The organism is Oscillatoria salina IIICB1 (assembly GCF_020144665.1).
Lineage (GTDB): Bacteria > Cyanobacteriota > Cyanobacteriia > Cyanobacteriales > SIO1D9 > IIICB1.
Genome location: NZ_JAAHBQ010000032.1, coordinates 1 through 57,671 on the forward strand (window position 1 = coordinate 1; position 57,671 = coordinate 57,671).

Consider the following 57,671-nt stretch of genomic DNA (forward strand, 5'->3'; position numbering starts at 1 on the left):
CAGACAGGGCAGCAACACCTTATTTCCCATTGCTAATACAGTCTTTTGAAGATTGAGGCAGGATGTCGAAGATGAGATGAATTCGCCAGTCGTCGGACTCGTTATACGCTTCGTGGGGGGCTTTGTTGTCAAACCACCAGCATTCGCCGGGCTGCATACGCACCCATTCGTCCCCCGCGCCCAAGAGGCTGCCCGCTGTACTCTGTAAAACCAGGTGATAGCGATCGCGAATCCGATAGTACTCCCCTTTGTCAATGTGGCGATAAACGCGGCCCTTCGGAGCTAATCGCACAATCGTAGCCCGCCCTAGCTCGCCGCCAATCTTGCGAGCAAAGCTTTCCAGCCACTCCATCGTTCTGGGGAAATGCTGGGCCAGTTGGGTGCGGCGGCTGGGGTGAACATCGTTGCCACTCACGCCGGGGGGGAAGGGTTTGACAGCGCTGCGGAGATAAATCGTGTGGGTTTCGCGCTGAACTTTTACCTTGGTTTGTCGGCTGGTGTCGTGGAGCCACAAATCGCTATGGGCGGCAATTTCGTCCACCAAGGGCTGAATGTTGACTTCTGTATCCAGCAAGCGAAAGTGCTGTAACGAGTCAACTTCAGAGGCAGTCGCAATTGGCAGCGGGACAGAAAAGGTCTCGGTAGACGGAGTGGTTACCGGGGGGTGTCCCTGCCAAAACTCGGGCAGAGCGGTCAGCTTCAGCAAGGCCATGAGGCAGTGCTGCACGTTGTCTACTCGGATGACGTTGTTATAGACCGTGGTGCGGATGGCTCCATAAACGGGCGATCGTTGGGACACATAATACATCTCTGCCGCTTCGTAAAACTGGAGTTGCCGGACACTGCGTAACCCGCGCCAGATCGCCGACTGGTAACACTGGGCGCGATCGCGATCGTCGGTTTGTACAGCAAGCTGATAGGCATCAACCAGTCCTTCCAGATAGACCCCGGTTGAGGAGGCATGGGGAGGGCCATATTTAGGACGATCGGGATTGTAGAAACGCCCTCGCAGATCGTCATAGCGGGCACTGTCCCACTGCTGCATGGCCAGCAGCCAATCATTCATTTCAAAAATCAGGTCGAGCAAGTCGCGATCGCCTGTCGCTTGATACAGCAGTGCATAGGCTTGGGTGTGCCAGGGCACAAACGCCGGATTACGCTGTTGCTGATGCCAGGTGCGGTAATAGGCGATGCTTAGACGACAGCGTTCGAGCAGTTGAGGATCTGGTGTGCGCTTATACATAGCCGCCCAGAAAAGTAGGGCTTCACCGGGATAGAAGTTTTGGTTGTCGTTGCGATCGCTCGGCTGCAAAAAGGTACGGAAGGAACCATCCGGTTGCCAAAGATGTTCGACAGTGCGGCAGAGTCCGGCAAATTGTGAGGCAAAAGGGGAATGGTTGAGGCTGACTTCAGTTAGGTCAGCATGTTCCAAAATGGTCAGAGCGGCGAGGGCGATCGCCCCCAGTTTCACTTTGCCGTTGTACGCTACAAAGCCCAGTTCACCCTCGGTGCGGTAGAACTGCGCCAGATTGTAAGTCAGATTATGGGTGGCTAGAACCTGTCGATCCGAACGTCCGGTCTGTCGGGCGTAGCGCACCATTGCCAGGGTCGCCATGAACTGTCGAATCAAGTTATTGCTGCCAGATTCTGTGCCGCGACTGGGAAAATATTTGTAAGTGAGTCGCCCATCCGCTTGCACTTGCCGCAATAGCCACTCGCCCATCAGGGTGGTCATCTGTTGCAGAACGTCTCCGGACAGCGCTGCCAAGGGCACGAGACAACTGCCTCGGTGGAGGGTTTCCGCCTTGACGATAGGGTGCAAGGTCATCACGACCTGCCGAGCGTCAAACGCTTGCACAACACCCTGTTTGAAAAAGGTTCGCTCAGTCAGATTCAGGTCTTGCAAAAAGTTGGCCAGCACCTTTTGAAAGGTTAAATTGCGAGCGACCAGCGTTGTAGGGGCGTAACGCACCATGCGATCGCGGTACTGCAACTCGATGCCGCGAATGCCCCGATGAACGTTCGCGAAGACTTGCTGAAACTGCTGCGCGGTCACCCGCCGATAGCGGTGAGTAAAGCACACCTCCAAAGTGTCGGGTGCTGGGCGGGAAGCTGAGGGTGCGATCGCCTCGACGACTGCCGATAATGTCGCCCCTAAATCCAGACCGTAGCACCACTGCGCCTGCTGATATTGCCCCCCTCGCCGTTGGGCCACATAGGTCGGCCCCAGACAGGCTATGGGCGGCAGGTCGGCGGCATTACTATGCAAAGCTGCCTGGAGATACTGGGTCAGAAGGTTGTCATCAAGGGTAAGGATGGTCATGCGATCGCGCTGTGAGGGGCTGTCAATATTGGGATTGATGCTCAGTTTCCCCTCAGTTGGCGTTTACTCAACCTCAGAAAGCAACCGAACACCGGCAAGGTCAATTAGTTACCAGCAAATATGGCAGGGGGCATCGCTATTGCCAGTCCCAATTGCCATCTCAGTCCCAATCACCATCACCATCACCATCACCATCACCATCGCCATCACCATCACCATCCCCATCGCCATCACCATCACCATCGCCATCACCATCGCCATCACCGTAGCTAGCGATGAAAATCTCATCGGTTTGAGCAAACACGCTCGAAGCATTCTCACTATCAGCGTCGGCAGTCACTTCAGATAATTGCTCGCCAGAGGTAAGCAAGGTTTGTTGAGAGTTTTCAAATGCTATCCAGGACTGTTGAGCGATCGCCCGCGAAGCCGCAACCCCCAGCAGAGAAGCGATCGCGCTGAGCATGATGAGTTTTTGCAGCATGATAAATTCCTCCAAAAATTGAGAACTAATTGTGCTTTAGCCGTGTTCAAGCGGTCATTACGTTCGTGCTTCTTTTGATGATAACGGGCAAACATGACCAAAAAATGACACGGGGGAAGTCCCGCTAAAATGGAGTTGCTCCAGCAAAAGTGAAGTCATTTTCAGTTAAGGTATTAGCTTCAACTCCGAGTAACTCAGCAAGTTGAGTATTTTCCTCAAGGGAGGAGATATCTGCGCCAAGAGTAATTAATGTATCAGACTCCTGTTGGATTAGGCTGAGATCGGCAAACGTGAGGTCTGGAAAACCACCTAAGCCAATTACATCTTCTCCCGATGTGAAGTCAGTAATAATATTGGCACTGGTTGGGATTTCAGCGTTTGCAATCCAGAACTGGTCAGCACCAGAGCCACCTGTCATCACATTGTCGCCACCAACCAGAGCAAAGAAGCGATCGCTGCCGTCACCGCCAATTAAACGGTCATTCCTGCCAAGGAGAAAGTCATCATTGCCATCTCCGCCATAGAGCCGATTATTACCATTGCCTTCAGTTGCGTCCAGGGTATCATTGCCCGTCCCACCAAAGAGGCGATCGCCACTTCCCGCCAACAGTTCATCATTGCCATCTCCACCATAGAGCCGATTATTGCCATTGCCTTCAGTTGCGTCCAGGGTATCATTGCCAATCCCACCGAAGAGGCGATCGCCACTTCCCGCCAACAGTTCATCGCGATCGCTGCCAGCATAAATCCGATTTCCCCCAGTCGCGACGGAAGCAAAGACTTGATCCTCTCCAGCCCCCGTAAAGACGAGATTCTTTTCACCGTCAAAGTTCAAACCCGCTTTGAGGATATCTGGCTCTGGACTACCAAAAATGAGTTTATCCAAAAAGGAGTTTTGATTGATAGAAATCGACAACTCAGTGGTGAAGATTTCTCCAGTAGAGTCAGTAGCTGTGAGGATGACTTCATAATTTCCACCCGTATTCTCTGCGGGAATTCCTGATAAGATTCCAGACTGAGTGACGATAAGCCCCTCTGGTAAATTTTCTGCTGAGTAAGTAATTTCATCACTGATAGAAATATCGACAAAGTTAGCACTTAAATCTTGAGTAATATTTTGGTTTTGAAGGATAACAATATCTTCAATCTCTTGCGTTTGAATAATTGTTTTTTCGCCGTCTCCGATTTGGTCGATAATTGCTGGAAAATCGACATAATATTTTTCTTTGAAGTTGCCAATCGTTGTCAGCAAATCATCAGGAGGTGTGTTATTGGCAAGTTCTTCTAATTGCTGATTTGCTTGAGCAAATAATTGGGAAGCTGCTTCAAAAACAGTAGTAATATCTATTTGATTTTCTAAATGTTCTAGCAAGGGTAATGTTTCTAACCGATCGAGAATCTTATCTTGGACTTCTAGGGGATTCGTTAAATCGAGTGCAGATAATTCCCCAATTAAATTACTAACTGTTTCAACCACTCGCTGACTACTTTCTGAGTCAGTTGTAAGATTATCGATTAAATCAACAGAGAGTTTTAATAACCCTGCCACCTTAACATGATTGAGATAAACCTCTTTGGCGACTTCATCACCAGTCGCTATTGTTAATAATGGGTCATAATTAAATAAATCAATATCTTCAGGTAAGTTGAAAACTTGTTTGATTTGATTTTGGGCAGCTTCAATCGAGATTCCCTTTTCGACTAAAATCGTAGCTAAAGTGGTCAAAGGAGTCGCAACAGAAGCATCACTAAGGGTAAAGAACGGAATTTCAATCGGTAAACCGCTAGAAGTATCTATCCCGTCAGTAAAGACTAAACGCCCTTCTTCGCTATCAATTTCACCATTATCGTTGCTATCAAAAATATTAAAGGGAATCTCTAAGTTATAACTCCCATCTTCATTGGTAATAGTATTAGGTTCGTTGCTATCAAGGATGCCGTTAAAATTAGCGTCTAAATAAACTGTAGCATTGTCCAAATAACCTTGAGAGGCTTTACCACCAATATCAATATTGCCACCAACATTCCATATCGGAAAAGTGGCTAAGTCAATATCAAGAATCGTCTCCATCACCTCGTAAAAGCCAACATCCACACCGACTTTCACTTCAGCATTTAAAAATGCTTCTATTTCTCCACTAACTTCAACACCAACTTCTGAATTTTCCTGAAACCCACCAAAGTCATTTTCAATCACTTCTAAGAAGCGAATTACACCATCATTCGTCCCACTGTTTTCGCCATTATCAATAAAATCAACTTTGATATCACCATCGCTTTGTACACCTCCAGTCATCTTCGCCTTAGCGACAACAAGATTATTTTCAAAACCAATTCCCACCCCAAAGCTACCGCCTAATTCGTTAACATCTTCTCCATCTTCATTAAAATCTCTGAGATAGAATCCATCTAAAGTTCTGATTGAGTTATCGTCTGAAAATCCTAGTTCTTTCCATTGCGCTAATCCAGCAGTATCATAACCAAAATAGAGGTTAGAATTTAAGCCCAAATCAAATTCTAAAACCGCATTTAATCCCCAATCTGGTAATAAAGCGTCTAAACCGATTTCAGTGACATCAAAATTGACATCAAAATCAGCATCAGGAAAATCATAAATTAATAAGTCTGTGTTTTTTCCTAATAATAAATCTTGGGCAACAATTTCTGGGGTTTGTAATATAGGAATCGATAAACCTGGAGTATTATAGACAGCATTAATGAAGTCAACAGTGGGTTGTAGATTCTCTTCTTCAGTTTGGTCAACTTGGTCAATTACTGCATCGGGTTCACGGATAAAATTAGCAACAGCATCATCGTCTTCTAAACTAGCCGCATTGATTGTAATTTCATAGCTTCCTAAATCTATGGCGTAAGTTTCGACAACTTTGCCATCATCTTCTGTATCTTCATCTATTTTTTTACTGTCGTAATAGTTGAGACTATAACTATCAACGGCTTCTCCACCTAATCTAACTAAATTAATTAAATACTCAAGGTTATCCAAAAACTCAAATAAGTTATCTGCTTCTCCACTTCCCCCTGCCAATTTGAAAGCTAATTCTGCTAAAGAAACTTCGCCATCATCATTATAGTCATAGAGTGAGTCTAACTCTAAATAACTGAGGAATTTTGTATCAGTATTGAAAGTATCGATGATGGGGTATATGGGCTGTAGTTGATTGTCAATTTGGTCTAAGTATTTAACAAAGTAGTTAGAAACATAAGTTCCTAAATCTAACTCTAAGTCATTAATCTCAACAATAAACTCACTTTCATCAGCAGCAGAAACAGTTTCATCGGCATAATTAAAGAGAGGGAAATCAACATATAAATCAAAATTGAATGTCGGGAAATAAATACTTCTATCTAAACTCCCGATGGCTGATAGTCCTAACGCTGCATCTCCGATTAAGTCATAATTGGTATATTCTTCAAAGAAGGTCTGAGTATCAGTTTCCGCCGTCACAGAAATTAAGGCTAATTCTTCTTGACTGAGTTGTCCATCATTATCAAAGTTTTCATCAGTAAGCGTAACTGTACCGTCTAGATTTAAGACACTCTCAGTATCAGGATCATCTTCAAAATCAACTTTAACAAAACCGAGACTACCGCTTCCTTCTAACTCTTCTAATTCGAGATCGACATCGAGATCATAAATCGTGTTTTCAGTATCAAGATAAAACGTACCATCTTTACCCAAGCTAAAGACTAAAGTGCCATCATAACTAATATCACCGACGACAGTTCCCTCATAACTCATCCCTAATGCAGACATTCCCAAATCATCAGCAACATCAAAGGTAACGTCTTCATAAGATTCGCTAACGGTAACGGTGAAAGTGGTGTCTATATCGGTTACTTCTATATCAAGCGATACACCATACTCAGCGAGTATATCTAATAAGATTTGTTGTAATTCCCAAGCGGTTAATTGACTGGTGGTTTGTATTCTTTCAATTAAATCATCGTTAAATAATTCGATAAAGTCTGGTACAACCCCTTCTAATTGACCTAATATGGGGATGCTAAATTTATCTTGAGCTTTTTGGATGGCATTTAAGGCAGATTCTAAACCTTTATAGGTATTTTCTGTATCTAACAGTCTGTCTTGAACGTAGATAATTTGAGGGTCAATGGTTAACTCATTATAGTCATCATCATTACTACTCAATTGATATTCAAGGGTACTCAGATGAAAATCATTGGCTTCGATAATGTTTTCATCAATTGCTGTTATCTCGATTGACTGTAATTGATACCAATTATCTGGGGTGAAATTTAAACTAGAAACGCCTTCGATTTCGCTATCTGTCGTAAAGTCAAGGGTAACATCATCAGTGGGTTGACTCAGTAAAGAAATTTCGATCGTTGCAGCTTCCCCTTCAGTTACTTGAGTACGATCGCCTTTTTGGACTATTCTTAATCCAGGGGTATCATTGTCAATGATTTCTAAAATTGCTTCACTACCCCGATCCTCAATATCGTAAGTTTCCCCTGTGGAGAGTTGAATAACGATATTTTCACCAGCGACTCTTGTCGTGTCAGTGGTGGAAATATTATTCCCATTTTCTAAAGTAACGGCTACGGCTGTAGAATCAGAATTACTGAGATTTGTCTCTGCGGTTAAGGTGGCAACAACACCATTACTAAATGTTAACTCACTTGCTGCGGGTATAGTATAACTGCTAATATCTTCATCATCAATAATTAAACTGATTTCACTTGTATCAGAATCATAAGCAGTAGTAACAAGAAGATCAAATCCTTCTACTAAGTAATCATCAATCGGTTGAATAAATAAATTACTGGTGTCACTTCCGGCGGGAATATAAATTAAACCTGTTTCAAGGATTTCTTGATAGTCATCACCGTTACCTGCGGTACTTCTATCCGTTGCAATTTGATAACCGATTGCCAAACCGCGATCGCCATCATTATTATTGGGAGTGGGTTCACTTAAGGTAATCGTAAAATAGCCAGGGGAGGCTTCTTCTTCCACCCCATCACCCACAGCAATATTAACGGTAGGTTTGTCATTATCGAGGATTGAAACTTCTAGATTTTCCGGCGGGGTAACTTCATCGTAAGTTGCATCTTCCTCGCTATTCACCGTAAATTCTATTGCGGCGGTATGATTATATTCGATGTCATAATCATCTTCGGCATTAACAACAACTCTTTGCGGATCGTTCCAATTATTTTCATCAAAGGTAAGCTTGAGAAAGATACCCGCTTCTCGATCATTTAAAGCAATTTGACTCTCAGGAGTCATCATCACCGCTACTTCTCCAAGGGGTTGAGTTGCTAATTCAACGGAGTAAGTAAATTCATCAATAGAATTAACGATGACTTGCGCCGTATCGCTATCATCTTGATTGGTTATATTAATGACTTGAGTTGAAATATCATCATAAAAGTCATCTTCACTGACGACATTGGTGACGATTTGGTAATTGATATCCCCATCTTCTATAACATCATCGACTGAAGCTAAAATGACTTCCTGAGTTTGATTCCAATTATCTTGTGTAAAGTAAAGCGTATCGAGATTTAAAATTCCTTCGCTTTCATCGTTACTGTTGATATAGACAATAATTGTGTCAGTGGGTTGAGTGGCTAAAGAGAGAAAGAAACTTTGGGTAGAAGCGTTATTTTCAGCAGTGGTGAAATTATCAGTATCAGTGATTTGGTTGCCGTCTGAGTCAGTAATAATTATCTGTGGCGTGTCATTATCTAATAGGGTGATTGTAGCGCTAATATTTTCTTCGCCATCTAAATAATAGCCACTATTGGTATTTAAAGTGACTGTGATGGTTTCATCATTTTCAGCGATGTTATCTGCAATGGGATAAACTTCTATAATTGCACTGTCGCTTCCTTCTTGGATCGTAATTTCGTTATTCGTGAAGTTTTGATAGTATAAAACTCTTCCGCGAACTTCGCCAAAAAAGGCATCCAAATCGCCATCATCATCAATATCCCCAAATGCTGGCATCGCATTTTTGCCGATGTCTGTGACTGTTTCGCCTTCCGTATCGACAAATAAATTGGCAATGCCTGTTTGTTCAACATAATTCGCTTCAACAGAATTACCAGTATTGTTGTAATAGGCGATCGCGCCTTCGGCATTGCCAATGAAAGCATCAAAGTCATTATCTTCGTCGATGTCGATAAAACCGAGGGAAGCGCGATCGCCTACATCCAAGCCGTCAAAGGGATTATTGCTACCTGTGGTTAGGGTAAAGCTAGGGGATGATTCATCGCCTGTATTTTGATAGAAAATGATTTCTCCGTCTTCGTTACCGATGAAGAGATCGCGATCGCCATCGCTATCAATGTCAACGAAACTGGGGACATTATACCCCCCAACATCAACTCCATCGAGAGGATTATTAGTTGCCAAAGTAAAGGTAGCGGAGGCGTTATCTCCTGTATTTTGGTAGTAAACAATCTCTCCTTCCGCATTCCCAACGAAAGCATCAAAGTCACCATCATTATCAATGTCAGTCAACGCGATCGCGCTGTAACTTCCCACATCAAATTCACTGAGGGGATTATCATCACCGATTTCTTCTTCAAAATTAGCGACACCTGCTAACCCAGTATCTTCTATCGAATAGTTCTTAAAATATTCAATTGTCCCAGAAGAACTACCGATAAAAGCATCTAAATCACCGTCGTTATCAATATCAACTAAAGATAAATTACTAAAAGTACCAACATCGACACTATTGAAGGGATTTTCTGATCCCACTTGTTCTACAAACCACTCCAAAGGTTGATAATCAACTCCCGATGTCGCAGTAGAGTTCAAAACAGAATATCGAACTGTTAACCCTCCTTCTGGGGCAACTTCTCCATCTTCAAGACTAACTAATAATTGGGCTGGTGTATCTTCATCATCTTCTGCGATTTCACGTTCACCCACCACACTAAGGGTTACTAATAAACTATCTTCATCTTCAGTGGGTGAGTCGTCAGTCACTTGATTATCGTTGATATCTTCATTCGTAATGGTCAGAGATTGACTCAAATCTTGGTAATTTGGATCGTCACTGCTTGCGGTGAAGTTGATGCTATAAGTAATATTTCCATCGCTTCTTTCGTCATCAAGACCCGTAATATTTATCTCTTGATCTACATTCCAATTATCTGGAGTGAACGTCAAACTGGTAGGAGAAAATTCGTTTTCACTATCATCAATTGTGGATTCTAATAAACTAATAGTGACATCATTTGTTGGTTGGCTATTGAGTCTCAAGCGAATTGTTTCACCTGCTTGACCTTCAACCGTCACAATCGAATCAATTTCTTGAGTATAAACACTTGTCGCGATCGGAACTTCTATCGTTTGATTATCATAATTGCTGTCATCACTAGCCGTTGCAATATCAACTTGATAATTAAATTCACTGCTATCGGAATTTTGCGTCAGAGTTTCTAAGATTGGATTTTGAGACGTATCCCAATCATCGACAGTGAAAGTTAAAGAAACGGAATCAGTATCTTCATTTAAGCTATCAGTTAAATTGACAGTAACCGGATCGCTCGGCTGACTCGCTAATTTAACATCAAATACAGCGTTGCCATTTTCGTCAATTGAAAGTAACTGAATGTCTAATAATGATCGATCGTCAGGATTAATACTACTAAGAAAAGATTGAGTAAAGATATTAATTTCAGCAGTGTCATTATCAATAATAGTTAACGTTGAACTTTGCGAGTCACTATCTAATTCATAATTGTCACCCGCATTAAGCGTAACCGTAATTGTTTCATCCTCTTCGACCGTATTATCCTCAATTTGATTAACACCAATAATACCTGATGTTGCCCCTGCTTTGATGATTATTTCTCCGCTTAATGTTTCATAATCATAGTTATCTTCATTCTCATCTTGAGACGTAGCAGTACCAGAAACTTGATAAGTTATCGTTAAGTCAACCTCGGCAGGATCGTCTAAAGTAAGGCGAAATCCCTCAACTTGATTATCATTTTCTTGTACTTCCCCTAATGACGATACGCTAACAACAGGATTAAAAGTTGGTGATTGATTATCTTCTCCTTCCTTTACCTTTAATTCAGTGATGGTATTATCCGCAAGGGTAATATTTGTATCTAAACTTAAACCATCATAGTCGTCATCATCGCTACTCAAATTAGCAGTAATTACAGAATTTTGTTTAATATTCGTGACTTCTACAACATAAGAATTTGACCATTCTTCAGGAGAAATTGTCAAAGTATCAGAGGATAATACTCCATTTCCATCTAAGGATAAATTAATCGTAACGGTATCCGTCGGTTGGCTAGTTAGTTTATAAGTCAGTGACGCTTTTTGATCCTTTAATGATGAGTCAGGTTTAACGGCGTAATCGTATAGAGAAACATCATCAATAATGCCCTGAAAATAAAATCCTTCATCATTACGACTATCATCATTACTGAATCTCGTATCGTCATTCATTTGGGCAATACCAATATCCGCAGCATGACGCTCAATCCTGTCAAAATCTAAGTTGATACTCCCAATATTTTCCCCATTCACATAACCGTTGAGAATTCCATTATCGAAAGTGAGAATAGGATGATAAATCTCTCCTTCTTCCACAGAAAAGTTGAGCCATTCTCCCTCGTCGTTGACCCAAACACCTAAATTTAATTGACTCTCATCCAAAAAGATGTTGATGCCATTAAGTGTACCGCCCTCCTCATAAATAACTTGTTTTCCGTCTAAGTTATTTGCCTGGAACCATAATTCAATTGTCCGTTCAGAATAAGAATTTCCTGTGTTAATTGCATCATTATCAGGAATAAAAATACCATCGTCAACGCCATCAAATTCGACGGCAGTATCACTATTATTGGCTAAACCAGAAACGCCTAAAGTGGGATTATTTTGATAAGTTCCATCTACATCACTCCCTAGACTGCCTTCATTAACTGCGACATCTCCTGATGTTTCTCCTAAACTCCAAAAGGCAATTGGATCGTTTATTTCTACTGCGTAATCGTATAGATATACATCATCAATAATGCCCTGAAAATAAAATCCTTCACCATTACGACTATCATCATTACTGAATCTCGTATCGTCATTCATTTGGGCAATACCAATATCAGCAGCATGACGCTCAATACTGTCAAAATCTAAGTTGATACTCCCAATATTTTCCCCATTTACATAACCGTTGAGAATCCCATTATCGAAAGTGAGAATAGTATGATATATTTCTCCTTCTTCCACAGAAAAGTTGAGCCATTCTCCCTCATCGTTGACCCAAACACCTAAATTTAATTGACTCTCATCCAAAAAGATGTTGATGCCATTAAGTGTACCGCCTTCCTCATAAATAACTTGTTTTCCACCGAAGTTATTTGGCTGAAACCATAATTCAATTGTTCGTTCAGGATAAGAGTCACCCGTATTAATTGCGTCATTATCAGGAATAAAAATACCATCGTCAACGCCATCAAATTCGACGGCAGTATCACTATTATTGGCTAAACCAGAAACACCTAAAGTGGGATTATTTTGATAAGTTCCATCTACATTATTCCCCAGACTGCCCTGATTAACGGCGACATCTCCTGATGTTTCTCCTAAACTCCAAAAAGTGATAAAGCCATTTTCGGTTGTAATTACTCCTTCATCTAAATAAATATTATCTGCATCAAAGATAGCTAAACCTGTCGTATAATTTTCACTATCGCTGATTTCTACAGTTGCATTCAAAGTTGAATTTCCATCCGTTAAGCCATAGGCAAAATCGTCGATAAATTCATCTTCAAAGGTATAAAATTCTATTTCAATATTTTCTGTCTCTTCGACAATAGCATCAGGTAAAGCAGTAATGTAGAGTTGCGCTGTGGTGGCATTTTGAGGAATAAAGACAGAATTTTCCGCGTCTGATTCGGCAGTCAAGCGAGATTGAGAACTATAATAGTCTTGATTGAAAGTAGCGGTAGAATTATCTAAAATTCTGTATTTAACTCTGATACCTGCTTCATTCTCGACAGGGTTATCTAATTCTAATTCGAGATAACCAATGTCATTTTCTGTGGGATTAACAATCTCGCCGATGCTAACAATTGGTTCATTATCTTCTAGAGTCAGAGTGGCAGAAGCAGAACTATCGCTAACATTATAATCATCACCACTTTCAAGGTTGATGATAACCGTTTCCTCAGATTCAAAAAGGGTATCGTTGAGAGGTTCAACGTATAAAGCTAACGATTCAGCATCATCAGTAATCGGGAAATTAGTGTCATTATCATCTAAATACTGTTTTTCACCATTAGCTAAATAGTAAAGTTGATAATCAATACCTCTTTCTGCTGTACCCTCAGCACTAAAATTTAATTCAATTGTGTCTTGAGGTGTATCTGTAATGATTTCAAACTGACCATCAATTCCTGTTTCTGAGGGGTTTGTAATTGCGCTAATGCCGATATAATCTTTAATGGTAAAATCAACCGTATCTCCATTATGAATGTAACCGTCATTATCTGTTAGAGTAATGGTTAAAGTTTCTTGTTGTTCGTAAATATCATCATTTTCAATATTAAAAGAAATGGTCTGACTATCCTGACCTTGACTAAAGTCAATTTCCCCAGATAAACCGCTATAGTCTGAGCTACTGACTCCACTAATACTATAGGTAACTGTGATATCTTCTGGGGCTTCTCTGTCTAAACTGACGGTAAAACTTTTGCTTGTGCCTTCTAGATCGGAAGTGGAGGAAATACCAGAAATTTCTGCGGTCACTAAGTTGTTTGACCACCAAGAAATATTGTCATCATCGAAAGATGCTGAGGCAATATCTAAATAACCATCGTTGTTAAAGTCTTGGACAAAGACGCTAATACCATCAAAATTACTGGCAATTGTGTTTCTACTGCTGAAATTGCCACTGCCGTCATTCTGCCACCAGGCAACTTGATTTGCATCTCGTGCAGCACCAATAATATCTAAATCGCCATCTTTGTCTAAATCTGCTGCGGTGATTTCCCAAACGCCATTGAAGTTACTGTCAATATTGCTTTGACGACTAAAATTACCACTACCGTTATTTTTCCACCAGGCGATATCATCAAGAGAGCCACTAGCACTAGCAACAAGATCATTATCGCCATCGTTATCGAGATCGACAGCAATTACATCTGTCGCATCATCAAAGTCACTAACAATGTTGCGATCGCCCCAACTACTGCCATTCCCTTCATTTTCCCACCAAGAAATATGTGCATTATTTTCCTCTTGGGCAGCCGCAACAACATCCTTATCACCATCACCGTCTAAATCAGCAGCATATACCGCGATCGCTTCTTCCATGCTGCCATCAATGGTTATTTCCCCCTGAAAATTATTGCGAGAAGTTTGTCTCCAAACGGCAATATCTTGGTCGTCTTCTGAAGCACCAATAATATCAACAAAACCATCACTGCCTAAATCGGTAACGAAAAGACCAGACGCGCCTCTAAATCCGCCAGAGATTCTCTCATCATCCCAAGATGTTCCTGACCCGTTGTTATAGAAAACAAAGACATTATCATCATCATTAGAAGTGCTAACGATATCTTCGTCACCATCATTATCGAGATCGGCAACATAAACACTTCCTACCGGAAAATCTTGATCGACCTGTAAATCACCATAGACTAATGAATAGCTCCAATTATTGCCATTATTGCTATTTTTCAAAATAAAGACATCATCTTGACCAAAAGCCGAAGTAATTCCAACGAGATCGATGTCTCCATCTCCGTCAAAGTCTCCTCCGTAAATATCTGCGAGATCATCAAGACCTGAATTCGTAATACTGGTTTGGTAAGAGAAATTGAAATTAGTCATTTCTTTGTGGGGAAGATCTGATTGCAGTATTGCAATTATCGTCAGTTTCCGAGTGCCTGTCATTACCGGAATAGGAAATTTGACCGTAAACTTTTGTCAAGAAAAGGGCTGTTGTAGAGGCTTAGATCGCTCTTTAGGTCAGGATTACAGCGTCAATTATTTAATAGTAATCAGAGAAATTAAAGGGTTTAACTTTCTTCTGTCAGACTGGGGTTAAACCTTGATTTTTCGTAGGCTATAATGGCGCAAATTCGTAAATCAATCGACATCAAGAGACCAACGTAACTGACAGAGGACTCCCCCCTGAGCTAAATTTTCTCGCCTAAATGTACCGCCCAATTTTTTGGCTAAGGATTGACTTTGTTTTGTTCCCTGTCCTGCGCGGTTGAACTGAATTCCCTGTCCATTATCCTGCACCCTCAAGATGTATTCTCCGTCTTGAATACAACCCATCACTTTAAGCTGAGTTGCGCCTTCGGCGTGTTTACCCACGTTACAGAGAGCTTCTTCGAGCCAAAAGCCGATTTCTCGTTTCAAGTCAGGGGAAAGGCGGTCTGCTTCAATTTCTTCAAAGCTGCGAACCTTGATCTTGAGGGATGGGAAATAGGGAAACTTTCGCGCTAAGGTTGCCCGATAGACTTCATAGGCTAAAGTATGCAGAGGGAGGTCTAGGTCAAGATTAACCCCCGCAGCTAGTCGCAGTTTAGTGATGGCGAAGGAGTCTACTGGGGTATCCGTTTCTAGATCGGCAATGGAGCGAATTTGCTGGTTTAATGTTTCTAAACGAGAGGTAATTTCTGCTGAGGAGATGTCATGCTGTTGCAGTTCTCGGCTGAGTAGAGCTAACGTTTGTAAGGCTCCGTTATGGAGTTGAGTAAACATATCCGCGATCGCGCTTTGACGAATATCCTGAGCTTCAATGATTTTGGTGTAATCAGTCAACCGTTCTTGCAATAGCCTCTGAAAGTTGACTTGCAGCCGAGCATAAAAAAGTCCCAAGGTTGCGTACACGATGGTTGCCAATCCATAGGAGACAAATAGATCAATTCCCCGTGCGGTTTGGAGTTCTTCTAGATGAGTTAACAAATACCAAAGCACAGGGACAGACATGGGAACACAACTAATCGTCAAAAACCACAGCAAATGTTGATAAGGAATATAAATCACAACGAGCGTCATCCAAAGAAACGCCGTCACGGTGAAGGGTGGATAGGATTCTACTAGGGTTAGACGCTCTGAGGTAGTGGCAACATAGATCGTAGAAAGACTAGCAAGAACCATGACAAGCCTCAACAAAGCCAAATGAACGAACGCGATCGCCTTAAGTTGATTGGGTTTGAGGTAAAGCCAAATTAGACAAATTAGGCTCAGTAAACAAGTGAAGCTTGAGCCAATTCTGTGAATGCCAAAGCGATCGTCTTGATACCAGTGGGTAACATGGGCAATTGAGGAGGCGATGATTGATGCAATAAGATAGCAGAGAGCCAGACGATATTTTGACTGTTGATAAATTGATTTTACTGACAACATCTTTCATTGTTTTAAATACTACCGCGTGAAAGCAACTTTGTCTGAGAATCTGTCAATTAGTCAACTAATCCTACTTTTTTTGCCTGAATATAGGTGAGGGAACGAACATTATCTTTCGCTTCTGGGTAAACCCCCAAGACATCTCGAATTTTAGACCAATAGTGACGGATCATGCGTTCAGATTTGTGCATCTTCTCTGCAATTGCTTTGTCCTGTAAACCTGCTTCAAAAGCTAGTTCCAAGACTTCTAACCACTCCGGCTTAATTTCGAGATCCCGTTGTAGATCTTGAGTATAGTTGATCCCTTGAACTGCCCACTCCATCCGTTTCAGCAAAGTTTCAACGGGTAACAACTTGTCCGCAATGGTAAACCCGCCCTGGTGGTTGTCAATCTCAGGAATCAACCGCATCAAAGCCTTAATGTTACTACTTTGTACCGTTATGTTGAGTTCTGGATATTCCTTCATTAAATCCTTGAGAAGTTGCAAACCATGACGAGGCAAAACTGTTGTTCCTAGAGATTCAGGTAGTGAGAGATCGAGCAAGACTAAATCAGGTTGCTTCTGTTGCACCAAAGCAAACCCGGTTGTCGCATCAGTAGCACAATGAACGTCTACCCTAGGAAAGTAGCCTTTAATCGCTGATACCACGCCTCTGAGAATTAGCGCATGGTCGTCTATGACAACAATTTTGAGGTGTTGAGTGAGATTGCTAGTCACGAGTCTTAAACTAACTGATCGGCGCTCTTATCAGCGATCGAGGAAAGAAGATGATGCACCGGTACAATTTAACATATTTTGAAACATCGCCTGCCTTGAGGTAAACGGTAATTATTAGGTTCGCCATTCCTGAGCATTCAAAAATTCAATTCCTGCATTTTTAGCAGCTTGTTCGTCTTCCGGGCGATCGCGCTAAGCACACCTGTTTTAGATAGAGCCAGCTAACGGTTAGGCGAGGCTATCAAAAACCGATCCAGACTCCGAAGTCTCCACCTCTGTGGGCCAGAATATAGTCCGCTATTCCACCGTATTCGGTCTACTTGTTCGGCATATCTGTTACCACATCATGACCGCTGTCTCTCCTGGACGATCGCTATAGTAAAGACGTATTCTCAGCACGTATCTTCGTCCCTTAATCAATTTAATGCGGAAGAAGGCGTTAATGTCCTGGCCACTGTCGTCGTCTCCGGTTCGGTAGCGGAGTTGTCCATTGTCATCCTCAAACAGAACCATAACTGTGTCTGAGGTTCCAAAGGTTTGGAACTGGTAGTATCGTGTCTCTTCTGGCGTAACCGTAAAATGCCGTTGTCCCCCTGCAGAAATATTGAGGAGTACAGACTGAGACGGTTTTAACTTCTCCTCCGTCTCTTTGACAAGTGGGTACAGGGACTTGACCCAAGCCTTGTCTTTGGCAGAGAGACCGCCTGCTGGTTGCAACCCACCCGCATACGTCTCCGGCTTCTTGATGAGACCTCTCCCGAACGGATAGTGCATCACTGAGTCTGGATCCCAAGTAGTTCCCTCCACCTCACTGGGAGAAAGTTTCCGGATGATGTTCCAGAATGTTCTTTCACGGGGCCAGTTGTTTGGGGGCTGTGCTAAAGCGGCGTAGACGGCCTCTTCGTCCCATTCGATTCCTGCTTTGGGATTCTGGTGTTCGTGCGGAAAGCCTAAAGTATGTCCTATCTCGTGAATAGCTGTGTCGAGTTCTCCCGGTCGCGTCAGATCCCAGCCGAAGTTCATTGTCCGCTGATTAGGACCATGCTCTAGGATTTCTCGCCCGAGCCAAGACCACGCACCGTCTCCCCGCATGAAACCGATGCGGATTTCAGCCTCCTCGCGGTCATTGACTTCCTGGAAGTTGATGCCAATCCCCACATTCTTCCAGGCTTCAAATCCGCGCTGAACCACCGCCCTCTGTGCCTCATTACCAACCCAAGTGTGCCATTGAGTAGTTCCGTCAGAAAGCAGGACGCTTTGTCCATCTGTGTCCCGGTCGAAGAAGTAGTACCGGAGAACAGTTCCACTGACCCACTTGTTGCCTAAGAGGTTAATAAGTCGCTCCCGTTCGCTGGTCACGCCAGGTGCGAAGACCCGAGTGGGCCTTTCATGCAAAGCACAATAGAAACGGCCTGTTTCTTTCTCTACAGCTTCACCTGGGTCGCCAGGTCTCTCGACTGGTACTTCTTGCGTTGGTAAATACTGCTGCTGTTCTGGCATGTTGCATCTCCCTTGGTCGCATAACCCTTACGTTGATTATTCTAGCGGATGTATTACTAGCCGTATGACTGATGATCCCGGTCGGTTGCGGTGAATGTTATAACCTGCAAAAACGTTCAACCGACTTTCCGCACGACAAACTGTAGTATTGATTTACCGGAGTTTCTGGGTAGAAATGCTTATTACTTTATCAGAGTTGGCGATCGCACAATTCGATTTCTTCCGAGCTTTCTAATAATTGATGGTAAGCGAAGCGGGAGCCGGAGGCTTATCGCCCACTAATTGATCTGTAAATTGAAGCACTTTCGCGTCATCTTATAGCAATATACTACAATTTGTCGTGCATAATTTGGGTTTCAACTCCTGCAACGCACTCGAAGCCACCTCAAAAGTTAACCCAATGGACAACCAGTAAGCCATCACAGCTAATTCTAACAATTGCGATCGCGCTCAAGCAATCCTCTCTCAACTAGAAGGCGATCGCGCCAAACAACTGTTTCAACAGTACGATCGAGCCAAAGACCCCGAAAAATTCGCCCAACATCGCCGCAAAGTCGAAATTAAAATTGAACGCCTCAGCGACCAACTCGAAAGTCGCATTCCCAAGGGACAGGATATCGCAGGAGAAGTTTGGCTCAACACCTTACTCACTGCCGCCAATACTGTTCCCCAAAATGCCCACGAAACCAAAATCTGGTTTTGTACATTCACAAATTAAAAAGTCGGGATGACTGGATTTGAACCAGCGGCCCCTTCGTCCCGAACGAAGTGCGCTACCAAGCTGCGCTACATCCCGAAATTAATAGCAAACCCATCTTATCATACTTTCTCGGCAATTGCGATTTTCCTTGGTAGGATCGATAAGTATTTCAGTTGGGAGTTGGAAAACTTTGGCGGTAAAACCAGATTGGTTGCGGGTTAAAGCCCCTCAATGGCAGCGTGTTGGTAGCGTTAAAGAAATTTTACGCGATTTGGGGCTGAATACGGTTTGTGAGGAGGCTTCTTGTCCGAATATTGGCGAATGCTTCCATGCTGGTACAGCTACCTTTTTAATTATGGGACCTGCTTGTACTCGCGCTTGTCCTTATTGTGATATCGATTTTGAGAAAAAACCTCAAGCTCTCGATCCTAGCGAACCATTACGTTTAGCTGAAGCCGTAGCACGTTTAAAATTAAATCATGTGGTGATTACTTCAGTAAATCGAGACGATCTTAGCGACGGTGGAGCATCTCAATTTCAACGCTGCATTGCCGAAATTCGCGCTGTTTCACCCAAAACTACAATCGAGGTGTTAATTCCCGACCTTTGTGGTAACTGGGAAGCACTAGAATTAATTATCTCTGCCGAACCAGAAGTATTAAACCACAATACTGAAACCGTACCTCGATTGTATCGTCGGGTACGTCCCCAAGGAAATTATCAGCGATCGCTCGAACTTCTTCAACGCACTCGTGAAATAGCTCCTGGGATTTACACTAAATCAGGTATCATGGTAGGATTAGGAGAAACTGATGCTGAAGTTATCTCGGTAATACGAGATTTACGCCAGGTTGACTGCGATATCCTCACAATCGGACAGTATCTCCAACCTTCAGCAAAACATCTCGGCGTACAAAATTTCGTTACCCCAACTCAATTTGACTCCTGGCGACAATTTGGCGAATCTCTCGGCTTCTTGCAAATCGTCTCCTCACCCCTCACGCGCAGTTCCTATCACGCCGAACAGGTAAGAGAATTAATGGAACGCTATCCTCGCTAAAAAGGTGTAACTGTTTGTTTAATTGTCTCCCCACGCTGAATTATCTTTAGTCAAGGCAAAATACATAAAGCCTCAAAATTGTCAAGGAGTAAAGCTAATTTTTTAAAATTAATTAATATTAGGGGATTTCAGGAACTAAAGAAACAAAAATCTCTTCTTTAATCTAGGAGAAATGTCAGGAAACACGATTTGATGTGACGTAGATTATATAGTTCCTTTGATCGAAGTCAATCCACAAGGAGTGACTCACTGCTTATACTAAAAGCGCTGGGAGCAAATCTCGGCTCAGATACCAAATTAAAGAATCGATAAGCAAAGTTGTTTTGTCCTAGAGTTTGGGAATCCTAGCAGTAAGAAGAGAAAGTGACGATCGCCAAATTCGATTATCACTGGTTGTAATTGAGAAACCACTATGCCAGCTACTCCTTTCTATATCAGCACAGAAGACAACGATCCTGCATACAGCTTTGAGCTGAACGATAACAGCGAAAATCTCGAACCAACGGGAGATGACCTGGTAGAACTCGATCTCGAAGCTACAGATGCAGCTAGCTCGGCTAAACGAGCCAGTCGTAGCACTACAGACTTAGTGCGGTTGTACCTTCAAGAAATCGGTCGGGTTCCATTACTAAAGCGCGATGAGGAAGTCTCCGAAGCGCAAAAAATTCAGCGTCACATGAGTTTGTTGGAGTTGCGCGCTAATCTTGCTGAAGATGGCGACAAACTTATGGAGCATTTTGTTCAGTTAATCGAAGCTCACGATCGCCTTGTCTCTCAACTCGGTCATCGTCCTTCTTGGCAAAAATGGGCGACGACTGTGGGAATAGAAGTTTCAGAGTTGAAGGAAGCTTTAGCCGCCGGAAAACAGCGTTGGGCTGAGGTTGCTGGCTTAAGTGTCTCAGAACTGGAAAAAGTTCAAAAAGCAGGTGTTCGCGCCAAAGAACACATGATCAAAGCCAACCTACGCTTAGTCGTCTCAGTAGCGAAAAAATATCAAAATCGGGGATTAGAGCTACTAGACTTAATTCAAGAAGGAACATTAGGTATAGAGCGAGCAGTAGAAAAATTCGATCCGACCAAAGGATATCGCTTCAGCACCTACGCTTATTGGTGGATTCGTCAAGGAATCACTCGCGCGATCGCTACTCAAAGCCGCACAATCCGCTTACCAGTTCACATTACAGAAAAACTCAACAAAATTAAAAAAGCCCAGCGTAAAATTTCTCAAGAAAAAGGGCGCACTGCCACCATTGAAGACATTGGTAAAGAACTCGAAATGACAGCCGGACAAGTACGGGAAGTTTTGATGCGAGTTCCTCGTTCGGTTTCTTTAGAAATTAAAGTCGGTAAAGAAAAAGATACCGAACTAGGTGACTTACTCGAAACCGATGACATTTCGCCCGAAGAAGCTCTAATGCGAGAAGCATTGCAACGAGACTTACAGCATCTCCTCGCCGATCTTACCACCCGCGAACGAGAAGTAATTCAGATGCGTTTCGGTTTGGGAGACGGTCATCCTTACTCTTTAGCAGAAATCGGTCGTGCATTAGAATTATCTCGCGAACGAGTACGTCAAATTGAAGCTAAAGCTTTGCAAAAGTTACGCCAACCGAAACGACGCAATCGAGTACGAGATTATCTCGAATCTCTCAGCTAATTAACGTAAGTTTGGGATAAAAAACAGGGAGAGAGTAAACTTGATTGGGCTCAAATCCATTCAGGCAATCTCTCCCTATCTCCAGTGGAAACTGAAGTATCTTATTGAGATCGGCTAAGCGTGGCTTAAAGCAATAGAAGATCGGACATACAGAGATTAATCCTCAAAAATATCTATTCGCGTAAGCACTGAACAGTGTAGCGATCGCTTAATCATCAAAACATAGATGCGCTCGGCATTTGACAAAGGTATCAATCTTTTCGGTTTGTCCAAAGTCCAATTAAATCTGAGTCTCTCTCCTCCTGTGGAGATGCTATGAAAATTTTACTCGTTGAAGATGACAAGCATCTCGTACAAGCCCTTGTAGAAGTTTTAACTGATAAGCAACACTATACAGTTGATGCTGTTAACGATGGCGGAGTAGGTTGGGAATTTATTGAAGCGACTGTCTATGATTTAATTATCCTCGATCTGATGTTACCGACATTAGATGGCATTAGCTTATGTCAAAGATTGCGTCGAAAGGGTTGCCAAACTCCAGTTTTAATGTTAACTGCTAGGGATTTCAGTGGCGATCGCGTCCTGGGATTAGATGCGGGAGCAGATGATTATGTGGTCAAACCCTTTGATTTACCAGAATTATTGGCTAGGATTCGCGCCCTTTTAAGACGGGGTAAGATTAATTTATTACCTGTGTTGACTTGGGGAGCATTATGCCTCGATCCGAGTAATTGTCAGGTCACTTATCAAGGAGAGTTATTATATTTAACCCCTAAAGAATATAGCTTACTAGAACTATTGTTACGTCAACAGGGAAGATTAATCAGTCGTGAAACCATCATCGATCGCCTGTGGTCATTTGACGATCCTCCTTCAGAGGCAACAGTAAAAGTTCATCTCAAAGCCTTACGGAGAAAGTTAAAGGCGGTTGGTGCGCCAGCAGATTTTGTGGAGACAGTGTATGGTATGGGGTATCGGCTTAAACAACTTTAAAAAAAAGCAACACCTACGATGGCGACTTTTCCTATCTTATTTAACTGTCATGATGGCAATTTTAGGAGGTTCAGCATTAGGAGTTTATCACTACACTCGTCACAGTCTTTACAAGCAACTAGATCGACGCTTAGAAATCTTAGCTCAAGCTGCTTCTCATAATTTGTTAGCAATTAAAGCAGACTATGGAAAACGTCAACAAAATGAAGCCATCGATCGTTCAACCTCTTCCCAGACCCGATGTTATCTCGATCGTGATGGGGATTTAGATATTCCCTGGCAGCAATTACGTCAGCCCGATCAAGGCGTAGAATGGTTTAATGGTCAAAAACAATTAGTCGGTTATGCGGGGACATTATCAAGTGTATTACCGCCCCAAGCCGGATGGCAATTTTGGCAACAGGGTGAGGTGAGAGCCTTAACCTTACCTGTTTATAGTTATGGTAATGGGAAAGAGCATCTAGAAGGTTATATTCGTACCAGTCAAGTCACCCAAGAAATCGAGGCAGTTTTGAATCGTTTGCGTTGGGGATTGGGAATCGGGGGGATTGGCGTTTTAAGTTTAACGGGGTTAGGAGGAATTTGGTTGACTAGGCAATCCCTACGTCCCATTGAGCAAAGTTTTCAGCAACTTCAACAGTTTACAGCCGATGCTGCCCATGAGTTGCGTAGTCCCTTAGCAGCCATGAAAACCTCGGTGCAGGTGATGGATTATTATCCTGAGCGAATTCATCCCCAAGATCGTAAAAAGATTAACGCGATCGCGGTGACAACAGATCGCATGATTCGCTTAGTGGAAGATTTACTATTATTGGCACGAATGGACACCGTTACCCTTGCCGATCTCCATCAAAGGAAAGTCCTTTCCTTAAGCGAGATTTTAGAGGATTTGCTGGGACTCTTTCAATCTCAAGCCCAAGACAAAGGAATTAGGCTACAATCATCCTTGCTAGCTAACGTGAAGGTAAAAGGCGATCGCACGCAATTGACGCAAATTTTTAGAAATTTGCTCGACAATGCCTTACAATACACACCTTCAGGGGGACAAGTCACGCTTACCCTGACAGTTGAACGAGAGAGTGTCATCGTTACGGTAGAGGATACAGGAATTGGCATTGCTCGAGAACATCTTCCCTTAATTTTCAATCGCCTCTGGAGAGCCGATAAAGCGCGATCTCGACAATCAGGGGGGATGGGACTAGGACTTGCCATTACTCAAGCTTTAGTCGAGCATCATCAAGGAGACATTTCAGTCAGGAGTCAACTAGCGGTTGGGACTTGCTTTCGAGTCCGCTTACCCCTCGCTGAAAAATAATTTCTCCATCTACCCCAATTTCTACCTCAATCTTGTTTTAACCTATCAAATAGCTTGACTGAGGTCTTGCATTAATCAACTCTCAAAATATTTAGCAGATGAGTCGTCTTTTTCGCAAATATCATCGTCTTTTGGGGATTATCATCAGCCTTCCCCTTTTGCTCACCATTATCACTGGCATAAGTTACAGCATCTTTGATGAACTGTTAGGACAAGGAGAAATTGGTCATTTAATGCTGGAAATTCACACAATGGAAATTATCCATTTAGAAATCATCTATCCCTTGCTCAATGGGTTAGGACTCTTGGGGTTATTGGTAACGGGTTTAAGCATGACAAACTTCTTCAAAAAGCCACTATCAAAGAGTTAAAAAAACTAAGTTTACTTTTAATCAGTAATCTCTACTCTGCTTGGTAATAAAAGTTTAATTAGGAGGAGATGAATAGTATGATGAGTTCTTTAAAGCTATATTCAACAATTAAAAAGACAGGAACTTGGACAATTTTGGCGAGTTTAGCTACCTTGTCTGTTGTTAGTTGTCGGCAGCCTGAAACTCCCCAAGCTAACATTGAATCTTCACCCCTAGAAACTCAAGAAGTTTCCACTCAACCCGATTCTCCAACCTTAGACAATCTTCAAAAAGCTTATAACGGTGAATCTAATGCTCATGTGATGTATTTAGCTTTTGCGAACAAAGCTGATGAAGAAGGATACCAGAAACTGGCTAGTCTTTTCCGGGCTGCTGCTAAAGCTGAAGAAATTCATCGCGATAATCACGCCAAAGTTATCGAAACAATGGGGGCTCTTCCGAAAAACACCATCACCGATCCTCAAGTTAAGTCTACTCCAGAAAACCTAAAAGCAGCTATCAAGGGTGAGTCCTACGAGCGGGATACTATGTACCCTGAATTTATTAGTCAAGCTAAGATTGAAAACAATCAAGCTGCGCTACAAACCTTAACCTATGCTCAGAAAGCTGAAGCCCAACACGCTCAACTTTATACTGAAGCTAAAAATAATCTTGACTCTTGGCGTACCCAGACTGGCCCTTTCTATGTTTGCACAATATCTGGAGAAACTACGATTCAAAAAACTGCTACGGCAGAATGTCCTGCTGTCGAGGAGGGAGAATCTTATTTAGAAGTCAATTAGAGACTTCTGTGAAATTTCAATTGTTAACTCATCAGTTAAATACTTTGATGAAACGCCGTAAATTTATTGGTTTGATTGGGTTAGGAAGTGCTATCTCGTCGATCGTTTCCTCTTGTCTGCCAAAACAGTCCCAACCTCTTACAAATTCTGTCCGTGCTGATGGTTTTCAGGAAGTAGGGACACTAACCGAGTTGGCAAAGAATGAACAACTTTTCAAGCAAAACTTAGGAGAAGGAGACACAAAAGCTCTAGTTATTCGCAATCCCAAGAATAATAATCAACTCATTGCCGTGAATCCGACTTGTCCCCATGCAGGTTGTACGGTGGCGTGGGAGTCAGAGGAAGGGGTGTTTGTCTGTCCTTGTCATCATTCTCAATTTAGCAGTGATGGCGAAGTCTTAGAAGGACCCGCTACAGAATCTTTGATTAGTTATCCGATAAGACAGGAAGGGAACTTAATTTTAGTTAAAATTAGCTAGGTTTAGCGACTGGAAATCATCCCCATTTTTAGCCCAGATTAAAAGAAACTATTCGATGAGCTATTTTCGGTTTAACCCGAACTCAGGTTAACTAGCTAGAAAACTGGGTGGTTTGCCCAGTTTTTTTGCTTTTTTCAGTAATTACCATTTACTAAATCTTGGGAACTAATGCCATAAGCTTTCTGTGCTTTCTCAATTGCTTGCTGAGTTTGCGGTCCCCAAAGTCCATCAATTTGACCTTGATAAAAACCCGCAGTTTTAAGCCGAGTCTGTAACTCTTGTACCTTAGTTTGAGGAAAAGGATTTCGTAAAGCCTGGAAAGTATTATTCCCAACAACACCATCCGGACGCAAACCTCGATCTTGCTGAAATCTCGTGACAGCTTCTTCGGTATCTATGTCGAAGTTACCACTAATCTGACCGCGAAAATAACCTAAACTTTGCAAATTGCGTTGTACTTCTGCCACCATCGTTCCTTGGGTACCCGCACGCAGAAGGGAAAGTTGAGAAGGTTGAGAAGGTTGAGAAGGTTGAGAAGGTCGTTCGTTTCCGCCACCAACGGCTAATGGGGGTAAAGCACCAATAGTAAGTGGTCCGACTAAACCATCAACGGTTAATCCTTTTGCTTGCTGAAAACGGCGCACCGCAGCGTCAGTTTGAGCATCGAAAACACCGTTAATCTCTCCATTGTAAAATCCTGCTTGAGCTAATCTTGTTTGGAGAGTTTGGATTTGTGCGCCGCGATCGCCTATTTTGATAATTTGTACTGCATTAGGAGGACTAGGTGCGACTGCTTGAGTTGTCGCACTACCGAGAGCAAGTTCGGTTTGCGGTCCGACAATACCATCGGGTGTTAATCCCCGATCTTTTTGAAAGCGAATCACTGCATCTTTGGTGATTTCGCCAAAATAACCCGTAGCGCGAGCTTTGAAATAACCTAACTCTTGTAAGCGTACTTGCACTGCCGTAACTTCTGGTCCGCGATTCCCTTGTCTGAGTAGTGCTAGCGCCTCGCTTGCTGTTCCTAAGATTCCCAAAGCTACAATCAAGGATAGCAAATATATTTTACCTTGACAAAAGATTCTTGAGTCAATGATTTCCTGAAAAGATTTTTCTAGCGAGTAGGTATTAACTACGCTATTTGGAAGGCTTTTGGTTTCTGTTTCGTAAACTAAAGCAAGATGAAGATAAGCAAGAGTTTCCATAATTTCCGGAGGTTATCTTAATCAATAAATGGGCAGGTTATCTTTCTCTTGTTAGGAAAGTAAAATTTAACGAATTGACCAAAGAGCTATTTGGGGAATTTTCCGCGCAGAGCATTAACATTACCCCTTCTCTTCGTCAATTGGACTTGGTTTCAGTCTCCTATCTTAAGCCAAAATTTCCTTTTACGGAAAAAACCAAAGCTAAATTAAATCTAGCTTTGGCTGAGAAAACTGCGGCTATTGCCTTTTTACGGAATTTTTCGGCAAATTATGCCTTTAAACTACTCCTGACTTGTAGCAAATCACTGCAAATAAAGTGGCTATACCTGTAATTGCCAATGCTATTAATGGATGTTGACCTTGACTAACAGCAAAGGAAGTGACGATTCCAGCACCCACCGAAGCCGTAAGAGCAGCACCCAAAAGGTCTTTATCTGTCTTTTTGTTGTACATAATTTGATTATTTGCTCGACTAAATTCTTAAATTTGCATCTAAAAAACAATGTTTATTCAAGTTATCACTCTGTTTTCCTGGCGATGCAGTCTGAGCTTGGTATTGCAATCAAGATTTAGATTTAGCTAAATTTCTTTACATAATTTACTGCTTAAGTATGGGTAAGAAAAGAAATTATCTTTAGTTTGTAAAACTTTAAGATTTAGATATTGACAGAAAATATAAAGTGTGTATGGTGTCATCCTGAGCGAAGCGAAGGATCTCCACTCAGGATGCAGTAACTTGGAAATAAAGACGCGATCGCACTCCAACTCGAAAACGACGAAACGCGATCGCTCTGGGAAAAGTTACTCTTCGTGACATCTCCCACTCGGAATTAAAAATTACAGAGTGGGCTTCTCACACAATCAAGCTAAATTTTTTCTACATTTCCTCCCTTCACCCAACCTTCTTCATCAGTATCGGGAATGCGGACTTTTTGCCAATTTTGATCGTCACTTTCTTCGAGGATAATAATTTCTTTATTAAAAGCGATACCGCCGATACGGTTAGCATCTTCTGAAGGTGTATCGCGCAAGCTTAATCCTTGGGGCCAAGTTACCCTAGCTTGATAAGCTCCTGGTGGTAGTTTTTCTTTTTTTGGTTGTGCTTCTTTTTCTGTCTCGGTAGCTGAGTCAGCAGGATTAGCCGCAGTTGTTTTGTTCGCCTTTTCTTCAGCAAAGACAGGTTTAGCTGGGGGAGCAGATAATTTAGTCAAAAAGTAATAACCTACACCACCCGCAGTTGCTCCGAGCAGGAGAATGCCAATAATAACGCCGAGGAACAATTGTAATAAACTTGATAAACCCTTAATTATTGCGTTCATATCTATTAGCCACCAGAGGAAACGAGAAAATTACTGAAGTTGACGTTGAATGCGATCGCTTAACACGCTGTCTCTCGAAGCAAGACGTGCTTTACCTGCGGCTGCCCAATTTTGCAAAAATTGAATTTGTTCTTGTGCTGTGCGGGCGAGGGGGACAATTTGGCTAGCGGCTTCTAAAATATCATCGGTGGTAAAGTCTCGGTTTTGGCTAAAACCGATGTGCATTGCTTCGATCAGTGTTTGTTCAATTTCTGCACCGGAAAAGTCAGGAGTTTCGTAAGCAAGGCGCTCTAGATCGTAACTTTTCAAGTTATGGGGGCGCAGTCGAGTTAAGTGTACCGCAAAAATTTCTTGACGTTCTTCTTGGGAGGGCAAACCTACGAAGAAAATTTCGTCAAACCTGCCTTTGCGGAGCATTTCCGGAGGCAAAGCTTGAATATTATTCGCTGTGGCGACGACAAATACCGGAGATTTTTTTTCGGCGAGCCAATTAATAAATGTACCAAAGACTCTGGAAGTAGTTCCAGCATCGCCCTTACTTTCTACTCCCGAAAAAGCTTTGTCAATTTCATCAATCCAGAGAATACAGGGAGCTAAGGCTTCGGCTAAACTAATCATTTGGCGAGTACGCGATTCAGATTCACCGACGAGTCCCCCAAAGAGTCTCCCGACATCCAAGCGTAGTAAAGGTAAATGCCAATGGTGGGCGATCGCTTTTGCGGTAAGGGATTTTCCGGTTCCCTGAATACCTACTAAGAGTAAACCTCTAGGATGAGGTAAACCATAAGCACGAGCGCGATCGCTAAAAGCACCACCTCGCCGCAAGAGCCAATCTTTTAAGTTATCTAAGCCGCCAATATCGGAAATTTGCTCAGTTGTGGGATAAAAATCGAGAATTTGGGTTTGGCGAATTGATTGACGTTTTTCTTCAAGAACTAATTCTACATCTTCAGGTTGTAATTCCCCACGTGCGGCGATCGCTCTTGTCAAAACTCGCCGAATTCGCTCTAAAGAAAGCCCTTGAGCAGAGCGAACTAATTCAGCTAAAATTTTCTCTGGAAGTGAGTGCTGAGTCGCACTAAGCAAACGCTCAACTTCCGCTTTAATTTCTCCGGCTGTAGGTAAGGGAAAATCCAACACTGTCAGCACTTCTGTCAACTCCGGGGGAATAGCCAGTGTTGGTGAGACGATCGCAATATTTTTCGCCTGAGACTTTAAACTCCGAGCCAAATTGCGGAGTTTGCGAGAAATCGAAATATCTTCTAAAAAACGATGAAAATCTCGCAAGACAAACACTCCCGCCGAATTCGCCGGGATTTTTTCGACAAATTCTAGTGCTTGCAAAGGATTGCGCTTACCAAAGCCAGCATTATTGGGGTTATCTTGATAGCCATCAACAAAATCCCAAATATACACGGCTCGATTACCCAAAGCTTTGGCAGATTGCGCGATCGCTGCTTCGACTCGTTCTTCTTCGGGAGTCGGAATATAAATCAAAGGATAGCAAGCACGCAGAAGTAGTTCAAACTCTTCGTAGAAGCTCATTTTTACATTTATTTAGATATCACTATTAGCTAATTGCCGCTCTTTTCCGTCTCCTACTAGGAAAGCTGTTTTTTCAGCGCTTCCAAAGCCGCCCAACGGCGATCGATTTGTGATTCTTCTTGGTAGTTGAGCACTTCACCTTCTTCATCAGACAACTGACGTAAAGGCAAAGCCAGACACAATTGTTCGTATAACCACTCCTGAACTTGAAAATAACCTTGAGGAGACAAACTTTCCGATAAATCTTCTGATTTTACTTCTCTTTCCAGAGGCAAATTTTCTGTAGAATTAGCATTTTCATCTAACCAAATCAACTCAGTTGTATCCACAACCAAGCGATGATTGTATTGTCGCAAAGTGCGATCGCAAGTCAAAGTAACGATCGTTTCTGCTTTCCCAGCTACTTCCAAATAAGTACCTCGATGAGTAACCACAACAGTTCCTCGCACAGGTGTAAGCGTTTCCAAACCGGGAATAAATTCCTGAACCTGAATCACCTCTGTTTTTTCTGGTGCTTTCAGTAGTTGAGGAATATAAATGGCTGACATTTTTTCTCCTCCTGCGTACCAACCACGGGAACGGCGGAAGCAATGCTTGCTGTCAATAATTACAGCAAGCAAAACTTACTTATCCTTACTGATTTTCTAGACACATCTTACAACCAGCTTAGTCTGAAACCTAATTCACAACCTTACTCACGCAAGCGTACCACCAAACGGCGATCGGGTTCCTGACCCCGACTGTAAGTGGACAAATCTTCAACCGACTTAAAAAAGTGATGTACTTGACGGCGTTCCGCCGCCGATAAAGAGGAAATTTCTGCTTCTTTACCTGTTTCTCGAACTTTTTGGGCAACAATTTCCACTCTTGCCTTTAATTCTGCTTCCCGTTGGAGGCGATAGCCATCGAGTTCAATTGTAAACGCCTTTTGCTCTTCTCGTTCGAGACCGATATTCAGTAAGGTATTAGCCAGATATTGCATAGCATCAATCGTTTCCCCTTGCGAGCCAATCGCGATCGCAATTTGTTCTGGGGTAAGGTCAGTTTCGTCAATAGTCAACCAACCTGATGTTGATTCGCCCCAACCCGTTCGCTCTGATGCTTTTACTTTAGCAGGTAAATTCATCAAAGCTAGTAGTTCTTCCAACCATAAAAGGCCTTGCTCGATTCGATCCATAATCGCCTTATTGCTAATATCTAACCTGAAGTTTTCTCTTTTTTCTTAGAACGTTTCCGTTCAAAAGGAAGTGCTTCCCGTTCTCCCTGTTCTGCTTTTTCTTGCGCTTCCACCAATTTTTGCAGATTTTCTGGCAATGGTTCGCGCATCAAAATAAACGTCTGGAGAGTTTGGAAAACATTAGCAATGACGATGTACATCAACACCCCAGCAGGTAAGGGAAAGAAGAGAAACATACCCGATAGCAAAATCGGCATTAGTTTATTAACTGTCTGCTGCTGTTGAGCGTTACCGCCTCCTCCTTGTTGCCCAGAAAGTAACTGGTTAATGTATAAACTAACTCCGAAGAACATGACCATCCCAAGAATATCCCAATGGATTTTGCCATCTTCTCCGGTAGCCCCAATTCTGCCGAGAGCTTGAATAAAGAGGAATCCTTCATTAGCTGCAATTCCGGGAACTGTCAACTGAATCGTTGCATCTCCCGGTTCGAGAGCCACAATTGTTCCATCTTCGTTAATCTGGAGGCGTTCTTCTCCTTTAGTGACTTTCCATCTCGGTTGGAGATTGCCTTTACCTTTTTCAGCAACTAACTTGTTAAGTTCTTTCCCTTCGGAAGTTTGAAACTCAACTTCTGTTTTCTCCCCAACAACTAATTTATTTCCCGCAGGTAAAACAGCAGTAATGGGGTAATGAATCCCATCATTGATGTAAATATTTTGCGGTTTAGTCGTATAGGTTTGGGGAGCAAGACGCTCGATTTGCTCTTGAGGAAAGATTTGTAAGTTTACATTGTAGTTAACATCAGCAAAGGGCGATCCCCGCAAAGTCGCAAATAAAGCAAACAAAATCGGCATTTGCAACAGCAGGGGCAAACAACCCGCCAGAGGATTACCAAACTCTTGCATGAGTTTGCCCATTTCCTCGCGCTGTTTTTCTGGATTATCCTTGTAGCGTTTTTGTATTTCTTCTTGCCGCTCCTTCATGAGCGGTTGTGCGATCCGCATTTTCCTCATATTGCGAATTTGATTCGCACTGAGGGGAAACACAGCAAAGCGAATTACCAGTGTTAAGGCAATAATCGCAAAGCCATAACTAGGCACAATCCCGTAGAAAAAATCCAGGATTGGTAGCATGACATTATTGGTGAGAAACCCGATACCAAAATCCATTCGTCTGAACTCAAGCCTTGGTGCTGTAAAGTTTTTTCAAGTTTAACTTATGTGACGTTCTCCACACGCCAAATCAAAGAGATTATGGCGTGAGCTTCTCGATCTCGCGATCGAGATTTTCTGCGTTGCACTTACCTAGACGCAAAATCCCTGGCAGTACGCATTCAGCAGACAGTTTCCTTTCGGACTCGTCCAGCCCTACTTCAATGCTATTCAACCCTCGTCGATCGATAATCATTGCAGAAGCTTTGTCCCTTTTTACTTCAAATCCACATTCAGAACAAGAATTAATCCTGACACAAAAGTCTTTTTTGCCTGTATAGGTTTGAAAATTAGGGCAAATTTGTGAAGTGCATCTACGAGCTACTTCAGCAACATAAACATCATTTTTCCATCCTACTCACTTAAGAATATCTCGGATTACTCTGCTGAAGTTGGCACTTTTTATGGTATATTATCTATCTTTGTTTTTTTCTAATTCAGAATCTCGTTGCCGAGTAATTTTTGCCGATCGCCAGTTACTAAACTTTAATTGATTCGAGGGATTTACCTGTTTTCGCTGCTGCTTTTTCGGCAATGTATTCATAAATTTCTCTGTGTCTGGGAACTGCTCGTATTTCTAGGCGACTTTTATCTTTGAGGGTAACAACGATATCGCCCCAAAGTCCAATTCCGCGTGCGATTTTAGCTACTTTGACGATTTCCGCATAGACAATATCGGTGCGATCGCGTCCCATCCAACCCCCGGTAATCGAAATCCGACGGTTGGTGATGCGATAGCGCAACCACAACGCCCGCACTACTGCCCCTACAGTGAGCGGTAAACAGATTACTGTAAATCCCAACAAAATATTAATAATCAAATCTCCGATGTGGGGACCGCCTTCATAAAAGGTTTCTTCCTTTATGCCCATCTAATACCTCGGCTTGTACCAACAACTTCTCTAATTCTCGCAAAAAATGTTCATATTTGCACTCTTGCGCTCCCGATCGCACCACGATTACTATTTTCCATCCTGCTGAGATTTGAGGTAACAAGACTTGGCAAGCTGCCCTAATTTGGCGCTTGATGCGATTGCGTACTACTGCTTTTTTACTAACTTTTTGGCTGATGGAGATGCCGATGCGGGCAGGTTGAGTTTCGCTATCTGAGTACAACGCCCGCAATTTCAAATAGCGCCCCGAACGGCGAATTCCTTGCTGATAAACTGCTTGGAAATCTCGCCGATGTCGGAGTCTATTGGCGAAAGGCAATGCCACACTATTTTTTTTCTCCCACCAGCTTTTTTTCTCTGTTTGGATTTTTTAAGCTTTTTTTGTCCTTAGACACTCAAACGTTGCCTTCCTTTTTTTCTTCTGGCGTTAATCACACGACGACCGTCTTTGGTACGCATTCTCGCGCGAAAGCCAGATTTCCTTTTTTGTCTGCGAGTTGTACCTGCTAAGGTCCGCTTAGTCACAATTTATTTCCTCCGTATGTTTTTTGTAGCTAAAAAATGCCACAATCCCTAATTATACCAGGAGAATAACTTCGCCAAAAGAGCGATGGCTGTGCCGACCTGGCGCTACGCTACTACTGTTAGTTAATTTCTGCCAATACTTAAAATCCACGTCCCTAAATAACGAGGTAAAGGTATGTCTCCCGGTGCTTGAGCTAAAGCGTGAAAATAGTAAGTACCGCCAAAAGGTGGATTTTTCACGTTAGAAAAGACTAACTCTACCTGAGTACGTGCTTCAATCGGCTCATCCAGATAAAGATGAATTCGATGATTGTCTTTATCCCAAACGATTTCTGACAAAGGAACGGGATCGCCTTTCACCCGCACTTCAATATCATCGGTGTCAAACTTACCGTCGTAGTAATCTGGATAATTAATTGTAAACTGAGCTACACCTAACTCTAACTTTTTAGCCGGAATCCGCAGCCGATAGCGATCCCAACCATTCGGTCGTCCGCCAAAATCTAAGTAGTAGTTGAGAATATCAGAGCGATTTTCTACACCACTAAAGATTGTTAAACCAGGGTTGCTCTGAGCAAGAGCGATACTGCTCGCGCCGGTAACTAAACAACCAGTTGCGATTAAAGTAGAAAGAAAACGTGGTAAAGGTGTCTTGGTCGAGAACATAGAGAAAAAACTTAATGTCAAGGTAATTGGATATTAGTTAAGTTTACTCATTTTAGAGTTTAGCAGAATCAATTAAAATTAATGCTCTACACTCAAAGTTACTACCGATCCCCAGTAAATGTATAAGACAAGCTAAAAATTATTGCTGGATTTGGGGGATCGACATAGGATGCAAGAAGAAAGGATTGATAGCTTCCCCAAACACTTTTAGCTCTAGGTAAAGATTACTACAACCAGATTATTTCATCCTTTGCAAGTTTTCCTGTCCATACAAAGAAGGAGAGTTCATGAAAATAGCGATCGCTAAAGAAATTGAAGTCGGCGAACGTCGAGTTGCTTTGATCCCGGATACTGTCGCCAAGTTAGTCAAGCAAGGCTGGGAAATTTTAGTTGAGTCTGGCGCTGGCGAAGGGTCTTTTTTTGCTGATGAGGCTTATGAAGCTGCTGGTGCTAAAATTGTTGCCGATACAGGGACTCTTTGGTACGAGGCAGATGTTTTACTCAAAGTTGGTGTCCCGAAAGAGCAGGAAATCGAACGATTACGTGAAGGTGCTAATCTGATCTCTTTGCTCAATCCTCTGGGTAAGCCAGAATTAGCGGAAAAATTAGCTCACAGAAAAGTAACGGCTTTCGGGATGGAGTTGATCCCGCGTACCAGTCGCGCTCAAAGTATGGATGCGCTGTCTTCTCAAGCTGGAGTTGCTGGTTATAAAGCGGTGTTACTGGCTGCTGCTGCTTTACCGAAATTTTTCCCGATGCTGACAACCGCAGCCGGAACAATTCGCCCTGCGAAAGTGTTTGTGATTGGTGCAGGGGTAGCTGGTTTACAGGCGATCGCGACTGCGCGTCGTTTGGGTGCAGTGGTGGAAGCTTTTGATATTCGTCCTGCGGTGAAGGAAGAGGTTCAAAGTCTCGGTGCTAAGTTTGTTGAGGTAACACTCGATGAAGATACGGTGGCTGATGGTGGTTATGCAAAGGAAGTTTCTGAGGATTCTAAAAAACGTTCTCAGGAATTAATCGCCGATCGCGTAGCTGTTTCTGATGTCGTGATTACTACGGCTCAAGTTCCTGGGAAAAAGGCTCCTGTGTTGGTTACTGATGCAATGATTTCACAAATGCAACCAGGGGCGGTAATTGTTGATTTGGCTGGCGAACAAGGTGGTAACTGCGAAGGAACCGAGGCTGGTAAGGATATCCAGCGTCACGGGGTGACGATTATTGGACCGATTAATTTACCATCTTCAATGCCCGTACACGCTAGTCAGATGTACTCGAAAAATATCTCGACTTTCTTGCAATATATGCTGAAAGATGGCGAGTTAAAGTTGGATTTTGAAGATGATATTATTGCTAGCACTTGCATTACTTATGCTGGCGAAATTCGCAATCAACGAGTTAAAGATGCTCTCGGTGTTCGAGTCTAAATCGAATTTGGTTTTTGCTAGCGATCGCCCGATAGGGCGCTGGCGCTACTGCGCCAATCGCCAGCAAATCTAGACAAATGAGAGCTGAAAATTTCGCTCCTCAATCCTCTAATTTCTGACCTCGAAAACAAGGAGAATTTTCATTTATGGCAGCAATAGTAGCAAGTTTGTTTGTGTTTGTTTTAGCTTCTTTTGTGGGTTTTGAAGTCATTAATAAAGTACCACCAACGCTTCATACTCCTTTGATGTCCGGCGCAAATGCTATTTCTGGGATTGCGGTAATTGGTGCTTTGCTGATTTCTAGTTCTACGGAGTCCCAATTAACAACAATTTTAGGTTTAGTTGCTGTGGTACTAGCCACAATTAACGTTGTGGGTGGGTTCCTCGTCACCGATCGAATGTTGCAAATGTTCAAGAAAAAGGAAGCCAAACCTTCTTAAGAGTTTGTTCGTAGTAAGCGCTTCAGCACAAAAAAAACAGCGCCACTCACCAAAACTAAGTTCGTAGTAAGCGCTTAGCACAAAAAAAACCAGCGCCACTCACCAAAACTAAGTTCGTAGTAAGCGCTTCAGCACAAAAAAAACCAGCGCCACTCACCAAAACTAAGTTCGTAGTAAGCGCTTTAGCGCTAAAAAAAACAGCGCCACTCACCAAAACTAAGTTCGTAGTAAGCGCTTTAGCGCTAAAAAAAACAGCGCCACTCACCAAAACTAAGTTCGTAGTAAGCGCTTTAGCGCTAAAAAAAACAGCCGAGAAATTCAAGGCAAAAAGTTACTAACTAACCCTCAAAAACTAACAACAAATATGAGCGAATTTTTGCTAACTGGAATTCAACTAAGCTATTTAGTTGCCGCATCTTTATTCATTTTCGGACTGAAAAAATTAGGTTCGCCAGCAACCGCCCGTAATGGTAACTTACTCGCAGCGATTGGGATGCTAATTGCTGTCGTGGCTACCCTACTCGATCGCCAGGTACTCAACTACCAAATGATTTTACTCGGTATTGCGATCGGTTCGGCGATCGGCGCGATCGCTGCACGCGCAGTCGCAATGACGGCAATGCCGCAAATGGTTGGTTTTCTCAATGGTTTGGGTGGCGCTGCTTCAGCCCTAGTCGCTATTGGCGAGTTTTGGCGCTTGTTACAGTCGGGGCAAGGTGTTCCCCTCGATGCTACTGTTACTGTAATCCTCGGTATCTTAATCGGTGGTGTAACCCTTACTGGTAGCTTGATTGCTGTCGGTAAGTTACAAGGAATTATCGACGGTAAACCAATTCAATTTCCCTTGCAACAACTGGTTAATGCTTTACTTTTAATCGGTTTTGTGGTATTGAGCGGTTATTTGTTCGTCGAACCAGGGAATCAATTAGTCTTCTTGGGCGCGATCGCCGTTTCCGCCATCTTAGGAGTCTTATTCGTCCTGCCCATTGGCGGTGGCGATATGCCAGTTGTCATCTCCCTGCTCAACTCCTTCTCCGGATTAGCAGCAAGCGCGGCTGGCTTCGTCGTCATGAACAATATGCTCATCATTGCAGGAGCATTAGTCGGCGCATCCGGTTTAATTCTCACCGACATCATGTGTAAAGGCATGAACCGCACCTTGACAAATGTCATCTTTGGTGCATTCGGAGGCGGTAGCACAACTGGCGGCGCAGGTGGTGGTAGCGGAACAGCAACCGACCAAGTTGTTCGTACCGTCGGCGCAGAAGAAGCCGCCATGATGCTCGGTTACGCTCGTAACGTCGTCATCGTCCCCGGTTACGGTATGGCTGTAGCCCAGGCACAACACGCCGTCAAAGAACTCTCAGACCAATTAGAGAAGCTCGGCGTAGAAGTTAAATACGCCATCCACCCCGTAGCCGGACGGATGCCAGGACACATGAACGTCCTACTCGCCGAAGCAAACGTACCCTATCCCCAGTTATACGACATGGACGACATCAACCCTCAATTCGAGCAAACCGATGTCGCCCTAGTAATTGGAGCCAACGACGTAGTAAACCCCTCCGCCCGTCACGACTCAGCCAGCCCCATTTACGGGATGCCCATCCTCGAAGTAGACAAAGCCAAAAACGCGATCGTCATCAAACGCGGCATGGGCGCAGGCTTCTCCGGCGTACAAAACGAACTCTTCTTCAAAGACAAAACCATGATGCTCTTCGGCAGCGCCAAAGACGCAGTAGCACAACTTGCCTCCGAAGTCAAGCAATTGTAACACTCTCGTTACTCGGCTCTGCCGGGTAACGCCCCCCGGAGGCTCCGCCTCCATCCCCAACCACACACCCCCTCTTCTCGTTACTCGGCTCCGCCGGGTAACGCCTCCCGGAGGCTCCGCCTCCATCCCCAACCACCCGTAGGGAACCCTCCCCCCGTGGTTGCCCCTACCCTGCCCGCAGAGCCAGCACATCCCCAAAAAAATAAATACGCCTCCACCGCCAGAAAAAATGAGCGATGGAAGCGCCAGTTACCAGTTACTAAAAAATATACTAACACAATCAACCAACCTTGTCCGAACACCAGCAAAAATTTTCTCACCACAAAACAACCTAACCCCCCAACCGGAGTAATTAATCATTTTGGTGCATAATTAGCTAAATTATCCCCTCTCCTCGCAGGAGAGGGGCTGGGGGAGAGGTTTGTTTCTTCAGGCTAAAGGGGCAACCTACACCCCTACCCACAAGGCAGAGCCGGGGAACCAGAATTTTCTCTTAGCCCGCAAACGCGGGCTTCATCCGTATAGCCCCACCCTGACCGGGTGAGGGCTTTTAAAACAGAGGTCTCGCTCCCGAAAGAATCTGTTTAATGTCATAGTCAGATAAGTTCTCTAACTTACCTTGGTCGTCTCTAAACGTAGTACCTTGAGCAGTTTCACCAACTCGGTAAATATGAATGTGGTCGTTATCAGCTTCTTTATCACTTAAACCTGAACGAGCCATAAGGATATCAGTACACTTACCGTTACTATCAAGTTTATATTTGACTTTATAAGAGCCTTTATTTTCCCAACGATTTGCACCAGGATACCAGTTACTCATTTTACTTTTTTTCTGACTCCATTGAACAATATTGACTTAACAAACTATCAAACGTTTAAAACGCTAAACCTTGAGCATCTAAACTCTTTCTTTACCTTCTTCTATAGTCAAAAAAAATTTCTGGCTTTGCCTAGGTCAAAAATATTCAATTTTGCTCGCACTTTTCACCGACTTGACTCTTTCTAGTCTAGTTTTGTACAAAAATGTATGAAAAGGTTAGCAGACGTAAGTTATAATGCACAAAATGCGTCCATTAGCCAGAGCATATCGATGAATCTTGAACAAATGTTGAAACTTGCTGATGAGATAGTATTTACCAAAACAGGTCAGCACCTTAGCACTTTACAAGATGCGGTAGTGCGAGGAACGATACAACGCAAAACATTTAAGCAAATAGCTACGGATTTTGATTGTTCTGAAAGTCATGTTAGACAAATTGGTTCTCAATTATGGGAAATATTTTCGGAAGAGTTAGGAGAAGAAGTTAACAAATCTAATTTTCTATCTGCAATAAAAAGGTCGCAAATTTCTAATCTTTTAAACTTTGCACAAAATGTGAGCGGTAGTTTTAACATTTGTGGAGAAGGAAGACATCCACCCGAAACAAACAACACTGATTCATCTAACAAAGAAACATCTCCGGTAAAACACGCTCCAAATTTATTTCAAGATTTAAGCGAGATGCCAGAATTAGGAACTTTCTACGATCGCGTTTCTGAACTGGAAACTCTCACAACCTGGATTTTACAACAAAACTGTCGCCTAATAGCGCTGACTGGCATCATCGGTATTGGGAAAACAACACTAGCGGTGAAACTCGTACAACAAATAAAATACGAGTTTGAGTATGTAATTTGGTGCAGTCTAGAATTACTACCCACTTTAACGAAATTTCAAGCGCAACTAATACAATTTATTTCTCAGTCAGAAAAATTAGATCCACCTATTAATAATCAACAAAGTTTATCTCTAATTAAATATTTACAGGAATATCGTTGTTTAGTTGTTCTGGATGATTTTCAAAATCTCTTGATGAGTGGTGAACTAGCAGGAAAATATAAGCCTGAACATGAAGATTATCGAGCTTTCTTTAAACGAATAGAAAAATTATCTCACCAAAGCTGTTTTCTCTTAATCGGTTGGGAACAACCAAGAGAAATTTCTCAAACTGAAAGCACAACTAAACCAATTCGTAGTTTACAAATCACAGGTTTAAGTATGGCAGCCGGACAAGAAATATTGCGAGAGTATGGTTTAGCAGAAATTGAACACTGGGAAACAATCGTTAATCTCTACCAAGGTAATCCATCATGGTTAAAAAGTGTCGCTACTCTGCTTCAAGAGTTAGGAGAATGCGTAAGTGAGTTATTAACAGAGAATACCCTGTTTCTACCAGAAGATGTCAAAGATAGTTTACACCAACAGTATACTCGCTTATCCGAAATTGAGAAAAAAGTTTTATCTTTGTTGGCGAAAGAAAATGAACCTATGAACTTAGCAAGATTGCTAGAAAATAGCGAAATGCTATCATCTGATTTACTAAATGCACTACAATCTTTATTACGGCGCTGTTGGCTAGAACAAGAAGGAAATTTTTACACTCTATCACCCGTACTAAAAGCTTTTTCTAGGGAAATTTATATTTGATCGTTTACTCTAAAGTAACCGAACCCGTAAACGGGCGGCTACACGAACAAACTTACTCCTTCGCGGGCTATTTTATTTGTCTTTTTCAGTTAAAATTATTTGCCAAAAATCAATTAATTCTTTGCGCCTACTCTGCGAGAACGGCTCCGCCGAATGCGCCTTTGCGCGATAAAAATAAGCAGTAAATTTACTTGAATAACGCTAAACATTTATCTCGGAGGATACCTTTAACAATATTAATTTCACTAAATCCTTTGGCAATAATTTCATCGCAAGAAATATCAATTTGGGGCTTATCAAGAGAAATTAAGTCTTTAATTGAAGCGCCATAAACTATTTCCGAAATTCCAGCCCAAACACAAGCAGCCGCGCACATGGGACAAGGTTCGCAGGTGGTATAAAGTGTATAGCCTTCTAAGACATCTAAGGAATATTTTTGTAGCTTTTTTGTTAAGCTACGCAAGATTTTTGTTTCGGCATGGGCGGAAACATCTTTGTCGATTTGGGTGGTATTATGTCCTTGGATAATTACGCGATTATCTTTAACTATTACTGCACCAAAGGGCGTATCTCCTTTTTTAGCTTCGGCTAATGCTATTTTCATAAATTCTTCGTGTTTCATGTTGTTTGAGTTCGTATTTTTGGGCTAATTTAAGTAGGAAATATTGAGCTTTTCTAGGCTAGGGGAGATATTTAATTATTTAATTAATGAGGTGAGTTTCTGGCTAATTTATTCTCTGGCAATTAGAAAATTAAACTTTAATACACATTTAGAATAATTTGTCAAGGAAATAACTGGAATAATAAAGAAAAAATAAGTATAAATTAACCTCTATCTGGTGTGAGATATGATGAGAATGCGGGTTCTGGATTGTGTATGCGCCTTATCTCACTGGATGTATTTCGCGGTCTGGCGATCGCCGGAATGATTTTAGTTAACAACCCTGGTAGTTGGGCTGCTGTCTATCCACCGCTACTCCACGCGGAATGGCATGGTTTTACACCGACGGATTTAGTCTTTCCTGCTTTTCTATTTATTGTCGGGACGGCTATGGCTTTTTCCCTGGCAAAATATACAATGGGTAAAAAGCCGAAGTCTGACGCATATAAGCAAATTATTCGCCGCAGTTTAATTTTATTTGCTTTGGGCTTATTACTCAACGGTTCTTCAATTGTGATGGATTGGTTGCTAAATGATACGCCTATTTCGGAATTATCTAATATTCGGATTATGGGTGTTTTGCAACGCATTAGTGTTGCTTACTTTTTGGCTGGATTAGCAATCTTAAATTTACGAAAAAAATGGCTTTTGCTACTCGCAGCCGCAATTTTATTATTATACTGGCTAGCAATGATTTTTATCCCAGTTCCGGGTTATGGCGCAGGTAATTTAACTCCGGAAGCTAATTTAGCAGGTTATCTCGATCGCGTAATTTTAGGAAGCAACCATCTCTACAAAGGGGGACCTTTCGATCCCGAAGGCTTATTTAGCAGTTTACCAGCCGTGGTGACAGTTTTGTTAGGCTATTTCGCTGGTGACTGGATACGCAACCAACCTATTCAATCTCGCACGAGCATGGGTTTGCTATTATTGGGAATTGGTAGCTTAATTTTAGGTTGGCTGTGGGGTTTTGTCTTCCCGATTAATAAACAACTTTGGACAAGTTCCTATGTACTATTTAGCGCAGGTTGGGCTTTACTTATTTTCGCAGCTTGTTACGAATTAATCGAAGTCCGTCGCATTCGTCGTTGGGGTTTTCCGTTTCAGGTGATGGGTTTGAATGCGATTTTTGTCTTTGTGGTTTCCGGTTTAGTTGTGCGTTTGCTGTACAAAACTAAAATCGGTCTTGGGGAGGATGCACCAAGCATGTATACTTGGATTTACGAAACATTTTTCCGACCTTGGGCAGGAGATTTCAATGGTTCGTTGTTATTTGCGATCGCCAGTGTTCTCTTTTGGTGGTCGATCCTTTACCTACTATATCGCAAAGGTTGGTTTTTCAAAGTTTAATCTCCCAAAATTGCCGAAAAAATGTCCTCAAAACATAATATTTTCAGGATAGCAGTGACCTAGATCGCACAAGATAGCCTTTATTGTCACCTAAGAAAATGGTACGCGATCGCACGGGGCGATGGGAAAGCAGTTCATATTAAACATATAAGTTTTTTTTGAGATCCCCAAGATAATAAAGGTTTTAGGTCAGATGAATAATACTATTGAAGAACTCGCCGCTCAAGTCTTATCCTCTCGTCGCATTTCTCCTTGGGAGCAACAATTAATGACAAGGATGTTGGTTAACGGAGATTTGGATGAGGAGGATCGTACTTTAATCAAGCGAGTATTTTACGGGTTGCGACACGGTTTAGTCACTGTAGTCAAATAGATTTTTTCTGTGAGAAACCTAGCAATATCCTAGAACCAATAGTATGAGTGAAATTTAGGCTAGTAAATACCAGCCTATTTTTTTGTTTTTCTTAATTATCCAGAAAAATTTGCCTAAATAGCAGCAGCGATCGCCTCAGAAGCGCTAAAGTGGCAGTGTTAAGTTTTACAAAGACGAGGAGAAACTCAATGCTGGAGTTGTACCAATTTGAGATGTCTCATTATTCAGAAAAGGTACGTTTGATTCTCGATTATAAAGGTCTTTCTTACCGTAAAATTGAGGTAACGCCTGGAGTTGGACAAGTCGAAGTCTTCCAAAAATCCGGTCAGCGTCAGGTTCCGGTTTTAAAGGATGGAGAGACAATTATCGCCGATTCTACCGAAATTGCTTTCTATCTCGACCGTCAATATCCAGAACGTCCGATTATACCTGCCGATCCGAAGCAACGAGGGCTATGCTTATTAATGGAAGAGTGGGCGGATGAATCTCTCGGAACTAAAGGTCGCAAGGCTTTATTTGGCGCATTAAACCAAAATCCTAACTTCCGTACTTCGATTTTACCTAGCAATACACCCGATATCCTGAAAACCCTGGTTAGCGCTGTACCTGGGGAACTTTTAGAAGTTTTAGGGACTGGAGTTGGTTTGGGTGCAGATGCAGTCAAAAAAGCCAAAGATGGTCTTAAACAAGATTTAGAAGCACTTTGCTTGCTATTAGAAGACAGTCCTTACTTAATCGCCGACTATCCCACCTTGGCAGATTTTACCGTCGCAGGGCTAACTATGGTAATTAAGTTTCCTGACGGACCTTATCTCGATATTCCCGAACCACTAAAAGGTAAAGGAATTCCCACTTTAGCAGATAATAGTCTCTACGAAACCTTTTTCAACTGGCGCGATCGCCTTTACGCTGAATTCCGCAAACCCCTAGCTGCGACTGCAACTACCACTGGTTCCGCACCAACTTCGATTGAAATTGATTAGTCATCTGTCGGTTGCCTTTCGACAATAAGCTGTAGGCTAGAAGTAACTGGGGATTGGGGATTGGGGACTGGGGACTGGGGACTGGGGACTAGGGACTGGGGACTGGGGACTGGGTTCAGTTATCAGTGAACAGTTACCAGGGAACAGTGAACAGTTTATCCTCCCCCTCTCCCCCCTCTTACCCCTCTCCCTTGTCTCCCCTCCTCCCCCCTCTCCCCAGTCACCAATCCCCTAAGCTTATTCGTTTCTTACTTAGAGTTACCAATGACTAATCCAGACACTCCCCTAGGCTTTGTAATTGAAGGTTCTCTTTCCCAAGGATTACAAATAAGGTTACACGAAAATGTCTCAGTAGAAGATATGCGAGTGGGCAAATTTCTGGTAGTAGAAGGTAGGCGATCGCGTTTTTTCTGTTTGATTACCGATGTCGAACTCGGAACTTCTAATCTCAGAATTTTAGCTAATCCTCCGAACCCAGAAGACGATCTCCTCCAAGAAATTCTCGCAGGTAGCGGCACCTTCGGCACGGTCGAACTCTCGCCCATGTTAATGTTAACTCCAGAAACGCCTTACTTTAAAAAGCAGGCCCCAGAAGCACTGTCAACAAACTCCCAAGACACCTCCCTCGGTTCTTTTCAAGCCCAAGGTGGGGGAGAACTCAAGCTACAACCAGTTAAAACAATTCCCTCTCACTTTAGTCAAGTATACGATGCCAGCGAACGAGACTTTCGCATTGTTTTCGGCTGGGAAGACGATCCTCACAAACGTAACTTTTCTGTCGGTAAACCCCTCGATATGGAAGTTCCCGTCTGCATCGACTTAGATCGCTTTGTCGAACGCAGTAACGGCGTTTTCGGGAAATCTGGTACAGGTAAATCCTTTCTCACACGCTTACTAATTTCTGGGATTATCCGCAAGCAAGCCGCAGTTAACCTAATGTTTGATATGCACTCCGAATATGGTTGGGAAGCTGTCAGCGAAGGGAAACAATTTAGTACAGTTAAAGGCTTACGTCAGTTATTTCCTGGACAAGTAGAAATCTATACCCTCGATCCCGATTCTACCAAACGTCGTGGTGTCGGAGATGCCCAAGAACTTTATCTTAGTTATGACCAAATCGACATCGAAGATTTGAGACTCGTTTCTGGAGAATTAGGACTTTCCGATGCTAGCCTGGATAACGCCAATATCCTTGCAGGTGAATTTGGCAATTCCTGGATTATCCAGTTAATTAACATGACTAACGAGGAAATTAACGACTTTTGTAACGAAAAACAAGGTCACAAAGGCTCGATCATGGCATTACAGCGCAAACTGATGCGTCTCAATAATCTCAAATATATGCGTTCTGTTTGCCGCCACAACTACATCAAGCAGATTTTACAGTGTCTCGATGCAGGTAAGCACGTGGTAATCGAGTTTGGTTCCCAGTCGAATATGCTTTCTTATATGCTGGTAACGAATATGATTACCCGCCGCATTCACAAAGAATATGTTCGCAAAGCGGAAGTATTTTTACAATCGAAAAATCCCCTCGATCGCCCGCGTCAATTGGTGATTACTATTGAAGAAGCCCATCGCTTCCTTGACTCGAAGATTGTTAATCAAACGATTTTCGGCACGATCGCCCGTGAAATGCGAAAATACTTCGTTACTTTATTAATTGTCGATCAGCGTCCTTCAGGTATCGATTCGGAAGTGATGTCTCAAGTAGGGACTCGCGTTACTTGCTTGCTGAATGACGATAAAGATATTGATGCTATTTTTACAGGCGTTTCCGGAGGAATGAGTTTGCGATCGGTTTTGGCGAAACTAGATTCTAAACAACAAGCTTTAATTTTGGGTCATGCTGTACCGATGCCAGTGGTAGTAAGAACTCGCCCCTACGATCAAACATTCTACGACGAAATCGGCGATCCAGCTTGGGAAGATATGCCTAGCGATCGCCTTTTCGTCGCCGCCGAGTCAGCAAAGGCTGATTTGGGATTTTAGGGTATTGGGGACTGGGGACTGGTGATTGGGGATTAGGTATTGGGAAGAGGGGGAGACTTGGAAGAGGGGGAAGAGGGGGAAGAGAGGGAAGAGGGGGAGGATAAACTGTTCCCTGTTCCCTGTTCACTGATAACTGAACCCAGTCCCCAGTCCCCAGTCCCTAATCACCAATCCCCAATTTACGGTTGACTCACCATTATAACTCGAAATTAGTTCGGCGATCCGCCTCAGCTAACCCTACTCTTTTAAGGAATGCTAAGTCATTATGGTAATAGGAGAGTGTTGGAGTTGGGCTGTGGTCAGATTTTGAGTCATCAAATGCTTGTCTGCTAGTAGTTACAAAAGTTAATGAACTTTTTTACCTTTACGACCGTCTAATTTTGTAATAGGATAGGAAATAAAGTAAACTCATACTGACTTCAAGTTAATCGTTTCCTTTTCAACCATCAGTAGTGGAAGTGGAGGAAGCAAATTAATAAACGTTAAAGGGAGTAATTTAAACGCATTTAACTCAACATCGATAAACACCTTGCTGCCTGCGCCAACGCAAGAGAGCAGGCAGTGTTTACCTCTTTTGCGGGATGTTCTACCAAGACAACGATAACTATCGTCAAAGGTGAGAACGAGCAATTCCCGACCTGGTCAACCCCAGCGACTATCCTTGTTGCTTGTTTAGGAGTCACTACTGTACAAATGCCCACTGCCAAAATTGACAAAGAAACCAAACAACCTATGTTCTCGGCGGATATGGTACGGACTTATTTGCATGAGATAGGTAAAGTACCTCTGCTTACCCACGAACAAGAAATTGTCTTTGGTAAGCAAGTACAGAAAATGATGTCCTTGTTAGAGAAGAAAGAAGAATTGGCGCAAAAGCTCGATCGCGAACCCACTGACAAAGAGTGGGCAGAATTTGTTCAGATGAGCGAATCCGAACTAGAGAAAGCCGTGCGACAAGGTAATCGGGCGAAGCGTAAGATGATCGAAGCCAACTTGCGTTTAGTAGTAGCGATCGCCAAAAAATACCAAAAGCGCAACATGGAATTTCTGGATCTGATTCAGGAAGGGACATTAGGATTAGAGCGAGGTGTCGAGAAATTCGATCCGATGCGGGGCTATAAGTTTTCCACCTATGCTTACTGGTGGATACGCCAAGCGATCACCAGAGCGATCGCCCAACAAGCTCGCGCCATTCGCCTACCCATACACATTACTGAAAAACTGAATAAAATCAAAAAAGTTCAGCGAGAACTCTCCCAACAACTGGGACGTAGCGCTACTCCCAGCGAAATTGGCAAGGAGTTAGACTTAGAACCATCGCAAATCCGAGAGTATTTGAGCATTGCGCGTCAACCTATTTCTCTTGACGTACGCGTTGGAGACAACCAAGATACCGAACTCTCCGAGTTACTCGAAGACAGTGGTCCATCTCCAGAGCATTATATTACTCAGGAATCAATGCGCCAAGACCTAGAAAATATGCTCGCCGAGTTAACACCTCAACAACGAGCAGTATTGTCTCTACGTTTTGGTTTAGAAGATGGAAAAGAGTTATCTCTGGCGAAAGTTGGCAAGAAACTCAACCTCTCTCGCGAGCGCGTGCGTCAACTCGAACATCAAGCACTAGCTCAACTGCGTAGACGTAGAGGAAATGTGCGCGAGTACATTGCAGCCAGTTAGCTGTAAATAACTCAAAAAATTTGAAGCGGTAGCGGTTTTTCCCTACCGCTTTTTTTCTAGGGGGACTGGGGACTGGGGACTCAGTTATCAGTGAACAGCGAACAGTAAGCAGTTATCAGTGAGCAGTTACCAGTAAGCAGTGAACAGTAAACACTGAACAGTTACCAGTAAACAGTGAACAGTAAACACTGAACAGTTACCAATAAACAGTTTATCCTCCACCTCTCCCAAGTCTTCCCCCTCTTCCTTGTCTCCAATTTCTACTGATAACTGATAACTGGTAAGGTAAAACCCCCTCTCCCAAGTCCCCAATCCCCAGTCCCCAGTCCCTAATCCCCAATCCCCATTTACGAAATTCACTGAGAGCAAACTGAAGCTAGCTAATAGTTCAGAAATTAAACTGTCACAGAGCCTTATTTTATTGAACACAAGCCGTGAGAACTTAAAAATAGGAAAAAATACTTAATAAAAGAAACTTTTTTCTAATCAACAATCGAGCTTCAGGAGCAAGACAATTCACCCTTTTGGGGGAAAAAATAAGACTCAAAATCAAGTAAATTAATAGTATACGGGTAGGCTATCAACAGATCGGGGGGAAAAATGTCTTTACAGAAGAATTTGGCAGCAATTACACCAAAAAACTTGCTATTAAATCTAGGCATTGTGCTAAGTGTTGGGCTAGTAAATACTGGTACCTTTCCCCTAAATTCGTGGGCGACAGAAACACCGAAAACCGAACAGAAAAGTTTGCTTGCGAACTCAGGAATTTTGCCATTAAGTAATACAAAACAAGATAATTCTTTAGGCAGTATACCTGATGGAGTATATCTTTACGGAAATACTTCAGAAGCAGACCAAATCGGTAACGAATATTTGGTATTTGAGGTAAGAGATGGTAAAACCATCGGTGCTTTTTATCAGCCTCGGTCAGAATATGCTTGTTTTTATGGCGCGATCGCACCAGAACAAATGAATTTGAGTGTGGTCGATCCTTACGAAGAGGCTGTCTATTCCCACTCAATTGCACTACAAGAAGTACCTTCAACCATAGCTACAGCAAACGGTCAAGCTCCTCGGACAGTAGCATTAGAAGGCTACAAACGCATTAGCAATATCAGCGATAATGACGAGCGGATGCTCAACACTTGTATTAACAATTATCAAGAAGTAGTTTGGGAATAAACATAACAAGTCCCCAGAGTCAAGTCTGGGGACGTTAAGAATTTTAAAACTCAATACCCGGTTGTGCTTTTACTCCTTGTTCGCGAAAAGGATGTTTTACTAAAGTCATTTCAGTAACCAAATCCGCTTGAGCAATTAATTCTGAAGGTGCGCCTCTACCAGTAAGAATAACGTGAGTATCAGTGGGTTTTTCTTCTAGTCCAGCGAGAACAGTTTGCACATCAAGGTAATTGTGTTTGAGAGCAACATTAATCTCATCTAAAAGGATCAATTTGAAGTCTGGATTGCAGATATATTCTAACGCCGTTGACCAGGCTTCAATTGCTTTTTGGGTATCTCGTTCGCGGTCTTGAGTTTCCCAAGTAAAGCCTTCTCCCATCGCGTGAAAAACGAGTTGTTCTTTCCACTGAGAGAGGACAGCTTTTTCTGCGGGTTCCCAAGCACCTTTAATAAATTGGACGATCGCCACTCGGAAACCGTGACCGAGGGAACGCATTACCATACCCAACGCAGCAGTAGTTTTTCCCTTACCATTACCAGTGTGAACGATAATCAAACCCTTTTCAACAGAGCGTTCCGCTACGCGCTGCTGTTGTACTTCCTTGCGTCGCTGCATCTTGCGCTTATATTGTTCTGAAGTCTCTATAGTCATAGAAATGGATAAATTCAGCGATCGCTATTATCCAACATCAACTAGTATTGCTAGCGATCGGGCTTTTATCTCTTACCAAAAAATTGGGTTTAAAGCCTCGCCGTTCTACGGCGACTTTGATTGAGAAGAAACTAGAACATTAGTACAATAGTTGATAGCGAGTAGAACTAAAGTCTACGCGATGAATCGCTCTAGTAGGTCGAAATCCCGGTAAGTAAGTCCGCCGGCTAAACCACTGCAAGCTTTCTTCAGAGCGAGGAGCGTACTAAATTAGCTTTTGTGATGGATGTTTGAAAGCATAAAACTAAAAAAAAGTAAGCGCAATATATGCGGCTATATGCCAACATATTGAGCGACTAGAGGCAACTTGACTATGCCTGCAAGAGTTCGATTGAGTACTTGTAAATCTCCGTCTCTTTAGAGCCCAGAGAAGTCAAAAGCAACAAATTTTGCATAAATCTTTCCATTTCAGCGAATAAAATATTGAGGTTATCTGTCTTCGTATCCTAATTTGTGGTAATACTGAAACAATTTCCTTAAGTTTCCAGTAAATAGCCCGATGGACGAACAGCTACGTCAACTCATTCAAGAGGTAGTTCTGAATACCGATGGAAGTCCACAACAAAAAGCAGCTATGAACCGCTTGTTAAAGCTTATCCCCCAATTACCCAGCGTCTACATTTCTCCCAACTCTGAGATTAATACACGAGATGCCTTTAATCGAGCTTTAGAGGGTGTTTCCACCTTTCGGGGCAATATTAGCGGAGAAAACATTCGTAAATTTGTTCAGAAAAGAAATTTGAATCTCGAAAATGTAGATCCAGAATTTCTGAGGAAATGCTTTATTCAGTGGTTTAAGATAATTCTGAAGTTCAAAAAAATAGATGTGTATCGCGAACAAGGCGAAGCATTGAGTTTAGATGTCTGTTTGGGAGACGAGCAAAGAAGCACTTTTCTTGATATTCTCCCCGCTCCCAATCCTAGTGGAATTGAGCAACTCGCTCGTCAAGAAGAAATAGAAAAAACTGAGAATTTTCAAAGAAGACTGAGGCGTTATTTGGAAGTAGATCCAGAGCAAAAGCTACGGAACTGTTTTCCTCACCAATATCCTCAAGCTAATTGTCAGGAAATCACCAAAAGGCGTTTCTTTAAAGAGCCGCCTGAAAAATGGAAAAAGCTAGCCCAAGAGTTAAATATTCCCTTGGGAACTGTGACTTCTCATTGGCAAAGAAAGTGTCAGTCTCTTTTACAAGAAATTGCTAAAAGTATTCAAGAACAAATGGAGAAAGAATAATGAATAACGCGGAAACTCCTTTTTTTATCCCACTCAAAATTAGTCAAGAATCTCGTCACTATGCCCAGCAATTTGCTCGCGAACAAGTAACCTCAGAAAAGTCCCAAGAAGTATTTTATAACACCTTGGCTGTCTGTGCTGTTTATAGTTTTTTAGAATGGATGGAATTACCCTCAAATCTTAACCAGAGTGAAAGTTGGAATTCTGTAGTCAGACGCTTTCATAATGTAGCTGATTTAGTGATATCAGGTATTGGTAAAATTGAGTGTCGTCCGGTGCTATCTGAGCAAAAACATTTTTCTTTACCACCAGAGGTGACAGAAGACAGAATCGGCTGTGTATTAGTTAAATTTGAGCCAGATTTAGAGCAAGTAAAACTATTAGGATTCATTCCCGCTACTGCTGCTAAAACTTTGCCAGAACAAATAAAAATTGAAGATTTACAACCTCTAGAAGATTTAACAGAATATTTGGATGAGTTGCAAGTAAAGCAAAATATTGTCTTTGCTCAATCAACAATAAACTTGAGTAAATGGCTAGCAAATGACTTTGGAGAAATAATTAAAGCAGGTTGGCAAACTGTACAAGAACTTTTAGATCTTGAAGAAGCAGATTTAGTTCCAGTTACTCGTTTTCGTAGTAGAGGAATTCCTCAAAATCCAGTTATTCGCTGCAAACAAATTAACTTAGGAAGACAATCAGCGAATGAGGCTGCGATCTTAATTGTTTTTGTTTGGGAACAAGACTCAGAAAACAAAGGTATACGTCTACAGTTACGTCCTTCAAAAGGACAAATGCGTTTACCCACTAATTTATTATTTAGTTTACTTGATGAATCAGGAAATCTTGTAGAAGATACAGCAGGAAAACCTGTGGAATTTAAAGCTAAAACTAACGAACCTCGCTTTGACATTTGGTTTCCTGCTAAATTAGGTGAAGGTTTTCTGGTAAAACTTGCTTTGAATAATACTACTTTTACAGAAAGTTTTTCGATTTAAACAATGGTTGTAGGTGTGGGAAGTGGAGCAATATTTAGAATCATTAACAGACAAGAACAATTTATTCACCGATCTTTAAAGATCAAAGCGAGTTAAATATTTAACTTCAGACAGATGAAGGATAAAATAAAACAAGTAATTATCGAATTTAGTCCTTTTTTGCTGTATAAATGTCATCTTCTTTTCTCCAACTTGGGCTGACGGCACTGTTAGCATTTTATGTCGCTTGGAATCTCGGAGCGAATGATGTTGCTAACTCAATGGGAACTTCGGTTGGTTCTAAAGCTTTGACGCTGCGGCAGGCGATAATTGTTGCTGGAGTGTTAGAGTTTTCTGGGGCGGTTATTTTTGGTCAAAATGTTTCTGCGACTTTAGCGACGGAAATTGTCGAACCGGAACTTTTTGCTAATACTCCGAAACTGTTATTATTGGGAATGATTGCTGTTTTGTTAGCTGCGGGTTTGTGGTTACAAATTGCGACGAGTTTCGGTTTACCAGTAGCATCATCTCATGCAGTGGTGGGCGCGATCGCCGGATTTAGTTGGGTAGCGGCTGGCTTTAATTCGGTAGACTGGAGCAATATTGGCAGTATTACCTCGGCTTGGCTGATTACTCCATTGATCAGTGGCGCGATCGCTGCTTTATTTTACAGCCAAATTCAACGTTGGATTCTCAATCAACCCGATCCTCTCGCTCAGTTACAGGAATGGATTCCTTGGCTGAGTGCTATACTTCTCAGTGTCTTCGGCGTAATTGTCTTACCAACAATTTTCGCTACACCCTTTTTCAACTCCTTTGCGCTACCAAATCACGACTTTTCTATCGCAGTAGGTGCTATCGCTACTGTAAGTCTTACCATTGCTAGCTGGCGCGGGCTAGAAGCAATCAAAAGCCGAGGAAATGATTCCGAAGCCAAGAAAGAACAATTACAGGCTGTAGAGAAGCAATTAGGAAGATTCCAGGTTATCAGTGCTTGCTTCGTCGCCTTCGCCCACGGTTCCAACGATGTCGGTAACGCGATCGCCCCCCTCGCCGCGATCGCCTATATTCTCCGCACGGGTACAGTACCCATCGTAAATTTTGTCGTCCCCCTGTGGATTTTAATTCTCGGCGGTGCAGGAATCGTCGCTGGATTGGCAGCCTTTGGTAAAAACGTCATTACCACCGTCGGCGAAGAAATCATTACCCTGCAACCCAGTAGCGGCTTTTGCGCCGAAATCGCCACCGCTACGACAGTTTTAGTCGCCTCTCGCTTAGGCTTACCAGTTTCCACCTCCCAAGCTTTAGTGGGCGGTGTAGTGGGGATTGGCTTATTTGAGCAAAGCCAAAAAATCAAATTCCAAACCGTCCGAGCGGTAGTTCTCGCCTGGGTAATAACCTTACCAGCCACAGCTATTTTAAGCGCGATTGGCTTTACCGTACTGCGATCGCTGTTTTACTAGATAACCAGCAATCCGCGATGGGGCAAAGTCCAGCGCCCGATTAAGCGATCGCGAGTAACAAATTTAAGGTTATCCTGTTACCCAAGACTGAGAAGCTAACTTGGCAAATTTCTGGCTATTGGGAGATGTCCTCTAATACAATGTCAGCAATAACGACCAAGCAAAATCATCTCTTGAATTGGTAAAAAAATAAATTTCTGCCAGAGAAATTGGCGATTCGCTCCCGAAGTCGAAAGCGTAATTAGCGCCTTCAGCCTCGTGGAGATTCCTTCTCGGTCTAATGGTATTGAGGATAAAAGCAAATGGGGCAACTGGACAATCAACCAGAAAACTATCAAAACGTCGATCCTGGGGCAGCAGAAACGCGTCTGCGAGAAATAACTGATGAGTTGGAAAATCTGAAACAAAACTTTATTTTCCAGTTGTCTCAAGAAATTGAGCAACTCCAAATTAGAAAAAATCGCTTACAACAAGAAGTTGAGCAACTGGAATTAAACCGTCAGCAGCAACTCAATCGACAGCAAGAGTTAATACAGCAAATTGCCCCAGCCTTAGTTAATCAACTAGAAGATTTACTCAGACAGGGCTTAACTCTCTCAGCAAGAGATCGAGGAGCAAGCCCCACATCGGCTGGCGAAGTAGACTATAACGAAAACGCTCGTCAACTAATTCTCTCCTTGGATTCTACTCTGAGAACCACTTTCAGAACCTTACAGCAAGACCTGAGCAGCTATCAAAGTTCGCTATCCCAGCAGCTAGGTCAGATGTATAATCTCGAACAGCAAGGAGAAGCAATTTTAGAAGCATTAGTGAGTCGGTTAAAAGCCGAACTGCAAACAGAAGCGATCGCTTCTCCTCCACCAACATCACCACCACCGAGGAGGACTTCCCCTCGCTATCAATCTCCGGAAGTATATCAAACCGGAGCAATTCCCGAACCACCACCGCCAACACCAACCGTTACTTCCTCTTCCAGAACTAAAATTCCCAAAGCCCAACCTCCATCGGCAGAACATCCTGCACCTACTAAGCCTCAACCCAAAAAACAATCCAAACTTCAGCTGGGAATCACCCTAGCCTTACTTTCCTCCTTAGCACTGTCACTGTATAACGTCGTTGTCGCGATCGTACTCAAACCTGCCTCAGTTTTGGGCTTATTCGAGTTGGGAGGATATATTTCTCCCAGCGTGGGCAATTCGCTACTCATTTTGTGGCTGCGGATGGTAGTCGTAGTACCAATGATGGCAATTCTGGCAGGATTTCTTTACTCGCGGACTTGGCAGGATATTATGAATTCTTTCCAGTCGAAAGACTGGCGACTTTGGCTAAAAGTAATCGGTAGTGGTTTTTTCCTCTTTATCTCCCAAGTGCTAATTTATATCTCCTTCGGTTCGGCACTTTCTCCAGGAGTAGTAATTACAATTTTCTTCATCTTCCCGATCGTTACCGTGCTACTTTCATGGTTACTGTTTGGAGAACGTCCAACTTTAATTCGCAGTATTGCCACAGCCGTAGTCTTTTTAGGGGTAGTGCTGATTTCTTTGGCTGGAGGAGGAGCAGTTGAAAGTTTTCCTTTACGCGGTTTTAGTACCGCAGTTGGTTCTGGTGTCACTTTTGCTTTTTACGTGTTACTTACTCAAGCTTCCGCCAAAAAACTACATCCTGTTCCCTTCAGCGTAGTTAATTTTGTCACAATTCTGATTTTTTCGGGTTTGAGCTTATTTATCTTTCCCTTTCTGCCCCTACCGCCTACCTGGGATGTCAGTGTAGATCCTCTAATGTGGTCTAACTTGATTGTTAGCGGTTTAATTTTGGGCGGATTAACGTTACTTTCTTATCTACTCAACAATATCGGGATCGGCTTAATTGGTGCCGCCCGCGCCTCAATTTTCGGTGCTACAGGTCCAGTTTTAACGACCATTCTGGCTTGGTTGATTATCGGACGACCTTTAATCGGTATTCAATGGGTAGGAATGTTAATCGTTACTCTGGGAGTATTAGGACTGAGTTTAGAACGGATGTGGAAAAAGCCCAAACCAGCCAAAAACACTAATCGCTGATTAAAAAAAAGTAGTCGGGTGCGTCGATCGCGCACCCGATAAATTTGATATTACTTCATTAGCACGGAGAGGGAGGGATTCGAACCCTCGTTAGAGTTGCCCCTAAACAGCATTTCCAGTGCTGCGCCTTCAACCACTCGGCCACCTCTCCAAAAGGCGGGTCAGTTATCTATGATAACAAGCAATTTGCCATTTTGGTAATATTTGGGGGAAATTTAAAACAAATGGCGCTCGCTAACTGCATTACAATATGGTCATGAAACGTTTTTATCGCATTCAAATTCACGATCGCAACACGGGAGCTTTCTACAACCTACAAGTTCCCGAAGATGAATATATCCTCGCTAGTGCCGAAGCTCAGGGAATACAACTACCTTTTTCTTGTCGTAACGGAGCTTGTACTACTTGTGCTGTGAGAGTCAACTCAGGTGAAATCTATCAACCAGAAGCAATGGGACTCTCGCCAAATTTACGGGAGAGAGGATACGCTCTTTTGTGTGTGAGTTATCCCCGCTCCGACTTGGAAGTGGAGACACAAGATGAAGATGAAGTTTACGAACTTCAATTTGGTCGTTACTTTGGTAAGGGGAAAGTCCGTTTTGGACTACCTTTGGACGAAGATTAGCCGAAAACTAATTTTTGGGTGCTTGCTACTGTTAGCAGCTTGCCAAACTCTCCCCTCGGAAACAACTCCCACGGGATTAACGGCTCAAGTCCAACGGGTAGTGAGCGGACAAACCCTGGAAGTCGTGGTAACATCCCAACAACCAGCCTTAATCGAGCGAGTCCGACTAATTGGGATTAAAGCACCAGATTTAGCACAGGAACCTTGGGGAAGCGATGCCAAAAAACAGCTAGAAAGCTTAGTCAGCGAAGATAGGGACACAGCAAACCCCAACTTAGGATCTATAATCGTCGAGTCAGATGTTCAAGAAAAAGACCGTTTTGACCGTCGTTTAGCATATGTTTGGCACCAGGGAAAACTACTGAATGAAGAATTAGTTAAACAAGGTTACGCGATCGCCATTCCCTCATCGCCAAACATTAAATACAGCGAACGCTTGCGTCGCGCCCAAGAATATGCTCGCATCATGGGTTTAGGAATTTGGAACCCCGAACAACCTTTGCGATCGCTAGCATCAGAGTAATCGATCTGCTCGAAATTTATGTTAGAACCTTCAGCCAAACAACTACAAATTTTTCTGGACATTGCTAGTGAAGCTGTCCTCTCTGCTGGCGCGATTTTACAAGACTACTGGGGTAACGTCCAGGCGATCGAAGAAAAAGGACGTTCCGGAGATTTAGTTACCGAAGCAGATAAAAAAGCTGAAGCTGTCTTAATTCATGTTCTTCAAACTCACTTCAGCGAACACGGGATTTTAGCCGAAGAATCTGGGAAATTAGGAGATACTCAAAGTCCTTATTTGTGGGCTATCGATCCTCTTGATGGTACGACTAACTTCGCTCACGCTTATCCTTTATCCACAGTTTCCGTAGGTTTACTAATTGAAAAAGTACCCGTAGTTGGTGTAGTCTACGATCCCTTTCGGAATGAGTTATTTCGCGCCGCTAAAGGATTAGGCGCAACTTGTAACCGTCGCCCGATTCAAGTTTCTCAAACTAGCGAACTCAGTAAAAGTTTATTGGTAACAGGTTTTGCATACGACAGACGCGAAACCACCGATAATAATTATGCTGAGTTTTGTTATCTTACTCACCTCACTCAAGGAGTTCGCCGCAGTGGTTCGGCAGCACTAGATTTAGTTAATGTCGCTTGCGGGCGTTTAGATGGCTACTGGGAAAGGGGAATCAAACCTTGGGATATGGCGGCAGGTATCGTCTTAGTTGAGGAGGCTGGAGGCAAAGTTAGCGCTTATGATGGCAGTTCCTTTATCTTAGAATCTGGGAGAATTTTGGCAACTAACGGCAAGCTTCATAACTCTCTGAGCGAAGCTTTGCAGAAAACTCCCTCTTTGGCCTCCTGGGACAAAGAAATTAGCTAAACTACTTCTAGAGAAAAATTAAAATTTGGGCGTAAAACCAGGAAGCCAGTTTGTAGTTATTCAATAAAACCTTACTTCCGTACACAGAAATTATCCAATCCTATGTCTTTTAATATTGAACGCGGACTTTTTAAATTTGAGATCGCTGACTACCACGCCGTATTAGGTATTCCGCTAAATGCCGATCCGAAAGTGGTACGGAAACAATATCTCAAAATAGCTCGTAGCTTGCATCCAGATAGTTTTAAGGGTGAAGATCGAGGACATAAACGTCAAGCGAGTGAAATGTTATCTAAATTGGTCAATCCCGCATACGAACAATTATCTAAAGATAAATCTCGGGCAGAATATCAGTTGGTACTTGCTCAAATGGGTCAGCGTCTTGCTCGTGAAGGTGGAAAACCATCGGTGATTGGAAAATCGGCTCAAGAGTTATTGCAAGCAGGTGCTAATGTAGACCTAGCTTACAGCAAATTACTACAAAAACTTGCAACAGAGCAGTATAAATATATAGACCAAGTTCTAGATACAGTTGCGGAAATTAGCGAACTGAACCTGGTTTATTTAATGCGCAAACAAGGTCAAGGA

Annotated in this window: 46 protein-coding genes, 2 tRNA genes and 1 pseudogene (1 of these 49 running past the window's edge); 26 read left to right on the plus strand and 23 right to left on the minus strand. The window is 42.8% G+C overall.

Features of this window, described 5'->3' with window-relative positions; translation table 11 throughout:
• Positions 1-19 precede the first annotated feature (19 nt).
• From G3T18_RS11190 to G3T18_RS11220, 7 genes are all read right to left on the minus strand, one after another.
• Entirely contained in the window at positions 20-2,323 is a 2,304-nt protein-coding gene (locus G3T18_RS11190) for an aspartyl/asparaginyl beta-hydroxylase domain-containing protein (RefSeq protein WP_224410638.1), read from the minus strand.
• A 160-nt stretch (positions 2,324-2,483) separates the two neighbouring features.
• Positions 2,484-2,804, minus strand: coding sequence for a hypothetical protein (locus G3T18_RS11195; protein WP_224410639.1), 321 nt, complete (start codon positions 2,802-2,804; stop codon positions 2,484-2,486).
• 124 nt (positions 2,805-2,928) lie between these two features.
• Positions 2,929-14,658 carry an FG-GAP-like repeat-containing protein gene (locus G3T18_RS11200; protein ID WP_224410640.1) on the minus strand — a complete coding sequence of 3,910 codons (11,730 nt, stop codon included), beginning with the start codon at positions 14,656-14,658 and terminating at the stop codon, positions 2,929-2,931.
• A 258-nt stretch (positions 14,659-14,916) separates the two neighbouring features.
• Complete coding sequence (locus tag G3T18_RS11205) at positions 14,917-16,188, minus strand: sensor histidine kinase (protein WP_224410641.1); 1,272 nt, start codon at positions 16,186-16,188, stop codon at positions 14,917-14,919.
• A gap of 56 nt (positions 16,189-16,244) precedes the next feature.
• Positions 16,245-16,907, minus strand: a complete 663-nt coding sequence (locus G3T18_RS11210; protein ID WP_224410642.1) for a response regulator — start codon at positions 16,905-16,907, stop codon at positions 16,245-16,247.
• A 336-nt stretch (positions 16,908-17,243) separates the two neighbouring features.
• Positions 17,244-18,407, minus strand: a complete 1,164-nt coding sequence (locus G3T18_RS11215) for a M12 family metallopeptidase (protein WP_224410643.1) — start codon at positions 18,405-18,407, stop codon at positions 17,244-17,246.
• Between the two features lie 722 nt (positions 18,408-19,129).
• Positions 19,130-19,203, minus strand: a tRNA-Pro gene (locus G3T18_RS11220).
• Positions 19,204-19,297: 94 nt separating this feature from the next.
• Here G3T18_RS11220 and lipA point away from each other — a divergent pair.
• The 7 genes from lipA (at position 19,298) to G3T18_RS11255 (ending at position 25,764) form a co-directional block, all read left to right on the plus strand.
• Positions 19,298-20,167 carry a lipoyl synthase gene (gene lipA, locus G3T18_RS11225; RefSeq protein WP_224410644.1) on the plus strand — a complete coding sequence of 290 codons (870 nt, stop codon included), beginning with the start codon at positions 19,298-19,300 and terminating at the stop codon, positions 20,165-20,167.
• 412 nt (positions 20,168-20,579) lie between these two features.
• A complete protein-coding gene (gene sigC, locus G3T18_RS11230; RefSeq protein ID WP_224410645.1) occupies positions 20,580-21,824 on the plus strand; it encodes an RNA polymerase sigma factor SigC in 1,245 nt (414 codons plus the stop codon).
• Between the two features lie 315 nt (positions 21,825-22,139).
• Positions 22,140-22,817: a response regulator transcription factor gene (locus tag G3T18_RS11235; RefSeq protein ID WP_224410646.1), complete on the plus strand. Its 678-nt coding sequence runs from the start codon at positions 22,140-22,142 to the stop codon at positions 22,815-22,817.
• Between the two features lie 49 nt (positions 22,818-22,866).
• Positions 22,867-24,132: a sensor histidine kinase gene (locus G3T18_RS11240; RefSeq protein ID WP_224410647.1), complete on the plus strand. Its 1,266-nt coding sequence runs from the start codon at positions 22,867-22,869 to the stop codon at positions 24,130-24,132.
• A gap of 98 nt (positions 24,133-24,230) precedes the next feature.
• The gene (locus tag G3T18_RS11245) at positions 24,231-24,503 is read left to right on the plus strand and encodes a peptidase (RefSeq protein WP_224410648.1); all 273 of its coding nucleotides are present in this window, start codon (positions 24,231-24,233) and stop codon (positions 24,501-24,503) included.
• A gap of 77 nt (positions 24,504-24,580) precedes the next feature.
• The gene (locus G3T18_RS11250) at positions 24,581-25,285 is read left to right on the plus strand and encodes a rubrerythrin family protein (RefSeq protein WP_224410649.1); all 705 of its coding nucleotides are present in this window, start codon (positions 24,581-24,583) and stop codon (positions 25,283-25,285) included.
• Positions 25,286-25,293: 8 nt separating this feature from the next.
• Positions 25,294-25,764 (plus strand): QcrA and Rieske domain-containing protein, encoded by a 471-nt coding sequence (locus G3T18_RS11255; RefSeq protein ID WP_224410650.1) that lies wholly within the window; start codon positions 25,294-25,296, stop codon positions 25,762-25,764.
• A 134-nt stretch (positions 25,765-25,898) separates the two neighbouring features.
• On the opposite strand, the gene G3T18_RS11260 is transcribed toward G3T18_RS11255, so the two are convergent.
• From G3T18_RS11260 to G3T18_RS11310, 12 genes and pseudogenes are all read right to left on the minus strand, one after another.
• Positions 25,899-26,969, minus strand: a complete 1,071-nt coding sequence (locus G3T18_RS11260; RefSeq protein WP_224410651.1) for a peptidoglycan-binding domain-containing protein — start codon at positions 26,967-26,969, stop codon at positions 25,899-25,901.
• A 276-nt stretch (positions 26,970-27,245) separates the two neighbouring features.
• Positions 27,246-27,422: a hypothetical protein gene (locus G3T18_RS11265; RefSeq protein WP_224410652.1), complete on the minus strand. Its 177-nt coding sequence runs from the start codon at positions 27,420-27,422 to the stop codon at positions 27,246-27,248.
• Between the two features lie 413 nt (positions 27,423-27,835).
• A complete protein-coding gene (locus G3T18_RS11270) occupies positions 27,836-28,288 on the minus strand; it encodes an SH3 domain-containing protein (RefSeq protein WP_224410653.1) in 453 nt (150 codons plus the stop codon).
• A gap of 30 nt (positions 28,289-28,318) precedes the next feature.
• Positions 28,319-29,833, minus strand: coding sequence for an AAA family ATPase (locus G3T18_RS11275; RefSeq protein WP_224410654.1), 1,515 nt, complete (start codon positions 29,831-29,833; stop codon positions 28,319-28,321).
• A gap of 56 nt (positions 29,834-29,889) precedes the next feature.
• Positions 29,890-30,381, minus strand: a complete 492-nt coding sequence (locus G3T18_RS11280; protein WP_224410655.1) for a YceD family protein — start codon at positions 30,379-30,381, stop codon at positions 29,890-29,892.
• Positions 30,382-30,524: 143 nt separating this feature from the next.
• On the minus strand, positions 30,525-31,010 hold the full coding sequence (locus G3T18_RS11285; RefSeq protein ID WP_224410656.1) for a Jag family protein: 486 nt from the start codon (positions 31,008-31,010) through the stop codon (positions 30,525-30,527).
• Between the two features lie 20 nt (positions 31,011-31,030).
• Positions 31,031-32,182, minus strand: a complete 1,152-nt coding sequence (gene yidC / locus G3T18_RS11290; protein ID WP_224410657.1) for a membrane protein insertase YidC — start codon at positions 32,180-32,182, stop codon at positions 31,031-31,033.
• Between the two features lie 82 nt (positions 32,183-32,264).
• A pseudogene (locus G3T18_RS25930) lies at positions 32,265-32,561 on the minus strand (zinc ribbon domain-containing protein); the annotation flags it as partial.
• A 142-nt stretch (positions 32,562-32,703) separates the two neighbouring features.
• Entirely contained in the window at positions 32,704-33,096 is a 393-nt protein-coding gene (locus G3T18_RS11295; protein WP_224410658.1) for a PH domain-containing protein, read from the minus strand.
• A complete protein-coding gene (gene rnpA / locus G3T18_RS11300) occupies positions 33,068-33,442 on the minus strand; it encodes a ribonuclease P protein component (protein WP_224410659.1) in 375 nt (124 codons plus the stop codon). Before rnpA ends, G3T18_RS11295 begins: the two co-directional genes overlap by 29 nt.
• Positions 33,443-33,504: 62 nt before the next feature.
• On the minus strand, positions 33,505-33,642 hold the full coding sequence (gene rpmH / locus G3T18_RS11305; protein WP_224410660.1) for a 50S ribosomal protein L34: 138 nt from the start codon (positions 33,640-33,642) through the stop codon (positions 33,505-33,507).
• 123 nt (positions 33,643-33,765) lie between these two features.
• Positions 33,766-34,308 carry a DUF2808 domain-containing protein gene (locus G3T18_RS11310; protein ID WP_224410661.1) on the minus strand — a complete coding sequence of 181 codons (543 nt, stop codon included), beginning with the start codon at positions 34,306-34,308 and terminating at the stop codon, positions 33,766-33,768.
• Positions 34,309-34,595: 287 nt separating this feature from the next.
• On the opposite strand from G3T18_RS11310, the gene G3T18_RS11315 reads away from it, so the two are divergent.
• From G3T18_RS11315 to G3T18_RS11330, 4 genes are all read left to right on the plus strand, one after another.
• Complete coding sequence (locus G3T18_RS11315; protein WP_224410662.1) at positions 34,596-35,732, plus strand: Re/Si-specific NAD(P)(+) transhydrogenase subunit alpha; 1,137 nt, start codon at positions 34,596-34,598, stop codon at positions 35,730-35,732.
• Positions 35,733-35,878: 146 nt separating this feature from the next.
• On the plus strand, positions 35,879-36,172 hold the full coding sequence (locus G3T18_RS11320) for an NAD(P) transhydrogenase subunit alpha (RefSeq protein WP_224410663.1): 294 nt from the start codon (positions 35,879-35,881) through the stop codon (positions 36,170-36,172).
• 364 nt (positions 36,173-36,536) lie between these two features.
• The gene (locus G3T18_RS11325) at positions 36,537-37,946 is read left to right on the plus strand and encodes an NAD(P)(+) transhydrogenase (Re/Si-specific) subunit beta (protein ID WP_224410664.1); all 1,410 of its coding nucleotides are present in this window, start codon (positions 36,537-36,539) and stop codon (positions 37,944-37,946) included.
• Positions 37,947-38,102: 156 nt separating this feature from the next.
• On the plus strand, positions 38,103-38,318 hold the full coding sequence (locus G3T18_RS11330; protein ID WP_224410665.1) for a hypothetical protein: 216 nt from the start codon (positions 38,103-38,105) through the stop codon (positions 38,316-38,318).
• 178 nt (positions 38,319-38,496) lie between these two features.
• On the opposite strand, the gene G3T18_RS11335 is transcribed toward G3T18_RS11330, so the two are convergent.
• Positions 38,497-38,766 (minus strand): hypothetical protein, encoded by a 270-nt coding sequence (locus G3T18_RS11335; RefSeq protein ID WP_224410666.1) that lies wholly within the window; start codon positions 38,764-38,766, stop codon positions 38,497-38,499.
• 270 nt (positions 38,767-39,036) lie between these two features.
• Between G3T18_RS11335 and G3T18_RS11340 the strand changes: the two genes are divergently transcribed.
• Complete coding sequence (locus tag G3T18_RS11340) at positions 39,037-40,413, plus strand: NB-ARC domain-containing protein (RefSeq protein WP_224410667.1); 1,377 nt, start codon at positions 39,037-39,039, stop codon at positions 40,411-40,413.
• Between the two features lie 187 nt (positions 40,414-40,600).
• Here G3T18_RS11340 and G3T18_RS11345 read toward each other — a convergent pair whose 3' ends face one another.
• Complete coding sequence (locus G3T18_RS11345; protein ID WP_224410668.1) at positions 40,601-41,035, minus strand: nucleoside deaminase; 435 nt, start codon at positions 41,033-41,035, stop codon at positions 40,601-40,603.
• A gap of 255 nt (positions 41,036-41,290) precedes the next feature.
• On the opposite strand from G3T18_RS11345, the gene G3T18_RS11350 reads away from it, so the two are divergent.
• The 6 genes from G3T18_RS11350 (at position 41,291) to G3T18_RS11375 (ending at position 48,634) form a co-directional block, all read left to right on the plus strand.
• Positions 41,291-42,424, plus strand: a complete 1,134-nt coding sequence (locus G3T18_RS11350; RefSeq protein ID WP_224410682.1) for an acyltransferase family protein — start codon at positions 41,291-41,293, stop codon at positions 42,422-42,424.
• 193 nt (positions 42,425-42,617) lie between these two features.
• Entirely contained in the window at positions 42,618-42,797 is a 180-nt protein-coding gene (locus G3T18_RS11355; RefSeq protein ID WP_224410669.1) for a hypothetical protein, read from the plus strand.
• 188 nt (positions 42,798-42,985) lie between these two features.
• The gene (locus G3T18_RS11360) at positions 42,986-43,780 is read left to right on the plus strand and encodes a glutathione S-transferase family protein (protein WP_224410670.1); all 795 of its coding nucleotides are present in this window, start codon (positions 42,986-42,988) and stop codon (positions 43,778-43,780) included.
• 264 nt (positions 43,781-44,044) lie between these two features.
• On the plus strand, positions 44,045-45,772 hold the full coding sequence (locus tag G3T18_RS11365; protein ID WP_224410671.1) for a helicase HerA domain-containing protein: 1,728 nt from the start codon (positions 44,045-44,047) through the stop codon (positions 45,770-45,772).
• Positions 45,773-46,465: 693 nt separating this feature from the next.
• Positions 46,466-47,452, plus strand: coding sequence for an RNA polymerase sigma factor, RpoD/SigA family (locus G3T18_RS11370; RefSeq protein WP_224410683.1), 987 nt, complete (start codon positions 46,466-46,468; stop codon positions 47,450-47,452).
• Positions 47,453-48,052: 600 nt separating this feature from the next.
• A complete protein-coding gene (locus G3T18_RS11375) occupies positions 48,053-48,634 on the plus strand; it encodes a hypothetical protein (RefSeq protein WP_224410672.1) in 582 nt (193 codons plus the stop codon).
• A 43-nt stretch (positions 48,635-48,677) separates the two neighbouring features.
• Here G3T18_RS11375 and cobO read toward each other — a convergent pair whose 3' ends face one another.
• Positions 48,678-49,286 carry a cob(I)yrinic acid a,c-diamide adenosyltransferase gene (gene cobO / locus G3T18_RS11380; protein WP_224410673.1) on the minus strand — a complete coding sequence of 203 codons (609 nt, stop codon included), beginning with the start codon at positions 49,284-49,286 and terminating at the stop codon, positions 48,678-48,680.
• A gap of 559 nt (positions 49,287-49,845) precedes the next feature.
• Between cobO and G3T18_RS11385 the strand changes: the two genes are divergently transcribed.
• From G3T18_RS11385 to G3T18_RS11400, 4 genes are all read left to right on the plus strand, one after another.
• Positions 49,846-50,580 carry a hypothetical protein gene (locus G3T18_RS11385; protein WP_224410674.1) on the plus strand — a complete coding sequence of 245 codons (735 nt, stop codon included), beginning with the start codon at positions 49,846-49,848 and terminating at the stop codon, positions 50,578-50,580.
• Complete coding sequence (locus G3T18_RS11390) at positions 50,580-51,578, plus strand: DUF1822 family protein (protein ID WP_224410675.1); 999 nt, start codon at positions 50,580-50,582, stop codon at positions 51,576-51,578. Before G3T18_RS11385 ends, G3T18_RS11390 begins: the two co-directional genes overlap by 1 nt.
• A 170-nt stretch (positions 51,579-51,748) precedes the next feature.
• The gene (locus tag G3T18_RS11395) at positions 51,749-53,020 is read left to right on the plus strand and encodes an inorganic phosphate transporter (RefSeq protein WP_224410676.1); all 1,272 of its coding nucleotides are present in this window, start codon (positions 51,749-51,751) and stop codon (positions 53,018-53,020) included.
• 302 nt (positions 53,021-53,322) lie between these two features.
• Positions 53,323-55,080: a DMT family transporter gene (locus tag G3T18_RS11400; protein WP_224410677.1), complete on the plus strand. Its 1,758-nt coding sequence runs from the start codon at positions 53,323-53,325 to the stop codon at positions 55,078-55,080.
• A gap of 64 nt (positions 55,081-55,144) precedes the next feature.
• Here G3T18_RS11400 and G3T18_RS11405 read toward each other — a convergent pair.
• Positions 55,145-55,231, minus strand: a tRNA-Ser gene (locus G3T18_RS11405).
• 105 nt (positions 55,232-55,336) lie between these two features.
• On the opposite strand from G3T18_RS11405, the gene G3T18_RS11410 reads away from it, so the two are divergent.
• The 4 genes from G3T18_RS11410 to G3T18_RS11425 form a co-directional block, all read left to right on the plus strand.
• On the plus strand, positions 55,337-55,705 hold the full coding sequence (locus G3T18_RS11410; protein WP_224410684.1) for a 2Fe-2S iron-sulfur cluster-binding protein: 369 nt from the start codon (positions 55,337-55,339) through the stop codon (positions 55,703-55,705).
• Positions 55,680-56,228, plus strand: a complete 549-nt coding sequence (locus G3T18_RS11415) for a thermonuclease family protein (protein WP_224410678.1) — start codon at positions 55,680-55,682, stop codon at positions 56,226-56,228. Before G3T18_RS11410 ends, G3T18_RS11415 begins: the two co-directional genes overlap by 26 nt.
• An 18-nt stretch (positions 56,229-56,246) precedes the next feature.
• Positions 56,247-57,083, plus strand: coding sequence for an inositol monophosphatase family protein (locus G3T18_RS11420; RefSeq protein ID WP_224410679.1), 837 nt, complete (start codon positions 56,247-56,249; stop codon positions 57,081-57,083).
• Positions 57,084-57,185: 102 nt separating this feature from the next.
• Positions 57,186-57,671, plus strand: partial view of a J domain-containing protein gene (locus G3T18_RS11425; protein ID WP_224410680.1) — the 5' portion only. Its footprint extends 432 nt past the window's final position; 486 of the gene's 918 nt are visible here — the first part of the coding sequence; its start codon is at positions 57,186-57,188; the stop codon falls past the right edge of the window.

What these genes read in the sequence shown, in the direction of transcription:
- G3T18_RS11400 (WP_224410677.1), top strand. Translation starts at nt 53,323, where the DNA reads ATGGGGCAACTGGACAATCAACCAGAAAACTATCAAAACGTCGATCCT.
- G3T18_RS11285 (WP_224410656.1), bottom strand. Translation starts at nt 31,010, where the DNA reads ATGGATCGAATCGAGCAAGGCCTTTTATGGTTGGAAGAACTACTAGCT.
- G3T18_RS11260 (WP_224410651.1), bottom strand. Translation starts at nt 26,969, where the DNA reads ATGGAAACTCTTGCTTATCTTCATCTTGCTTTAGTTTACGAAACAGAA.
- G3T18_RS11275 (WP_224410654.1), bottom strand. Translation starts at nt 29,833, where the DNA reads ATGAGCTTCTACGAAGAGTTTGAACTACTTCTGCGTGCTTGCTATCCT.
- yidC (WP_224410657.1), bottom strand. Translation starts at nt 32,182, where the DNA reads ATGGATTTTGGTATCGGGTTTCTCACCAATAATGTCATGCTACCAATC.
- G3T18_RS11280 (WP_224410655.1), bottom strand. Translation starts at nt 30,381, where the DNA reads ATGTCAGCCATTTATATTCCTCAACTACTGAAAGCACCAGAAAAAACA.
- G3T18_RS11420 (WP_224410679.1), top strand. Translation starts at nt 56,247, where the DNA reads ATGTTAGAACCTTCAGCCAAACAACTACAAATTTTTCTGGACATTGCT.
- G3T18_RS11320 (WP_224410663.1), top strand. Translation starts at nt 35,879, where the DNA reads ATGGCAGCAATAGTAGCAAGTTTGTTTGTGTTTGTTTTAGCTTCTTTT.
- sigC (WP_224410645.1), top strand. Translation starts at nt 20,580, where the DNA reads ATGCCAGCTACTCCTTTCTATATCAGCACAGAAGACAACGATCCTGCA.
- G3T18_RS11395 (WP_224410676.1), top strand. Translation starts at nt 51,749, where the DNA reads ATGTCATCTTCTTTTCTCCAACTTGGGCTGACGGCACTGTTAGCATTT.
- G3T18_RS11315 (WP_224410662.1), top strand. Translation starts at nt 34,596, where the DNA reads ATGAAAATAGCGATCGCTAAAGAAATTGAAGTCGGCGAACGTCGAGTT.
- G3T18_RS11360 (WP_224410670.1), top strand. Translation starts at nt 42,986, where the DNA reads ATGCTGGAGTTGTACCAATTTGAGATGTCTCATTATTCAGAAAAGGTA.
- G3T18_RS11295 (WP_224410658.1), bottom strand. Translation starts at nt 33,096, where the DNA reads ATGGGCATAAAGGAAGAAACCTTTTATGAAGGCGGTCCCCACATCGGA.
- G3T18_RS11345 (WP_224410668.1), bottom strand. Translation starts at nt 41,035, where the DNA reads ATGAAACACGAAGAATTTATGAAAATAGCATTAGCCGAAGCTAAAAAA.
- G3T18_RS11385 (WP_224410674.1), top strand. Translation starts at nt 49,846, where the DNA reads ATGGACGAACAGCTACGTCAACTCATTCAAGAGGTAGTTCTGAATACC.
- G3T18_RS11340 (WP_224410667.1), top strand. Translation starts at nt 39,037, where the DNA reads ATGAATCTTGAACAAATGTTGAAACTTGCTGATGAGATAGTATTTACC.
- G3T18_RS11190 (WP_224410638.1), bottom strand. Translation starts at nt 2,323, where the DNA reads ATGACCATCCTTACCCTTGATGACAACCTTCTGACCCAGTATCTCCAG.
- G3T18_RS11355 (WP_224410669.1), top strand. Translation starts at nt 42,618, where the DNA reads ATGAATAATACTATTGAAGAACTCGCCGCTCAAGTCTTATCCTCTCGT.
- G3T18_RS11195 (WP_224410639.1), bottom strand. Translation starts at nt 2,804, where the DNA reads ATGCTGCAAAAACTCATCATGCTCAGCGCGATCGCTTCTCTGCTGGGG.
- G3T18_RS11245 (WP_224410648.1), top strand. Translation starts at nt 24,231, where the DNA reads ATGAGTCGTCTTTTTCGCAAATATCATCGTCTTTTGGGGATTATCATC.
- G3T18_RS11215 (WP_224410643.1), bottom strand. Translation starts at nt 18,407, where the DNA reads ATGCCAGAACAGCAGCAGTATTTACCAACGCAAGAAGTACCAGTCGAG.
- G3T18_RS11390 (WP_224410675.1), top strand. Translation starts at nt 50,580, where the DNA reads ATGAATAACGCGGAAACTCCTTTTTTTATCCCACTCAAAATTAGTCAA.
- cobO (WP_224410673.1), bottom strand. Translation starts at nt 49,286, where the DNA reads ATGACTATAGAGACTTCAGAACAATATAAGCGCAAGATGCAGCGACGC.
- G3T18_RS11335 (WP_224410666.1), bottom strand. Translation starts at nt 38,766, where the DNA reads ATGAGTAACTGGTATCCTGGTGCAAATCGTTGGGAAAATAAAGGCTCT.
- G3T18_RS11370 (WP_224410683.1), top strand. Translation starts at nt 46,466, where the DNA reads ATGCCCACTGCCAAAATTGACAAAGAAACCAAACAACCTATGTTCTCG.
- G3T18_RS11250 (WP_224410649.1), top strand. Translation starts at nt 24,581, where the DNA reads ATGATGAGTTCTTTAAAGCTATATTCAACAATTAAAAAGACAGGAACT.
- G3T18_RS11200 (WP_224410640.1), bottom strand. Translation starts at nt 14,658, where the DNA reads ATGACTAATTTCAATTTCTCTTACCAAACCAGTATTACGAATTCAGGT.
- G3T18_RS11365 (WP_224410671.1), top strand. Translation starts at nt 44,045, where the DNA reads ATGACTAATCCAGACACTCCCCTAGGCTTTGTAATTGAAGGTTCTCTT.
- G3T18_RS11310 (WP_224410661.1), bottom strand. Translation starts at nt 34,308, where the DNA reads ATGTTCTCGACCAAGACACCTTTACCACGTTTTCTTTCTACTTTAATC.
- G3T18_RS11350 (WP_224410682.1), top strand. Translation starts at nt 41,291, where the DNA reads ATGCGCCTTATCTCACTGGATGTATTTCGCGGTCTGGCGATCGCCGGA.
- G3T18_RS11325 (WP_224410664.1), top strand. Translation starts at nt 36,537, where the DNA reads ATGAGCGAATTTTTGCTAACTGGAATTCAACTAAGCTATTTAGTTGCC.
- G3T18_RS11270 (WP_224410653.1), bottom strand. Translation starts at nt 28,288, where the DNA reads ATGAACGCAATAATTAAGGGTTTATCAAGTTTATTACAATTGTTCCTC.
- G3T18_RS11410 (WP_224410684.1), top strand. Translation starts at nt 55,337, where the DNA reads ATGAAACGTTTTTATCGCATTCAAATTCACGATCGCAACACGGGAGCT.
- G3T18_RS11265 (WP_224410652.1), bottom strand. Translation starts at nt 27,422, where the DNA reads ATGTACAACAAAAAGACAGATAAAGACCTTTTGGGTGCTGCTCTTACG.
- G3T18_RS11235 (WP_224410646.1), top strand. Translation starts at nt 22,140, where the DNA reads ATGAAAATTTTACTCGTTGAAGATGACAAGCATCTCGTACAAGCCCTT.
- G3T18_RS11240 (WP_224410647.1), top strand. Translation starts at nt 22,867, where the DNA reads ATGATGGCAATTTTAGGAGGTTCAGCATTAGGAGTTTATCACTACACT.
- G3T18_RS11205 (WP_224410641.1), bottom strand. Translation starts at nt 16,188, where the DNA reads ATGTTGTCAGTAAAATCAATTTATCAACAGTCAAAATATCGTCTGGCT.
- G3T18_RS11375 (WP_224410672.1), top strand. Translation starts at nt 48,053, where the DNA reads ATGTCTTTACAGAAGAATTTGGCAGCAATTACACCAAAAAACTTGCTA.